Raw genomic sequence first — 53,299 nt, forward strand, 5'->3', positions numbered from 1 at the left:
CGCGTTACGTGGATGAGGCGCCGGGACACCGATGTGTCGGCGCGTTCGGTTCGGCGGAGGAAGCGCTGCCCGCCATTCCCAAGCTTGCGCCCGATGTGGTGCTCATGGATATCCATCTGCCCAACATGTCTGGTGTGGCGTGTACACGGCGTTTGAAGGATGTGTGTCCCTCCGTGCAGATTCTGATTCTAACGGTGTACGAAGATAGCGAGCGCGTGTTTGGTGCGCTGAAGGCAGGGGCAAGCGGTTACCTTCTGAAGCGCGCAGACCCGGCGGACATTCTGCGCGCCATCCAGGAAGTGAAGCAGGGAGGAGCCCCGATGAGCAGCCAGATTGCGCGCCGTGTCGTTCAATCGTTTCGCGACGAAACTCCGCAGGATCCGCCGCGTGTTGAGAAGTTGTCGCAGCGCGAGGAGGAAATCCTGCAGGAGCTGGCGAAGGGTTATTCGACCAAGGAGATCGCTGATCGCACGTCGGTCAGCGTCAACACTGTGCGCACTCATCTTCAACACATCTACGAAAAGCTCCACGTGCGTTCACGCACGGAGGCAGTGCTCAAGTACCTTCAATAGGCTGTCATTTCGACAGTCGCTGAGGGTTTTCGCTGGAGGATCCTTCGTTGGCGCGTGTTCTCGGGCAAAATCATCCATTTGCATTATGGAAGCATTTGCCTGGCGGTTTCACTCTTGGAACAGATCGCAAATGCTGCCGAGAAAGAATCTCAGCCCCCGCCTCCAGTGACCCACTCACGGGTTGGCCCGCTCTGATGCCTGGCTGCAGTTGCAGGACGATCGGAAAACCAAACGAGCACGATGAAAACTTCAATGCTGCGCAACCTGCTGACCGGCGCGAGCGTCGGTCTCAGCCTCCTGGCATTCACCCCTGTGGCGAAGTCAGCGACATTTCAATGGACCAACACCACGTCGGGGGCGTTCACCGACGCGTCCAACTGGACAAACACGGCGTCACCATTTGGAAACGGGGTGCCCGCGACTGGCGACAATGCCGTCAACAATATTGCGGGATCAACAACGCTGATCAGCGATGGCGATTTCGTTGCGGTTAACAACCTTCAGCCAAACGAGGGCGCGCTGTCCATGACGGGTGGCGAGATTACCGTGAATGCCCTGCAATTGATCGGCCCCGGCAGCATCACGATCAGCGGAGGCACCGTCACAGCTGCGGTGGACACACGCATTCAGGGCGGGGGAACATGGACGATCAACGGCGGAACGTTGAATCTGCCGAAGATGGTCGTGGGCGCGCAATCGGGCGCAGGCAACCAGTTGATCGTTTCCGGCAGCGCCTATGTAAATCAGAATCAGTCGGGTGGCGGGTCAGCGCTGTGGGTGGGCGGTAATAACGGCGGCTCGGGTTCCATGGTGCTGCGCGACAACGCCATCTGGATCAACTCCAATGCAAGTCTCAACGGCGGTGATGCCAATCCAATCGTCGTGATTGGAAACACTGGTTCCGGGCAGGGCACCTTCACGATTCAGGACAACGCCACCTTCAGTTACCAGAACGTTTTGCGGCTTGGACGCAATGCCGGCAACACGGGGACGCTTAATCTCAACGGTGGAACCATGACTGTGCGCGGGATCGAACGGCAAAGCGGCGCCGCCAGCGTGAATGCAAACGGCGGAACCCTGCAGGCCGTTGCCGCGACAACGAACTTCTTCATCAATCTCACAAACGCGGTGAACCTCGCTGAAGGCGGGCTTCGATTTGACACGGCAGGATTCCCGGTTCGATTCAACAACGCGTTTGGCGGGGTCGGCGGGCTGACCAAGCTCGGGCCTGAGACGCTCACGCTCGCGGCCGCCAACTCTTATTCCGGTCCGACCGTTGTCGATTCAGGCACGCTGGCCCTTGTGGGCGCGGGCGCGATCAGCAGCAGTTCGGCCATCGCGGTGAATGCATTCTCGACGCTCGACCTCGCGGGCCTCGCTGCTCCGTTCGTTGTCCCAGGCACATTGACGCTGAATGACGGAACCTTGAACGCCGATTTCACGAGCACGAACATCACAGTGGGAACGTTTGGAACAGCAGGCTCCGTCAATACGATTAACATCACCGGTCTTCCTCCGGTAACGTCCATCCCGGCGCGAATCACGCTCATCAAATACTCGAGCGCGGCGCCGGGCCTGGTTGATGGCGATAACCATTTCACTGCGCTCACGGCCAATTACCCAACAACCGGGAGCCCGGTCGCGCATCTCACAAACAACGTTGCGAACAAGTCGATTGACCTGGTCATCACGAGCATGATTCTTGCGCCCGTCATCACGCGCGACCCGCAGCCCGACAGTGCCTATCCCGGATTTGCAGCGCACTTTTCAGTGGAACTCGAAAGCACGAATTCTCCTGCATATCAGTGGCGTCGCAACGGCACGCCATTGAGTGACGGTGGAACCATTTCGGGTGCGAACGAGGCCGTCCTGGTCCTGAACAATGTTACTGCCGCCGACCTGGGCAACTATGACGTGGTCGTCACCAATGCCAGCGGCATGGATATCAGCGCGATTGCGGCATTGACACTTCGCTCACCGACAGGGTTCGAGGCCGCGGCTGTGAGTGAGGATCCCACCGCGCTCTATCTTTTCAACGAGACGAGCGATCCGACATCCGGCACCGCGGTGGCCCACGATTACGCGGGCGATCACGATGGACTGTATGGCGTCACGGCCCAGAACGGCCTTCATGGCATCGCTGGCCCAGTGCCTGCGCTGGGATTCCCGGGATTTGAGGATTCCAACACCTCGCTGCGTGTCTCCGGTTTTACGCCGGATTCGCACGTCGTGATTCCTCCGCTCAACCTGCACACGAACACCGTTACCTTCGCCGCCTGGATCAAGCCCGGCCTGCCGCCTGCGAACGCGGGTCTGATCTTCAGCCGCAGTTCGGGAACAACGGCCGGCTTTAACTTCACAGGCAGCGCCGATGCAAATGGCCAGCGAACGCTGGGTTACACCTGGAATAATGAAGGCGGGACCTTTAACTGGAATTCGCAAATCGCGCCGCCTTCAGAAATCTGGTCTTTCGTCGCGCTTGTGATCACGCCGACAAATGCAACGGTTTACGTGTTTAACGCCAACGGACTGCTGGCTTCATCACAGAACTATAATCACGTCGTTCAGGGTTTTGCAGGGAACACCTACATCGGGGAGGATCCTTTCTCTGGCGGGAACCGGCAGTTTGATGGGTCGATCGACAGCATGGCGATTTATCGCAAGGCACTGACACAGGACGAGCTTACAGCGCTGTACGCCGCGGGTTCGGGGATTTCCACGTTTGCCCCGACGATTTTTGCGCAGCCCGCGACACAGAGCGTCTACGAGCAACAAACCGTTCGCCTCTCGGTTGGGGCAAGCGGTTCCCTGCCGCTGGCTTATCAATGGCAGCGGTTCGATGGCGTCAACTTTGTCGATGTCTCAAATGGCGGCCGATTCAGCGGAGCAACTGGTCCATCACTCACGATCAGCAACATCACGCCCGCCGACGCAGGCGATTACGTGCTGGTGGTTACGAATCTGCATGGACCGGCCATCAGCCAGCCGGCGACGATTTCAGTCAATCCTGTCAGTGCAGCCGAGGAGATCACGAACTCCGTGGTGCAGCCCGGGGGCCAGGATTGGAACACGGGAAGCGCCTGGAGCGATGGCCTGGCTGCGAATGTGTCGGCAGTTTCGAAGCCTGGCAGCACGTATCACGTGGTGGTGGGCGGCGGGTTGCGCACTCCGAACACGACAGCGAGCGTTACTTTCCCCGGTGAGGTGCTCACCATTTACGGCAGCGGTGTCTTCGATTCAACCCACGCCGGGATTGCATCGCTGATTTTGAAAGGTCGTGGCGCGGGTGAAACCGTGTTCCCGCGGTTGGTCATGAACGGAGGCCAGATCCTGTCGTTCACGGATAACAACGATCCAACGAGCCTTGGAGGCGAGATCGAGATCGCGGCCAACACGCCGATTTCGGGATCAACGACGAGCGGTGGCCGATCGATCACGATCAACGCGAAGCTCACAGGCAGCGCAACGATTGAATACCGCGGTTTCCAGAACGCGACTTTCCAGCCAAACGCGAATACTGCACTCAATGTGGCCGGAGCAGTGAACACATTTAGCGGAACCTGGAACGTCCTGGGAGGAACGCTGGTCGGCAGCGCCGCAGGTTCGCTCGGCACGAATTCGATCATTGTTGAAACCAATGCTGCATTGCAAGCGAGTTACGATATTAACAGTCCGGCTGCTACGCTCACCTTGAACGGGCGTTTCAACCTGACGCGAAATCATACGTTCGGGTCGGTCACTGCCGGGGGCATTGTGCTTGCAGCAGGAACCTACACCGCTGCGCAGCTGACAGCGGCTTACCCAAACCACTTTCCGGCCACGTGGACAGGCGTGACGGGCGCAACCGCGGAAACATCAGCCACGGGAAGTCTGACCGTCATTGGCGGAGGCACCGCGGCAACACCTGCGAACCTGACTATGTCCTTCGGCGGTGGCGCGCTGTCACTGTCCTGGCCCCAGACGCATCAGGGCTGGGTTCTGCAGGTGCAGACTAATTCGCTGGCCACGGGATTGGCTTCAAACTGGACGGATGTCCCCGCCAGCGCATCGATGACATCAACGAACATTCCCGCGACGCCAGGTAATCCCGCAGTGTTCTACCGCCTGCGCCGTCCCTGAGGCGTCACTTAATCCGTCTGTCGTGCGGCTGCGTTCCAACGCAGCCGCACTTGAGAGTTATGACGACACCGAAATCTCCACGTCACGCATTCACCTTGATCGAGTTGCTGGTCGTGATTGCCATCATCGCCATCCTTGCGGCCATGCTGTTGCCGGCCCTCAGCAGGGCCAAGCAAAAGGCTGCGTCCGTTCAATGCATTTCGAACCTGAAGCAGACGGGAATCGCCATTGCGATGTATGTGGAGGATAACGGCGATAAACTTCCAGGACCTGCCCTCACTGGTGTCAGCTCCGCCTATGGCAACAAGCCCGATCATCCCGATCCCAAAGCACAGTACGGAAACTTCGCTTTTTATCTCGCGAAATACATGGGCGGCAAGGATCCGGGCTCAATGGGCAGCGTGCAGGTGAATTATCTTCCGGCGATGTTTTGTCCGGGCTATGGAAAGTTCTCCAAGGAATCGCCCAATGAAGCAATAACCCGCGTTAATTACGCCCTGACGGTAGGCCACTCAAACGGGAACGTTCGCGTCCCTTCGCATCCGGTTCCGTTCGGCTATCCGAACAGCCCTACCGGAACGCCCCATGCGCCGATGAAGCTCGCGGCTGTGAGCGGCTATGGGCCGTTGACGGACATCTATGCCGTGTCCGATGTTGACCGCAAGCTGCTTGGCGGTGGCTGGCAGAACCTTGCCGAAAGCTCGAATCACGGCATTACTCGCAATCGACTTTACTTTGATTGGCACGTGAAAGCCTTCAAGGGTACAAATGTAAATGCAGTCGCCAACTGACCACCGCAGTGTGACGGAAGCAGATTCTCTGGAGCGCCGGCCGATTTTGGAAACTGACGGCAGAGAATCAATGGAGGCTGGATCCCCGGGAATCTCGCGGCGTTCGTTTCTAGGCACCACGTCAATCGCGATCACCGCCGCGCTTGCCACGCCAGGGTTCGCGATGAGTTCTGAAACGCGGCGCAAGGTCGACGTATGTGTCTATGGCGGAACTTCGGGCGGAGTGATTGCCGCCGTTGCTCTCGCCCGTCTTGGCCGTTCTGTTCTGTTGATCGAAACGACCCGTCATCTTGGCGGCATGACAGCGGGCGGCCTGGGCTGGATCGATTACGGTCGCGCGCCAACGATCGGCGGCTTGACGAAAAAATATTTCGACAGCGTGCGAGCATACTACGCCGCGTTGAATGTTCGAAGCAACGGCTGGAGCGTCGAGCCACACGTCGCCGAGCGCTTGTTTGAGAAGCTGGTTGCTGACAACCATGTTGAAGTCATTCGCGAGACGCGCCTGAATTCGGTCGGGAAATCGCGACGCCGCATTCGCACCATTACTCTGGACAAAGCGCCCGTGGATTCCCGGGGCGCACCTTCGCCCCGCCCCTTGGAGCGCCGCTACCTCACAATCGAGGCGTCCATGTTCATTGATTGTTCCTACGAAGGCGACCTGCTCGCAGCAGCGGGCGTGACGTATCGCACCGATCGTGAGGGGCGTGACGAGTTCGGCGAACAGCTCGGGGGCGTGTGCCTTTCCGCGGTGTTCAGCGATCGCAACGAAGGCGGCGGAGCGGCGCGCCGTTCTGTGAAGCATCCCGTGCGTCTGGATCCCTACAGGCGGCCCGGCGATCCCGCAAGCGGCCTGCTGCCGCTGGTATCCAAGGCCTCGCTCGGCCGCGAAGGCCGGAGGCATGCCGGAGTTCAGGCCTATAATTTCCGGCTTTGCCTCACCAGGAACGATCCCATCCCGATTGCGGCGCCTTCGAATTACGATCCAAATCGATTCGAACTCGTGCGTCGTTACATCACTGAGGTGGAACGGATGGGCGATCCGCTTGAGCCGGGCGACCTGTACTTCAATTTCGGCCACAGGATTCCCCGCAATCATCCACGCCTGCTGAAGATCACGCAGCTCATGCGTGGCAAGACCGACGTGAACAACGGCCTTTGCAACATCTCGATGGATTTTGCCAGCGGAGGCTCCGAGCGGTATGCCGAGGGCAGCTGGGCTGAACGTGCGAAGATCTGGCATGCGCATGAAGAGTATCAGCGAGGATATCTCTATTTTCTGCGAACGGATGAAGGACTGCCTGAATGGTTGCGTCGAGAAATTGCCGCCTGGGGCCTGCCGAAGGATGAGTTTCAGGACACAGGCGGCTGGCCGACGCAGCTCTACATTCGCCAGGCGCGTCGCATGGCCAGCAGATTCGTGATCTCGCAGCCGCATTGCGAAAACCCGGCCAAACGCGACGACTCCGTCGGGATGGGCAGTTACTCCCTCGATTCCCATGTGGTGCAACGCCTGGTCCATCAAGGCATCGTTGCGCATGAAGGGTATTTTTATCGGCGGATTGGGGAGCCGTATCCCGTTCCGTATGCAGCCATTGTTCCGCGTGAAGACGAATGTGAAAACCTGCTCGTCACATTCTGTGTGTCGACCACGCACGTCGCGTTTTCGTCTGTGCGGATGGAGCCGCCATTCATGATCCTCAGCGAGTCCGCTGCGCTTGCAGCCGACCAGGCGTTGCAGGATGGGACAAGCATCCAGCGGGTCAACCTTTCCAAACTTCGCCGGCGTTTGCTGGACGCAGAACAGATTGTTTGAGTTTCATGATGCGAAGAGCCGCCGGAATCACTGGCGGGCGGCCGTGGTCCCGGGCACGGTGTTGAACAGCGACGACAATTTCGTTTCGCTGCTGCCGGGTGAATCGCGCACAATTCGGGTGGCGTTCAGCGACACGGCAGCCGAATTGACACCGGTTCCGCTGCTTTTGAGTTGGAACGCGGAACGCAAATGGCATCGACCGAAAACAGATTGAGAAATCAATGAAATCAAAGCTGGAACTTTCAGGACTGCGCGCCGCGTTGTTGCTATTAATCGGGGCGACGCATTTGCTTTTTGCATCTCCTGCGCACGCCTTCACTGCGACTGACGCCAAAACGCTTTTCAAAGCGTATAATGATGCTTTCTATTTCGAAGCGGGGACAAACGGGTATTACAAGGAATCCACCGAGGGCGGGAAAACTTACTTCTGGGAGCGCGCAGAACAGTTGGAAATGATCCTCGATGTTTATGAACGCTCGCGCGACCCGAAATGCCTCACCCTGTTCAGCAACATTTTCAATGGATTTTTGAGTGATCACACCAGCAACTGGCGAAAGAATGATTTCAATGACGACATCATGTGGATGGTCATTGCCTGCTCGCGTGCCTATCAGCATACGGGCAACCCGGTGTTCCGCGACGTGGCGAAGCAGAATTTTGACATGTGTTTTGAACGGGGCTGGTCGGCGGACCTGGGCGGTGGACTCTTTTGGAAGGTCGATAATCTCTCGAAGAATGCCTGTGTGAACGGACCAGGGGCGATCGCGGCACACCTCCTTTATCAGATTCACGGGGACACAAACTACCTCGCAAAATCGGAAGCAATGTTTCAATGGCTGCGCGCGACGCTGTTCAATACAAACACGGGTGCTGTCCACGACAACATCAATCTTCGCGGAAACAGGGATCTGCGCACCTACACTTACAACCAGGGAACGTTTGTCGGCGCAGCCAATCTTCTCGGCCGCACGAATGACGCGCTGCTTGCTGCTGATTACACGATGAATGTGATCAGCCGCGGCGGGTTGATGCCGCGTTATGGTGAGAGCGGCGACGGGGGAGGATTCAACGGCATCTGTGCGCGCTGGATTTCGAGGTTCATGGTCCAGCGGGGCCTTGAGAACCGCTATGGTGGCTGGCTCCAATATAATGCCGAAACTGCATGGGATGTTCGTCGTGCTGCCGACAATCTTTCGTGGCCGCGGTGGCGCCAGCGCACACCGCAAACAACCCTTCATTCCTGGGCGTGCAGCAGCTCGGTCGTGACCATGCACGCCGTGCCGCCAACTGAAGGGCCTGGCGGGATCAAATATCCCGGCGTTGTCCCGCGAGACCGTGCTTCCAGGACGGATGCGGCCACGAGCGGATTGCCATCGGAATTCAGCTGGACTGGAAATGCAAAAGCCGCCGATGGTTCGCTCATCGCTGTCATCAAGGTGAACACCGAAGACACCCCGGATCTCACCGGCTGGGGCCGCCGGGCGGGCGAGTTGTGCGCCGAGTGGTATCCGCGGATTTCAGCGTTGCTTGCGAGCGATGGATTCACCCCGCCGGACGATGTTCGGCTGACATTCCGCAACGACTACGACGGGGTGGCCTCCACCCGGGGAAGCCGCATCGATATCTCAGCCCATTACGTTCGCGGTGCCACTAATGATTTCGGCATGGTTATCCGGGAGTTGGTTCATGTGGTGCAGGGTTACCCGCGGAACCGGAATGCGAGCTGGGTGGCGCAGGGTTTGGCGGAGTACGTGCGAATGGTGCATTTTGAGCCGCAGGCATCTCGACCGCGGTTCGATCTGGATACGACGGGCTACCGCGATAACCCGAAAGCGGCGGCGTGTTTTCTCGAGTGGATCGAGAAGCACCACGATTCAAAAATAATATCTGAGTTGAATCGTGCTCTGCGTGCCGGGACGTTTCGGCCAGCCCTTTTGGAGCAACGAACAGGAAAGCCTCTCGAAGCGCTCTGGAATGAATTCAAAACAATACTCCACAGCACAAAAGCATGAAACGTAAATGCTTCGCAGCCTGGGTGCTGGTTTTAATGACCGTGGCAGGCGGGTGCGTCACGAATTCAAGTCGGGACGCTGCGCGCAACTATCTTCACGCCTTTCCCCCAGGTGCATCACCGCAGGAAGTCGGCACGCGCGTCGCCAGGAGATTTATTGCAAGCCCGCATCCGAACTTCGGGAATCCGAATCCGCCTGGAGAAATCACGTACCCGGAAAGCGTCGCGTGGTGGGGCGCCCTGACCTTTGCCGACCTATCTGGAGATACTGCCCTCCGGCAACAGCTCGTCAGCCGTTTTGAGCCGCTTTTCAACCAGGAACGAAAACTGGTGCCGCGTCCGGGGCATGTGGATGCAACCGTCTTCGGGGCTGTCCCGCTTGAGATTTATCTGCAAACCGGGGATGGCCGCTGCCGCGAGCTGGGCCAACGATTCGCCGATGCGCAATGGCAAGCGCCTGAATCTGCGCGCAATCGGATGAACGCTGAGCTGCGGAGCTGGGTCGATCAGGGTTACAGCTGGCAGACGCGGCTGTGGATTGATGACATGTTCATGATCACGATGATCCAGGCGCAGGCATTCCGTGCGACGAAAGATCCTGTATACATCGATCGTGCCGCCCGGGAAATGGTGTTGTATCTGGAAAAACTGCAGCAAACGAACGGCTTGTTTTATCATGCACCCGACGTGCCTTTCTTCTGGGGCCGCGGCAACGGTTGGATGGCGGCAGGCATGACTGAATTGCTGCGCGCATTGCCTGAGTCACACCCCCACCGCCGGGCAATCCTGGCCGGATATCGGCGCATGATGGAATCGCTGCTTCGGTATCAATCCGGCACCGGCATGTGGCGCCAACTAGTCGATCATCCAGAGTCATGGCCCGAAAGCTCCTGCACGGGGATGTTCACGTTCGCAATGATCACAGGTGTGAAGTGTGGCTGGCTGGAGGCGGAGATTTATGGGCCTGCCGCACGGAAGGGGTGGCTGGCGCTCATCGGCTATATTGATGCGAACGGCGACGTTCGAGATGTCTGTGAAGGCACAAACAAAAAGAACAGTCTCAAATACTATTTGAATCGGAAACGCCTGGTTGGCGACATGCACGGCCAGGCGCCGGTCCTTTGGTGCGCCTCGGCACTCCTGCGGTAACGATCCGAACTCGTAACGCCCATTCTCCCTTCCCCCGCGTCCGAACCCTTCACGGCTCCACCATTTGATGGATTGTAATTTTAGGCGGAAGCGGTTCTTATCCATGCATTCTGCCTATGAAGCCGCAATACACCGCTCCCGTTCGCCGCATCGATCGTTCCTCCACTGGCTTCACGTTGATCGAACTTCTCGTGGTCATCGCGATCATCGCCATTCTTGCAGCGATGCTCCTTCCCGCGCTCGCAAAAGCCAAGAGCAAGGGGCAGCAGATCGCCTGCCTCAACAACCAGAAGCAGCTGCAACTCTGCTGGTTTATGTACGCCGGAGACAACAGGGATCTGTTGATCGCGAATCCTAAAGGCGGCAACGGATGGATCCGAGGCGACATGCAGGACGCTGCGGAGGCCGTCAACACCCGCCTGCTCGCGGACGGTCTGTTGTTCCCTTACAACAAATCGGTTGGAATCTACCGCTGTCCGGCTGACATCGGCCGGTCAACCGCCGGCATCAGCTTTCGCGTGCGCAGTTATTCCATGAATTGTTACATGAATGGAAACGATGTCACGCGCGAGAAGCTGAACACCCCTGCGACGGCCTACCGCGTTAATCTCAAATTGAATGACATCGTCAAACCTCCTGCGTCGTCCGCGTTCGTCTTTGTCGAAGAACATGAGAGCATCATTGATGATGGCCATTTCGGTTTCGTGGCGGAAGGCAACACATGGTACAACCTTCCTGGCATGTGGCATCGTGGCGCCAACTTCTCGTTCGCAGACGGGCATGCGAGCTTCCGCAAATGGGTGAATCCTGAAACACTTCGCCTTCGTACGAATCCGTCGACTGACACATCGGCGAGCAAAGCTGATCTGCGCTACGTGCAATCGATAACCGCGACGCGTTGAGTTCACGGAGTGCGCTGCTCGCTGTCAGCAATTAACTCCGTGAGCCCAATCGTTCCCTGGCGTCGGTCCGTTGGGACTATCCGCTCTAGCGGCGAAGCTTTGCAGTCTTGTAAGTGAGCAAGGCCGACGGGTCGCCACGGCCGAATCAAGGTTGGATTGAATCATGTCTTCCATGGCCGACTCGAACGGGTTTCAGTGGCGTGATTGAATCCAGTGATACATCCCTTTCAGCAGGGCGCTCAATCGGGCAGAGAACGGGTTCTCTTGCGCCGCGACGGGCACTTCCGTGTACGCGAGCCTCTCATTGCGGTACACGTCCAGGTGGTTGGCTCTTGAGCTGCATTCCTGGGGATTGTCACTTCGGAGATCGGTTTCGATCGGGTTCATTTGGGTTCTCCTTTTTGTGTTGGGTAACGGCGGCGTTTCATTCGGCAACGCCGCCAATGGGTGGGTGAATCGTTCGAACAACGCGTCCCGGCTTGTGCGGAAAGCGTTGTCAACCTGAGTCGGATGAGTGGGATTTCAGTTTTGGTTTAAGGCCGAACCCGGCAGGCCGGAAGGTGAACTTGAGTTTCACCGGCTGGATTCGGAGTGTGCGGTCTGGTTTGAAGCTCCTTCGAAGGAGTAACTGACTTTGATAACGACGAACGGTTCTCATGGCTTTTCCTTTGTTGAGGGTTAACGAAAGTCTCGGGCTGATAACTTGGAGCTGGATTCCCAGCCCTCTGGAAGTGCTTCTTAACGTGGGGTGTTCACCCTGCCACATTCAAAAGCGGAAATGGAAAGGGCCGAAAGCGCTGTTGCACCTCCAGCCCGTGGCTATCAATAAAGAACAATCACCTCTTGCCAGCTTGCGCTGCCAACCCGCGGTTTCACGGCGGCTGTTTTGGTGTTTGAAGGCACACCTCCTTGAAGCCTTTAATATGTAAAAGTGATTGGAACGTTGCCGGCATGTCGTGGTGCCTGAAAATTCGCATCAACGAAGCGGCCATGTTTGGCCGTCGGAAGGCAGCCGCGCGTAATCGCTCCGCGTGGGCACAGCCCACCGGCGGAACGTTGCCTCGTTCCTGCGCATCCGTTGCGGTCGCGTGTTGTTCGCGACGCAGGCGGGAGACCCGGCTTCGTTTGGAACCGTCAGACATCATCAAGACGTCGCTGAAATCTGTTCACTGTTGGTCTGCCTTTCGTTTTTGGCACTACACGGCCGGTTAGCGGCAATAAAAAAACCCTGCTTCCTTTCGGTAAGCAGGGTTTTGAAAATTCTCTTCGATTTCTCTAGCTGCTTACCTCCTGTTGATCCAATCGAACGTTCGACATGCGCGATGCGTAGGACTTGGATGCGGCAAGGTTATGAACACAACCTTGACGGGCCAGGGTACGACGTACCGAGGCCGCGATCCCGAAATTGCGGGATGCGGTCATTGCTGTTGTGTTAATATGATTTCTCATCGAACGTGCGAGACGAATACTACATAGAGGCGGTTACAGTCCAGTAATAGTTTTGCCAGGTGCCGTATCTTGAATTGAAATTTCCGAATTGAATGATGTATGCGACAATCCCGAATCGGTTCAACAGGAGCCCGGGATTGCTTTTCGTTGCGCTGGCGTTTAGCGTTCCGGCGTGAGGCTTGGCCTCAAATGCGTCCGTAGCTCAATTGGATAGAGCTTCTGACTTCGGATCAGAAGGTTACAGGTTCAAGTCCTGTCGGGCGCACCATTAAAACAGGGTTTCCACCGCTTTTCCGCCATCCCAGGATCGTCTCTGTGCTGCGAGTTGTGCTGCAGCCCACATTCTCTCTGAGGAATGTGGCCACGCACTGGTTTTTCCCCCGCCCAGGGGTGCCGAGAGGTCAAGGCGAGTTAAGGGGGAACGCAAATCCATCGAGCCTGGTCACTCCCCGCGAACGTGGTGCCTTCTGATCCAAAAATGAACCATCTCCCGCTTGTTGCTCGATCTGAATGGATTGACGGAACTGCGCGTCGCCGCTCTCTGGCTGGTTCTCCCTGGGATGCCGTGTTTGACAGTTCGAATCCAGATGCGGGCTGGAATCGCTGCGTTTCACGTGATTCCCTGTTCCAGCATGGCTTCGGCGACTTTTCGGAAGCCCGCAATGTTTGCGCCATCCACGTAATTGACGTATCCGTTTTGTTCTCCGAATCGAACGCACTGGCTGTGGATTGCCTTCATGATCTCGCGAAGGCGGCGGTCGACTTCCTCGCGGGTCCATTGAAGGCGCATGCTGTTTTGCGTCATCTCAAGGCCGCTCACCGACACTCCACCCGCATTGGCGGCCTTTCCAGGACCAAAGAGAATTTTCTGTTCTACGAATAAATGAACGGCTTCGAGAGTGCAGGGCATGTTTGCGCCTTCCGCAATGCAATTGCACCCATTCTTCAAAAGTTCGCGCGCGTCATCGACGTTCAATTCGTTCTGTGTGGCGCATGGCAGCGCCACATTGCACTTGATGCCCCAAGGCTTCCGCGCGGACAGAAACTCGATCCCGGCGCGCGAAGGGAATTCCTTCAAGCGGCCGCGCTGCGTCAGCTTGAAGTCCTTCAATTCGGAGAGCAGTTCGTCCGTGAAGCCGTTCGGGCAAAACAGCGTTCCCTCGGAATCCGACAGCGTCAGCACCTTTGCTCCAACTGCCATGGCGCGCTCGGCGGCGTGCAACGCCACGTTACCTGACCCGGAGACGACCACGCTGCGGCCGTTGAGCGAAAACCCGCGGGTCCGCAGCATGTCTTCGACGAAGTAAATCAAGCCATACCCTGTGGCTTCCTCGCGAATGCGGCTGCCGCCCCAATAAAGCCCCTTGCCGGTAAATGTGCCGCTGAATTCGTTTGCGAGCCTGCGGTACTGGCCAAACAAATAGCCGACTTCCCGGCCGCCAACACCGATGTCGCCTGCTGGAATGTCGAGGTTGTCACCCAGGTGCCGATGGAGTTCGGTCATGAATGCCTGGCAGAATCGCATCACTTCCTCGTCTGTCTTTCCTTTCGGATCAAAATCCGCGCCGCCCTTTGCCCCGCCAAGCGGCAGGGTGGTAAGCGCATTTTTGAATGTTTGTTCAAAGGCGAGAAACTTCAACGTGCCCAATGTCACAGATGGATGAAATCGCAAGCCGCCTTTGTAGGGTCCAATGGCGCTGTTCATCTGGACGCGGAATCCGCGATTCACCTGTACTGCGCCTGCCTTGTCAGTCCAGGTCACGCGAAAGAGAATCGCGCGCTCCGGTTCAATAATGCGCTCGAGAATCCCTGCCCGGCCAAACTTCGGATTTTTCTGCACGAATGGCCAGACTGAGCGGAAGACTTCGGTCGTAGCCTGATGAAACTCGGGCTCCGCAGGATATCGCCGCCTGAGTTCTCCAAGAAACTTTTCGAGATCATTGTGTTTCGTCATATTAAATCCGTTGCTCCTTCCATGGTCCGGAGGTGCCGCGCTTCAAACATCGCGCTCCAACATCGCACAGAGCTGTGGCTCGCACGAGTTGTCTTGATGCCGGCAGGGCTGAGCGTTTGTTTTCACAGAATGCGGTTGCCGCCCAATCAGCTCGGGTCGTGCCAGCTCCACACTTCCCCCGAGCGATCGAAACACGTCGCTATGATGCTTCAGTTCAGCCGCGTCTGAAAAGGCGGTTGAATTCGTGCCGACGCCGGCATCTTTTGTTCCGATAAACAGCCACCTTGTGGCTGCGGACCGCGTGTTCCGTGGCGCTTGCATGAAATTTTTCATGGCACAAGGCTGGCTAGTTGTTCTGCATGACCTTTACCCATTTTATGCTCGCTCTCGTTCTGTTGGCATTGTGCATCGACATCATCATTCGATTGGTGATCGCTGCGCGTCAGCGCGACAAGATGATCAGGGATGTGCTGGACACGATGACTGAACCGGAATCAGTGACTTCCATTCAGACCCCGGCGGGGGCCTCGATCAATGGCCTGGGCATCCATCTGCTGCGATACTTTCAGCAGTCAACCGCGTCGCGCGACGTGTTGTCGGTTCTCGCGGAAGCCCCGGAAGTGATGACTGAACGCGCGCATGTAAATGCGGTGGATCACCTGCGCCGGGAGCGGAAGAAGGGCGAGCTGCCTTCAGCAGCAATCCTGAACGGGGCGAGGATCCTGCGCGGAGCACGGCTGGCGGAACACCTCGGAAGCGGAGTGCAGGTGACTGATGCGGGGCGGCAGCTTAATGAGGCGATTCAGCAGCCGTTCCGGCCAGCTTTGAACCGGGATTTTGTGGTGTCGCCAGCGTGAGTGATCTCAGCTAGCGTCCCGCGCGACGATGATACTGGACTCCCGAGTGCGGTTAATCCAGCTGCTGATCGCGGCTGTGCTCGTGATCGGCGGATTGGTCTGGGCGGAGCGGGCTGCATGGCGCCAGATCAGCAACCTGCGGACGCAACTGCAGGAGGCGCAGGTGAAAACGAGCCCGCAGCCGGACCCTGTTGATGCTTCCGAGTTTTTTGCTGAGGCAGAGACTTCGCTCAGGCGGCTTCAGCAGTTTCTATTCATCACCCTGCTGGGACTCGCGGCGTGCGGGATCCTGATCATGGTGCTGGTGTATCGCAGGACCATTGCGCCCCTGCGAAGCAACCTGACTCAAAGCCTGGCCGTGATTGAGCGCCACGAAAAGCTGGCTTCACTCGGCGTGCTGGCGGCCGGCATCGCCCACGAAATTCGCAACCCGTTGACGGCCATCAAGGTCCGCCTGTTCACACTGAAGAGCAGCCATCAAGCAGGAACGTCAGAGCATGAGGACCTTGAAGTCATTCGTAATGAAATTGACCGGCTTGAAAGAATCGTCAGCGAGTTCCTGCAGTTCGCGAGGCCTGCTGAACCCAATCTCGAAGTGGTGTCCATTGAAAAACTTCTGCGCGAAACATTGCAGCTGCTGGAATCGGAATTGCGCCGCAGATCCGTTGAAATTCGCCTGGTGCCAATCGAAGGTGGCTGGGTGAAGGCGGACGCCGACAAAATCAAGCAGGTGTTGATCAACCTGGTTCAGAACGGCGCAGAAAGCATTGAACACGGTGGCATCGTGACGCTGGCGGCGCGGACTGATTCGCGGGTCCTGGGCGGCGCGTTCAAGCCAGTGGCGATCATCGAAGTGTCGGACAATGGATCCGGGATTGCGCCCGAAACGCAGAAGCGCCTGTTTGATCCGTTCTTCACAACCAAGGAAGAAGGGACAGGGCTGGGGCTGGCCATCGCGGCCCGCATTGTTGAGAAGCATGGCGGAGTGATCGAGTACGAAACGGCCCCGAACCGCGGGACCACTTTTTCAATTATTTTACCGCTGGCACACCGTCATGAAAACGAATTCTAAGGTGTTGATCATTGAAGATGACCGGAACATCGCGACGGGCCTGCAAAAGGCTTTCCGCGCGAATGGGTATGATGTCTCGTTGCAGCACCGGGGCGACGATGGCCTTGCGGCAGCGATAGCCGATCGCGTCGACGTGGTGATCACCGACTTGAAGATGCCCGGTCTCGACGGACTTGAGCTCGTGCGCCAGTTGCACGCTGCCAAGCCGAAGTTGCCGATCCTGCTGATCACTGCTCACGGAACCACGGAGACGGCCATTGAAGCAACCAAGTGGGGAGCGTTTGATTATGTGCCGAAGCCGTTTGACGTCGAGGAGCTTTTGGACCTCACGGCGAAGGCGCTCGAGAGCAGCCGATTGATGTCGGAGCCGATTGAGATGGGAGACACCGAATCGCCGCGCATGTCGATCGTCGGCAAGAGCCGGGCGATGCAGATGATTTACAAGGAGATTGGCAGGATAGCGGCTGCGTCTGCGACCGTTCTGATTCGGGGCGAGACAGGAACCGGCAAGGAGTTGATTGCACGCGCGATTTACCAGCACAGTGATCGCTCCTCGGCTCCGTTTATTGCGATCAATTGTGCCGCGATCCCGGAGAACCTGCTGGAGAGCGAGTTGTTCGGCCACGAACGCGGCGCGTTCACGGGAGCGGATGCCCGCCGCATTGGGCGTTTCGAGCAAGCGAATGGTGGCACGTTGTTTCTTGATGAAATCGGGGACATGAACGCCAACCTCCAGGTGAAATTGCTTCGGGTCCTGCAGGACCAGAAGATTCAGCGGCTTGGGGGGAAGGAGACCGTTGCTATTGACGTGCGAATCATTGCGGCGACCCATCGCGATCTGGAGGAAGCCATTGCTGAGCGGGCGTTCCGTGAAGACCTGTTCTACCGGCTGAGCGTGGTGACCATCAATCTTCCGCCGCTCCATCAGCGCGCTGAAGACATTCCCGACATGGTTCGTTACTTCCTCCGCCGGTACGGGCCTGAGGCGGGAGTTGGCTCACCATCGATTACTCCCGAAGCAATCGCATACCTGCAGAAGCAGCCGTGGCCCGGGAACGTTCGTGAGCTCGAGAATACTGTGCGCAAGGCGCTGTTGATCGCACGCGAATACACGATCGGGCTTGAACATGTGAAAGACATCCTGGAGAAGAATCCGATGCCGAACAGCCCGCTGCATCAGACGCACCTCGCGTATGTGACGCAGCTGATGGATCGAGTGGAGCGAGGTGAAGTTCAGGAGGCGTTTTCCGTCATGTTGCGCGACCTTGAGCCGCAACTGTACGCCCAGGCGATCGCTCGGGCGAACGGCAATCTGACGAAGGCGGCGCAGTGGCTTGGGGTCACACGGCTGAAAATGCGTGAGAAGCTCAAGGAGTTTGGCCTCCACCCGCAGCACGGGGGCGGTAGCGGGCCTGACGAGCCGGCGTTGTGAGATTCCTCACAGCAGGAACATCGCCCCTGCGGCTGCGGCGAGGTCGGTTTGATCGGTAAGGTCTCTGAGGGATTCGGGTTTTTACCTACTATTCACGGGTGCAGTCCATGCAACGATGAAAAAGATTCATCAATCCTCCTGCAGGAGCAGCACGATCGAACGCCGTTATGAAATACCGAAAGCTTTGGATCTCACTGGCCGCCGTAATCATTGGGTCTTTGGCCGTGCTTGGTTATTACGGCTGGGAATTATACCAGGTGGCGCCTCCGATCCCAAAGCGCGTTGTCACAGCCAGCGGGAATGTTGTTTTCACCGAGAAGCAGATCCGCGACGGGCAGAACGTCTGGCAATCGATGGGAGGCCAGGAGGTTGGCAGTGTGTGGGGCCACGGTGCCTATGTCGCGCCCGATTGGTCGGCTGATTGGTTGCATCGCGAGCTTGTCTGGATTCTCAATCACTGGGGTCAAGCCGAGTTCAGCAGGAACTACGAGGAACTCGATGCGCCGACACGAGCATCATTTCGTGAACGGCTGAAGCAGGAGGTGCGGCGCAATACCTACGATCCCAAGACGGGCGACATTGTGGTTTCAGACCTGCGGGCGCGTGCGATAGCCGACGTTGCGAAACACTACACTGCTTTGTTCGGCGATGACCCGGAGCTTGAGAAGCTGCGGGACGCGTATGCAATTCCGGCGAACTCTGTTCCAGACCCTGAACGCCGTGCCGCAATGAATGCGTTCTTCTTTTGGTCGTCGTGGGCCTGCGCCACGGAGCGCCCAGGACAGGCAATCACTTACACCCACAATTGGCCCGGCGAGGACCTGATCGATAATCGTCCGACGGGCGACATCGTCGTGTGGTCGGTTGTGAGTTTCGTGTTGCTCCTGGCCGGCGTGGGTGCGCTGGCGTGGTACTTCGCGGTCCAGCGGCATCGCGAGGAAGAGGAAAGTGACGGAGAATCAATCCCGGAGGAGGATCCGCTCCGTTCGCTTGATCCTACGCCGTCGATGCGCGCGACCCTCAAGTATTTCTGGGTCGTGGCGGCGTTGATTGTCGTGCAAGTCCTGCTGGGGGCGGTCACTGCCCATTATGGTGTTGAGGGATCGGGATTTTACGGCATTCCGCTTGCAGAATGGCTGCCTTACTCCGTGACGAGGACGTGGCACACGCAGCTGGGGATATTTTGGATTGCTACGGCCTGGCTTGCGACGGGTTTGTTCGTGGCACCTGCTGTTTCGGGATACGAACCAAAGTTTCAGCGTGCCGGGGTCAATTTCCTGTTTGTCTGCCTCTTGATCATCGTGGCGGGCTCAATGGCCGGTCAGGTCCTGGGGGTGCACCAGAAGCTGTCGTTCAGTGCGAATTTCTGGTTTGGACACCAAGGCCTTGAATACGTTGATCTTGGACGTTTCTGGCAGCTGTTCCTTTTTGTGGGGCTGTTCGTTTGGTTGTTCCTGATGGGACGCTCGCTCTGGCCGGTGTTGCGGAAGCCCGGCGAACATTGGCAGTTGCTGGTACTGTTCTTCATTGCGTCGGCAGCCATCGCTGCGTTCTACGGCGCGGGGTTGATGTGGGGCCAGCAATCCAATCTGGCTATCATCGAATACTGGCGTTGGTGGGTCGTGCACTTGTGGGTGGAGGGATTCTTCGAAGTATTCGCAACGGTGGTCATCGCTTTTCTTTTCGTTCGCATGGGACTGCTGCAGACCCGCAGCGCCACGCGCGCTGTGCTCTTCTCAACGGTCATTTTTCTTTCAGGCGGAATGATTGGAACGTTTCATCACCTTTACTTCAGCGGGACTCCGACCGCGGTGCTCGCGTTGGGTGCCACGTTCAGCGCGATGGAAGTGGTGCCGCTCGTGCTGATTGGGTTCGAAGCTTATGAAAATCTGACGTTGAGCCGCGCGCGACCCTGGGTTGCGGCCTATAAGTGGCCGATCTACTTTTTTGTTGCCGTCGCTTTCTGGAACCTGGTTGGCGCGGGATTGTTCGGGTTTTTCATTAATCCGCCAATTGCCCTCTACTACATGCAGGGACTCAACACCACTCCAGTGCATGCCCATACGGCGCTCTTTGGTGTCTACGGGATGCTCGGCATCGGGCTCATGTTGTTCTGCCAGCGCGGATTGACGAATGATCGCCTTTGGAAAACCGGCCTGCTCTCATTTTCGTTCTGGTCGATCAATATTGGCCTCGCCTTGATGGTGCTCCTCAGCCTGCTCCCTGTCGGCCTGCTGCAAGCGTGGGCCAGCGTGGAACATGGAATGTGGTACGCCCGTTCCGCGGAATTCACGCAGACCGGATTGATGGACATCCTGCGCTGGATGCGTGTCGTCGGGGACACGATCTTTGCGATAGGCACCGTGACCCTCGGTTGGTTTGTGCTGGGCCTAAAAACGGGCTGGTCACTGCAGCCGGGCCACACGTCGGTCAGGATTCCCGCCGACCTGCGCGCGCGCAAGTGATGCACCGCAACTCATTTTGCGCTGGCGTGGATTCATTAGTGGGGGAGGCCGATGCCGCGGGCGTGTGCGAGGTATTCGCCAATCTCGCGCGGCCCTGCAACGAAGAAGCGGCCGTTCGCCTGCTGCACCTTCAGATGCGGTGGCAGGTTTCTAGGCTCGGAGCCAACAACAAGCACGGGGCAGCTCTGGTTTTCTTCTCCGAGCAAGGAGACGAGTTCCGGGCGCGGACGTTCAAAATCAACCCAGCGGACTTGAATGTCCTTTTTCATGGCCGGATAAAATTCCAGGAGGCCTGCCATCTCCGCGCATCCAGGGCAGAAGTATGTTTTGCCGCGATCATGAAAACCGGGTTTCAGCAGATACAGCGTGTCTTGTTCTTTCATAAAATTCGTCAGCGAACGATTACACGTCGCGAGCCATGCGCGTGGCACAGGTTGCCTGTTCGATCCAGCCGGGCCACATTTACGACGCAAGCTGTCGCTGGAAATGGAGGATATATATGGACGCGAAACTGGAGGCAGTCAAAGGCGCAGGCCGTCCATTGCCGGGCGCGCAGTCCGATTACGATCCGTTGATGGAATTGGTCGGCGACGCAACATTCGTGCTGCTCGGAGAGGCGACGCATGGGACACACGAGTTCTATCGTGCACGGGCCGACATCACAAAGCGCCTGGTTCAGGAAAAGGGCTCCAATGTCATCGCATGGGAGGCGGACTGGCCCGATGCCACGAGAATGAGCCGATTTGTTGGCGAAGGCCGCGATGTGGATGTGCACGCCGCACTGGCGGACTTTGAACGGTTTCCAGTCTGGATGTGGAGAAACCAGGAAATCGCGGATCTATGCGGATGGCTGCGTGATTACAACAGCAGCGGAAAAAAAGGCGGGACGCAGGTGCGAATTTTCGGGCTGGATCTTTACAGCCTTCATCGTTCGATCGAAGCGGTCCTGCATTACCTCGAGGGATTCGACGCGAAGCCGCAAGGGATGCCCGCCGTCGGTATGAAGCTATGAGCGTCTCTTTCATGAATCCGGGCTTGGAGATTTCCTTTTGGTCATGCGTGAAGAACCCCGTCTGTCCGCCGCATTGAATGAAACGATGCTGGAACGTGCGATCGGCGTGATTTACCGGCCGGAAACAGAACGTGCCAGCCATTATTTTCATGCGCGGCTCAGCGCGCAGTTTGATGCGATCCTGCATTTCGACAAGACGACTGCGCTGGAGCCTTTGGAGTCGCGTTCGCAGGCTGAACCGAGCGAATTGCCTGAGACGGATCCCTCAACGTTCTGAGAAGGCGGTTCATCAAATCACGGCGTGCGCCAAAAGTAAGTGTTACCGAAGAATCGCAGCAAGGCGGCACAGCGCGCTTGACTTCCCTCCTCGCGGGGAGCACAACAGCGGCGGGTTGTGTTTTGTTTTCCCGACAGTTCATACGCGGCGTTTCGCCTTCACTGCGGCAGCGTGCCCGCATTCCACGAAGGCAACGAACCTCCACCCGAACGGCTTCTGCAGGCCGTGTGGCAACATCAACGCGTGCTGCGCGACCAGCTCGTCACGACCACGGGACGGAAAGTGCGCATTCTTCATCCGGGTTTTCTCAATCGCGAAGGCGGCCCGGATTTTCGCGGTGCCGTGGTGCAGTTCGATGACGAGGCCGCGCGAAGCGGCGACATTGAAATCGATGTCTACCCGCATGGATGGCACGGCCATGGGCATGATCGGAATCCCGCCTTTAAGAATGTTGTTCTACACGTGATCTGGGATGGAAGTCCCGCACCGGGCGCATCGCTTCCCACGGTTGCCATTGCCACACGCTTGGATGCGCCCTTGAATGAGCTTGGATTCTGGATCACCACCGAAGATATCAATCTGTTGCCGATCGCCTGGCGGGGACGCTGTTGCGCTGCTTTCGAGGGCCTGGATGAAGTTCAAGTGACGGCGTTGCTGCGTGAAGCTGCAGAGATCCGCTTTCGATCAAAAGCAACCCAGTTCCAGGCGAGGGCGCGACAGGTCGGTTGGGAGCAATCGTTGTGGGAAGGGATTTTTCGCGCGCTAGGGTACAAACATAATGCTTGGCCGATGCAATGCCTTGCGGAGCATCGGCCACAGTGGCAACGAACGACCGAATCTGCAGGCGCGTTGCAGGCGAGATTGCTTGGGATCGCCGGGTTGTTGCCCGCCGATTTCACAGGCGTCCGGCAACGCGGTGGCGAGTTCGTATGCAATGCGTGGCATCAATGGTGGCGTGAGCGGGCAGAGTTTGCGGAGTTCGCCTTGCCGCGCTCCGTGTGGTGCCTATCGGGCCAGCGCCCCGCCAATCATCCTCAACGCCGCATCGCTCTGGCGTCGCACTGGCTGGCAGCAGGCAATTTGCCCGGGCAACTGGAAGCCTGGTGCGCCGCGGAAATCCAAGATCGCTATCTTTGTTCCGAATTATTTGCGCGGTTGAATGTTCCGGATGACGCGTTCTGGAACTGGCATTGGACATTGCGGTCGGCCCGGTTGGAACGGCCGCAAGCGCTTCTCGGGAACGCTCGCCTGACAGATTTGGCAGTGAACGTGATTCTTCCCTGGCTCTGGATCCGCGCTGCAGAAGGACGCAACGAGATGCTCCAACAACGTCTGGAACATCGATACCATGCATGGCCGGCTTCCGAAGACAATGTCGTGCTTCGCCTCGGCCGCCAGCGCCTGCTCGGGCGAACAGCGCCAAAATCTCTAAAATCCGCGTCGGAACAGCAGGGACTGATTCAGATCACGCGTGATTTTTGTGATCGATCGAACGCAGCGTGCGAGAACTGTTCCTTTCCTGAATTTGTAAACGCGCACCTGTCGGCAGGCAAATCTGCAGAACAGCAGACGGCCTGACTAAGCGATTTTGTTCGTGGCCCGCAACGCCGCGGTACAGCTACTTGGCGTTAATATGCGCGAACGGGTTGTTTGCGAAGCCAGGTTGCTGACTGCCCTCTCCGCCCTGGGAAGATTTTCCGCGTTCAATCTGCACGGTTTCCCGCCGCTCAACAGGCTCGGCCGGTTCATCGTCCGATTCGGATTCGGAATCGTCCGCCGCGGTGGCAGGTGAAACAGCGTTCTGGTTTGGATTCTTGGCGCGTTTATTTCGAGGCAGCGGACTGATCATCACGTTGATCCCCTTGCCAATCAATTTGGGCGGGAAGTCGGGATGCCCATACGGCGCAATCTCCCCCAGGTACTTCTTGATCACGTCGAATCCGACTTCAGTGTGGGCCATCTCGCGCCCCCGGAACTTGAGGGTCACCTTGACCTTCATGTCCTCGCAAAGGAAGTCGATGGAATGGGAAATCTTGACTCCAAGGTCGTGAGGATCAATTCGCGGGCTGAGCTGGACCTCCTTCACCATGCTGGCGTGCTGGTGCTTCTTGGATTCCTTGTCCTTCTTTGCCTGTTCGTATCGGTATTTTCCGTAATCAACAACCCGGCAGACTGGCGGATTGGCGGTCGGAGCGATTTCGACGAGGTCCACTCCATGAGTGCGCGCCATGTTGAGCGCATCCGCAAGCGAGAGGATTCCCGCCTGCTTCCCGTCGATGCCAATCACCCTGACTTCGCGGGCACGGATTTTCCCGTTGACCCTGACGAATGATCCCGAAGAAGAAAAATTACGAGAAGGAAAAGGGCGGCTCAAGACACCCTCACCGGTTGAAGCTTATTCATGCAGATTTTTAACAGCCATGCTAACAAACTTATGGGCGTAATTAATCATGCGCGTGCTTATGCGCAAGCAAATAATCGCCCAAATCCGGCTGTCAAAAAAATGGGGTATAGCCTGTAAAAACCGGCCCTCAGGCGGCTGCTGCGACCACGCCGTTCCGCTTGGCCATGATCGCTTCCACGATCCGCTTGGCGACCTCCGGTTTTTCGGCGAGTGCCTTCTGAGCGGCATCCTTCCCCTGGCCGATCAGATCCCCGCTGAATTGCAGCCACGCGCCCTTTTTTTCAACCACGCCATGTGAAATTCCCATGTCAAGGATGCTGCCCTCCTTGTTGATCCCGTGGTTGTAAATGATGTCGAATTCCGCCTCGGCAAACGGGGGCGCGACCTTGTTCTTCACGACCTTGACTTTGACGTGGTTTCCGATCGCGTTGCCGGCCGCATCCTTGAGCGTGTCCTTGCGGCGGATATCAATGCGAACGCTCGCGTAAAATTTAAGCGCCTTGCCCCCAGGAGTGGTCTCGGGATTGCCGAACATGACTCCGACTTTTTCGCGCAATTGATTTGTGAACACGCAGGTCGTCTTGGATTTGTTGAGAATGGCCGTGAGCTTGCGCAATGCCTGGCTCATCAACCGTGCCTGCATCCCCATGGTTGCCATTCCCATTTCTCCCTCGAGTTCGGCCTTCGGAACGAGGGCCGCCACTGAATCGACCACGATGACGTCGAGCGCATTCGAACGTGCCAGGGTTTCGCAAATCGTCAGCGCTTCTTCGCCGGAGTCTGGCTGCGAAACAAGCAGGTCGTCGAGATTCACGCCAAGCTTCTTCGCATATCCGGGATCCAGCGCGTGCTCGGCGTCGATAAACGCCGCAAGGCCGCCCGCCTTCTGTGCGTTGGCAATGACATGCAGCATCAGCGTCGTTTTGCCCGAGGATTCCGGCCCAAAAATCTCGATCACGCGGCCGCGCGGAACGCCGCCGACACCGAGGGCCAGGTCCACTGCAAGGGCGCCCGTTGGGATGACTTCGATCTGCCGCTGTGCCTGCGCGTCGCCCAACCGCATGATGCTGCCTTCACCGTAGGTTTTCGTGATCGTGGAAATGGCGGCGTCGAGGTCGCGCTGACGCGCAACGGCCAACTTGTTTGCATCTGCATTTTTGGCGTCGGCGGCTGGTTTTTCTGCGGTTTTTGGAGGCATAGCGTTGATCTTTCGTTCCCGGGTTGTACCCGGGCACAACACTAGAAACTTCCCTTGGGTTCGTCAACGATCCGGTGGCAATGGATCAGAAGTTACGCACATTCCTCGCACGAGGAACGCTTTCTCGGCTCGCATCCAATCACTGCTCCACGTCGATCGAATTCAAACGTGCAACATTCATCGAGCATTTTTTTCAGCTGCGCCCGCCCGCGCTGCACGCGGGATTTAGCGCCCGATAACGAGATCCCAAGGCGGTCAGCGAGCTCCTGCTGTTTGAGGCCTTCAAGTTCAGTGAGAACAACTGCCTCGCGGAACGGTTCAGGGAGGCTGTAAATCATCCGGCGAAACGCAAGCTTCAGCTCCTCCACTTCGCCGTCAGTCTCCGCACGCTCGGATGGCATGGTCTCAGGCACCTCGACTGTTTCCCTGCGCGTTCGGTAGTGGTCGACGACGGCATTTCGCGCGATGAGATAAATCCAGGTCTCGAGCTTTGCAGGGTCCTTCAGCTGATCGAGCCGCTTTTGAATTCGAAGAAAAACGTCCTGCAGGATGTCCTCCGCCGCAGCCGGGTCGGCCACCCGCGTGCGGATGAACCGGCCCAGCTTCCCGGCGAACTCGTGCCAGATGTGTTCCATCGTTGCGTTCATGAACGTTCAGTTCTTCACGGCTTCAATCGTTGCGGAAGCGACGTAATCTTCAATCTTTTGCCCGGGAAACCAGCGGCCAATAATTTGACCGCTCTCGCTTTTTGGCGCGATGCGTATCTGGGTGAAACCAGCCTCCTGCAGCCATGCGCGCAACTCGTCGATGGTCGAAGCCCCCGCAGCGCAACCGGTGTAATGATCCCAGTCGTGACGCAGAGCCTCAGGAATCGGCGCGAGTGCCACGACATCTGAAATGGCCAGGCGCCCTCCGGATTTCAAAACTCGAAACGCTTCCCGGAAAACCCGGCGTTTATCAGGCGAAAGATTAATGACACAGTTGGAAATAATGACCTCGACGGACTCGTCGGCCACCGGAAGGTTCTCGATTTCGCCGAGGCGAAACTCCACGTGTTCGTATCCTCCCTTTTGTTTGTTCGCGCGCGCTTTGCTTACCATTTCCGGCGTCATGTCAACGCCGATCACGCGGCCGGTTTTCCCAACGGCGCGCGCGGCCAGAAACGCATCAAAGCCGGCGCCACTGCCGAGGTCGAGCACCGCTTCACCCGTGCGAAGGCTCGCAATGCCCTGGGGATTTCCGCAGCCAAGGCCGAGGTTTGAGCCTTCGGGAACCCCCTGCGTTTCTGCCGGCGAGTAACCGAGTTGCTGTGATACGGCATCGGCGTCATGCGCATCGACGGTCCCGGCCGGGCTGCAGCACGTCGGCGCGCAGCCACAGGAACCGCCTTGCTCCGCGATTCGGCCGTACCGCTCGCGAACGATCGTCTTTACCTGATCCTGTTCCATTTCGTTGGTCTTCATGTTGATTGCTCTGTTGAGTTGTTGTTTTCACATGTTAAGACGCACAACGCGGCAAAAAGACGCAGCGCCGGCTCAATCTCAACCCAGGATCCAGAAAAATGCCATGGCAATCAGCGTTGGCCCCAGGGCGCCGAGGAAAAGCCCAAGCGGGCTGATTCCTTCGTTTCCGAATGCCTTCGCGTCCTGCAGGATTCCAACACCAGCTGGATTGGGTGCGTTCGCAATCACCGTCAGGCCGCCGCCCGCAACCGCTCCCGCGACGAGCGCATACTTCAGAGATTCGGACATGCCTTCAACGAGCGATCCCAGATAAGTGAGTGCTGCGTTGTCGGTGATCGCAGTGAGCGCCGCGGCTCCAAAGAAAAGTGCGTTGCCGCCCAGGTTGCTGATGAGCGGCTTCAGCCAGTAAGCCTGGAGCGAACCCAGGGTCACCAAACCCGCCAAAAAGAATCCCACGAGCAGGCCTTCCCGCAGCTTTAATGCGTCCTGGTATTCGCGCGTTGCGGTAACAAGGCCAAGAAACAGAACGAATACGCCGAAGAACACGTTGGGGTGATGCGCGAATGCGACGACGAGCGCCAGGAAGACGAGGTGAAGCGCTGTGAGCCAGCCGGGAATAGCTGCAATTTCACCTCGCCGCACTTCGATATTGGCCAGTTCCTTCCAGAACAGCGCGGCGACGATTGCCGTTGAGACAATGCACGCCGCGGCAGCCTTCCAGCCAAAATGCTGCATCATGAACATGAGATCCCAATTCCATTTTGCAGCGACCATGAGAACGGGCGGTGCCGCGAAATGCGTCAGGGTTCCGCCGATCGACACGTTCACAAAGAGAAGACCCAGCGTGGCGTAGGCGAGCTTGCGGCTGATTCCCGCGTCGAAGTAACGGCGCTTTAAAACCAGCGCCAGCAGGGTCATGGCGGCGGGCTCCGTGATGAACGAACCCAGGAGAGGGCCGAGAACAAGCGCGGCCAGGTAGAAGCTTTGGGATTCTCTGACGGGAATCAGTTGCGCGGCCTTGCTGATCAGGTATTCCGCAAGGCGCACCACGGGCCGCGTTGCTGCGACGACCATGATCACGAAGACGAACTGCGGTTCAGTGAAGTTCAGGCTTTCGATGTAAGCGACAGCATCCTTGTAGGACCCCGTCACAGCGGCAATTCCCGCGAATAACGCAGCGGCCCAAAGTCCGAAGACCACCTCGGTTTCGGCGAGGAAATGCAGGAGGTTTTCAGAGATCGAACCCTCCCGGCATTGGTGTGCCCAATGCGCGAATCGTTTCACACAAAAGGTGTGGATCACTGCCAATCCGAACAGGACCGACGCGAGAATTTCGGTGGGGCTTGGGTCAAGATTCATAGTTACTTCGCCCCTGGCACGCGGGAGGTCATCGCGGTCAAAGCGATCGGTTTTGTTCGAATGGCGGCCCGACCATTCCGTTTGCCTCCAGGAGCACTCACTCCTGAACCCTTCTGATGTGAGCGGCGAACCTAACCCCCCGTGGAGTCATCAGCAAGTCAGCGTGCGCGAACGTGGCGCAAAAGGACGTGGCGCGGTTTCCAGATCTCCTGCATCCCGAGACGTCCTCACCTGGTGAGCTTTATACAGGGTCTCCGTGGAAGATCCGCCGAAGGAGGTTAGGAAACGTGCGACATGGCAGATTGGGGAATGCGCTGCGATGGCGCAGGTCTGGCCGCGCGTGCCATTCCTTGCGTTGACAGCGAACGCGACCCGCGAGTAAGTTCATTTCGTTGTTTGGCGAAATATGGAAAAGATGCGCAGGTTCATGAACATCACGCGCGCACTGGCGGATGAGCACCGCGTGCGCACACTGCTCGCATTGAGGCGCGGAGAGCTTTGTGTCTGCCAGATTACGGAACTGTTTGGTCTGGCGCCTTCCACGATTTCGAAACACCTGTCCATTCTTTTTCAGGCAGGGCTCGTGCAGTCGCGCAAGGAGGGGCGATGGATTTTTTATCAGCTTTCCGGAAAGGCCGCGGGAATCGAAGTGCGTGAGGCTCTCGATTGGGTGAGCAAGTCGCTCGGCAGGAGTCCGGACGTGCTCGCCGACGAGAAAAAATTGAAGAGCATTCTCAAGGAGGATCCAGCGGCCTTGTGCCAGCGACAAACCTGCAAATGAAACCGACAATCCTGATTCTCTGCACAGGCAATTCCTGTCGCAGCCACCTGGCCGAAGGCATTCTCCGTGCTCTCGCCGGGGATTTCCTCGACGTTCAAAGCGCTGGCTCGAAGCCCGCGGGATTTGTGCATCCGCTGGCGATCCAGGTGATGCGAGAAATCGGCATCGACATTTCCACGCACAGATCCAAGCACCTCAGCACGTTCCTGCAGCAAGCTGTCGAAACTGTTATCACTGTGTGCGGCAATGCAGATGAGGTTTGTCCCGTGTTTCCAGGACAGGCGAATCGCCATCATTGGGGCTTCAACGATCCCGCGCATGCGACAGGAAGCGACGATGAGAAGCTCGCTGTATTTCGGCGTGTCCGGGATGAAATCCGCGCTGTATTTGAAGCGTATGCTGCCGGCCGCCGCGATGAGCGGAAATGCGCGGTATCGCGTCGACCTGCCTGAACCGCCGTCCCGCTGCAGCTATGAACTCAACCCTCGCCTCTCCGCAGCGCACCGACGCTGTGGCGCGTAACATGTCGTTTCTGGACCGTTATCTCACGCTCTGGATTTTCGCAGCGATGGCGTTGGGGGTGATGCTTGGAAAGTTTGTCATCGCTGATGCCGCGGCGTTCTTCGAGCCAATGACTGTGGGAACCACTAACCTTCCCATTGCGATCGGGTTAATTCTCATGATGTATCCGCCGCTGGCGAAGGTGAAGTATTCGAAGCTTCTGGATGTCTTTGCGAATGGCCGGATCCTGACTCTGTCGCTCGTGCAGAATTGGATCATTGGTCCCGTCCTGATGTTCGTCCTGGCAATTGTTCTTTTGCGCGACAAGCCGGAATACATGGTCGGATTGATCCTGGTCGGCATTGCGCGTTGCATTGCAATGGTTCTCGTTTGGAATCAACTGGCGAAGGGCAGCAACGAGTATGCAGCGGGGCTCGTTGCGCTGAACAGCATTGCGCAAATCCTGTTTTACAGCTTCTACGCATGGGTGTTCATCACGGTGCTGCCGCCCTACTTTGGATTGAAGGGCGCGGTGGTTCCGATACGAATGAGCGACGTTTTCTGGAGCGTCATGCTGTATCTGGGTGTTCCCTTCGCCGCGGGCGTCTTGAGCCGAGTAGTGCTGGCGCCGCTCAAGGGAGAGGACTGGTACGAGCGGGTTTTCCTGCCGCGCATCTCACCCATCACGCTTGGCGCTCTGCTGTTCACAATCGTCGTGATGTTCACCTACAAGGGCGGTGCCATCGTTCAGCTGCCATTGGATGTTCTCCGCATCGCAATTCCCCTGGTGCTCTATTTTGCAATCATGTTTTGCGTGAGCTTTATTATGGCGAAACGGCTCGGGGCGGATTACCCGCGGTCAGCCTCGGTGGCGTTTACATCGGCCGGAAATAACTTTGAGCTGGCAATTGCGGTTGCCATCGCGGTATTCGGCCTTGAGTCTGGTGTCGCTTTTGCCGCCGTGGTGGGTCCACTGATTGAAGTGCCGGCGTTGATCGGATTGGTGCACGTCGCCTTCTGGTTCCGGCAACGGTTTGGATCGAACGAAATTATATGAAAGAACAGCTCGCCCAGTTGCTCGCGCGCAAGGACTACGTCCCCGCGAATGTGCCGGAACTCCTGGCCATGCTGCGTCTGCAGCCCAATCGCCAGCAGGAATTGCAGCGTGCTCTCCGGGAACTTGAGCAAACCGGTCAGGTCGCACGAATCAAGGGCAATCGCTATATCCAGCCGCGCGAGGCCGATCTCATCCCCGGACGGATTCGGATGAACCGCCAGGGCAAAGGATTTCTTCAGCCGGACGACACAGGGATCAAGGAGATCGCCATTCCCGAAAGCGCCACAGGCACCGCGCTGCATGAAGATCGGGTCCTCGTGCGGCGCGATGTGCGGCCGAAGGGCCTTTCTCGCGCCGACACCGAACCCGGAACAGGCAAGGTCGTGCGGATCCTGGAACGGCGGCGCACGCAGCTGGTCGGAACGCTTCAGGAGGGACGCCGGTTCTTGTACGTGATTCCTGACGATCCACGCATCGCTCATGACATCGTGGTTTCCCCACCGCGCGATGTCGGCAGGCCTGCCCGCGCGGGCGACAAGGTGGTCGTTGAACTGCGCGACTGGGAATCGCGCAACGCCAATCCTGAAGGCGACATCGTCGAAGTCCTTGGAGCGCCAGATGCCGAGGGCGTGGACATGCTTTCCGTTCTACGCCAATACGATCTGCCGCTGCATTTCCCGAAACCCGTTTTGAATGAAGCGCGCCTGATCGGAAACACAGTCGACGCCCGCGACTTCCGCGGACGGGTTGATTGCCGTCAGCAACTGGTGATCACGATTGACCCCGACGATGCGAAGGACTTCGACGACGCGATTTATCTGGAATCTGCCGAGAACGGGAACTGGCACTTGTGGGTGCATATCGCTGACGTCTCGCATTACGTCCAGCCCGGCACCGCCCTGGATGTCGAAGCGCGCAAGCGCGGCAATTCCACTTACCTTGTGGATCGCGTGATACCGATGCTGCCCGAAGCATTGAGCAATGAACTCTGCTCGCTCAAACCGAACGTGGATCGACTAACCAAGTGCGTTGAATTTTTGGTGTCGAATGATGGCCGCGTGATAAGCACAAAGTTCTATGCGGCAGTCATTCATTCGAAACGGCGCTTTTCGTATCAGGAAGCCCTGAAGGTTCTCGAAGGCCGGCCTGGTTCGGATCCCATCGAACAAATGCTGCATCAGGCGAATGAGCTGGCGCAGCGGATCCGCCGCCGCCGCTTCGCCGCTGGTGCACTCGACCTGGATTTTCCGGAATCGAAGATTCGCCTCGATGAACGTGGTCGGATCGTGCGCATCGAACGGATGTTGAACGACGTTTCGCATCAGCTGATTGAGGAATTCATGTTGCTGGCGAACGAGGCTGTCGCGGCGCGGCTGATGCAACTGAACAGGCCTTCGGTTTATCGCGTGCATGAAGCGCCTGATGTGAAGCGGTTGCAGGAATATCGCGAGGAAGTGTTGAGCCACAACGTTCCCTGCGGCAATCTGCAGCATCGACCCGAAGTGCAGAAGCTGCTGCAACGGCTCGGGACGCTGCCCATCGGACAGGCGTTGAAGATTGGATTTCTCAAATCGCTCATGCGGGCGCGTTACGCTGTCGAGCCGCTTGGCCATTATGGTTTGGCCAAGAGCAAATACACGCATTTCACGTCGCCGATTCGCCGCTACTCTGACCTGTTGGTCCATCGAGCCTTGTTCGATTCCAAGGCAGCCACAACCTCAGCACTCAAGGAGGCAGCTGATCATATCTCTCTCACAGAACGGAATTCGGCGGATGCGGAGCGCGACAGCAAGGACGTCAAGTTGTTCGCGTTTTTGAAGGCGCAGTTGAAGTCTGGGCGGCCCGAGCCATATCAGGCATTGGTGACTGACGTTCGCAACTTCGGGTTCTTTGTCGATGTGCCCGGACTGGCAATGAGCGGGTTGGTGCCATTGTCGACTGTCGAGGACGACTTCTTCACATTTGATCCTGCGCGCAACCTTCTGGTTGGCCGCCGAACGCGCCACATTATCCGACTGGGTGATCCCGTCGTCGTGCAGATCGCCAAGGTGGACACGTTCAAGAAGCAGGTCGATTTCCGCCTGGCCAGGACGGAGCCAGTTGCCCGTCGCGGTTCGCAGGCTGGAGGTCCAACGAAGGTGCCTGGCCAGCAGCGCGGGACGCGACGTGGCGGCGGGCAACGACACGACCGAAAGCCGAAAAGACCCACTCCCGGCACTTCCCCGCGGTAGCCGTGTCATGGCGAAGTGTGCCGAAGTGTGAGGCGCTGCCATAGCTGCCTTGAAAATCAGCGCGCATCCGGTTCTAATGTTGGCGGACGAATAGGTGACGTTGCGAAGGTTCACCTCAACGCTACTGTATGCCACTCACAGGATTTGTGCGGTTTTGCCGAACGCTGCTCGCTGAATGTTTTCTGGTTCTGACGCTGACAGCATCTGCTCTCGCTGCAACCGCGACGCCCAGCAATGATCTGTTCGCAGCACGTCTCGATCTCGCCGATCAGCCAGCGTCGATGACGGTGCAGCTGGGATCGCCAGGACTCGAACGAAATGAGCCACGGCTGAAGCGCGGAGGCGGGCGGACCCTGTGGTGGAGCTACACGGCGCCTGCGGATGGTGCCCTCCTGTTGGATGCCGCCAGTTCGTCTGTCGATGAGTCAGTCGCGATCGGAGCTTTCTCAGGCGAGTCGTTGCGGAGCCTTCGAAAGATTGTTGAGGGAAGAACCGCGCTAAGGATACTGGTCACGGCTGGACGTACTTACCAGATCTGCACCGACGTTCTGAATCGCGCCGCGCAAACATTGTACCTCGATCATCGATTTGTCGCTGCCGTGGAAAACGATCGGTTCTCTCGTCGGATTTCCCTGAAAGGATCTTCGCCAACGGCTGCTGCCAATTCAGCCGCGGCGACGCTGGAACGTGGTGAAGCGCGTCGCTCGGGCCGTGCTGGCGCGTCGGTATGGTACACATGGACAGCGCCTGCCAACGGATGGGTTTACGCAGTCGCGCAAGGGGATGGGTGGGTTCCCTTGATCGCAATCTCCGAGGGATCGAGCATTTCGAGACTTAAAGAGATTGCGGCTTCGGCTCGTTCAGATAACCCGGCAAGACCGGCGGTTGTCGGATTCCGCGCGATCGCTGGACGTGCGTATGAAATTTCCATCGATGGCGGGAGGGCGCCCGGTTACAGCGACTGGGGTCCGTTTGAACTGCAGCTGGTATTCACGACCCTTCACTTGACCAGCCCTGTCGAGGGAATGACATATCGTGGCGAATCCCTTCCGCCGCTCGTTGTGAGCGGTCTTCATCCTGATATCGAGGGGGAACTCCGGGGGGTTGAAATCCAGTTGCATCGCATCGGCGGCGAGGGTCCAGCCATCTTTTCGGCAACGAACCCGCCATTCGCTGCGAGTCCATACTCTATGTTGCCAGGCAATTATGTCGCCATTGCGATTGGCACCAACAACGAGGGTCGCGAATTCGTCTCGCCTGCTGTCACGTTCAAGATTTTGCCAGCCCACGACCGGTTCGAATCGGCATTCCAGATGCCGCATTATCCATCAAGTTGGAGTGGCGACCTGGCGTTGGCGGGCTTTGAGAAAAACGAGCCGAGGCCGTACAAAGATGTTGCGGGCTCGGTATGGTCTCGATGGACGGCTCCACTCAGCGCCCCTGTTGACATCACGCTCCGATCGGCGGCCCAAGCCCGGGTCGCGGCCTTCAAGGGCGGCAGTTTGAAATCGCTGAAGCAGATTCAATTACGGAGCACGTCGCCGGAATCATTTCAATTCAATGCGATCGCCGGAGAAACGTATCACTTCGCCGTTTATCATCGCGGTTCCCGCGCGTCCGTCCTGCCGGCGCCCTTCGAGCTGTCATTCGGAATGCCGCTGGTTGAGATCGCAAGTCCGGCGGATCAGGCAGTGATTACGGATCGGCAGGCGCTTCCGCTCGGAATTAGGTTGCTGTACCTGGAACCAGGGAGCGTTGATACAGTTCGTTACTTCATTAACGGAATTCCCGTCGGAACGAACACTGCGCCGCCCTTCGACAATAGCATCTCCAATTTGTGGCCGGGAACACATACGGTGCACGCTCGCGTACAACTGTCGGATACGGGTGAAATCGAGACGCCGCGGGTGTCGGTCAAAGTGCTGCTTGCCAATGATCATTTTGCAAATGCCGCGCCCCTCGAGGGCGAATTCATCACCTTTGCTCAATTGCACGGTGCCACCGCTGAACCGGATGAGTCACTCGTCGGATTCGGATACAAATCCGCCTGGTGGACATGGATGGCCCCGGAATCCGGACGATTTCGCATTCACGCCGAGGGGCACACAAACATGGTCTGGCTGCACGTGTTCACAGGCACAAGTCTGGAACATCTCGAAACAGTGAACTCCGGGCCAATGCAGGTTACGTCTTTTCTCGAGTTTGTGGCTGTCGCAGGAACGACGTATCACATCGCGCTTCAGGCGGAGAAGCCCTCGGACGGAACACTTCGTATGCGGATGATCCGTCCACCCGTGAACGACCATTTCGCGAGCAGGACGGAGATTTTCGGGACGAACGCGTTGCTTGCAGCGCATTTGCTGGAAGCCACACAGGAGCCGGGTGAACCTGTGCCACCGTTTGGCTGTGGATATACGGGGCGTTCCGTCTGGTGGACGTGGACGGCCTTGGAATCGGGCGAAGTTCGGATTGATGCACGGTCAGTCGACTGCATTCGCATCGGAGCCTTCACCGGAAATTCGATCACGAATCTGGCAATGGTGGCCTTTGAAAGTGACTGGCTTAGTTTCGAGGCGGTGGCGGGCGTGACGTATCAGCTCGTCATGAACAACTCCCGCGAGCTCGAGAACATTGAAGCGCAGTTTACGTTCATCCCAAAGCCGATCAACGACGCTTTCGTTGACAGGATCCGCCTCGAAGGCACAAGCATCGCGGTCACAAGTGCAATACTGGGCGCTGGCTTTGAGACAGGCGAACCGGTGCACCTTGATTGGTGGTTTGGGCCGCGCAGCGCGTGGTACGAATGGACGGCCCCCGCGAGCGGGACTGTGCGGATAACATCGTTTTCAACCTTTCCGACTGCGGTCCTGGATGCATATGAAGGCGATACATTCGAGACTTTGCGGTCTTTGAATATTGGTTGGAATCCCCAACAATTCACCGCGGTGGCGGGCAGGACGTATTACCTGGCGCTCGGGAGTTACGGGATTTTGCACGAGCCCGTCTCATTCCAGATGGATTTGTTGCCGTCGGCTTTGCACGCTGGTGCCGGGGGTGCTGTGAATAGTTCATCTCGGCCGGGTTTGAACACGCTTACCCCTGCATTGCCGATTGAACTCATCAGAGTTGGCGAAACACGGATTGAGCTGCGATGGCCGGCGAGGGCGAAGTTGGAGTCCGCGTCCAGCCCAGACCCGGCAGGATCGTGGACGGCCGTCGATGGAGACGCTGCGGTCGAGATCGGAGGACAACGGAGACTGCAAATGCCGGCGACGAACACGGCGCAATTCTTCCGTCTCCGCTAAGCGCGAACCGTGTAAATGGAAGGTGCCGAATGCCGAATGACATTTGGCAAATAGGTCGCTTCTGGCTCCTGTTTTGCCAAAGGAAACTGTAACAAGCGGCTTGTTTCCGGTAAATGGTCGAAGGGATGATGTGTTTATGAGGCGCCTGACGTCCTCCAGCGAAGCACCTCAAAGTTTCCCGCCGACGCGGTGGTCGGTCGTGCTGGCGGCGACACGGAAAGACTCACCGGAATCCGCGGTGGCGTTGGAGACCATTTGCCGTGCGTACTGGTATCCACTCTACGCATATGTCCGTCGCTCCGGGCAATCGCCGCACGACGCGCAAGATCTCACGCAGGAGTTTTTCTGTCGTTTGCTTGAGAAGCGATGGCTTGAATCTGTCGACTCCCAAAAGGGACGACTTCGTTCGTTCCTTATGGTTGCTCCGAAAAAATTTATGAGTAAGGAGTGGCGGCGTGATTCCGCGCAGGCTCAAGATGAATCATCGATGCGGCAGACCGATGACACCCATGCAACATCTGTGTCACAGACTCGCTATGCCTGTACGCAATGAGGGGAACCGTTGCCGGTTCCCCTCGCCTGTTTTCGGGACCTCCTTGATTCTTACGGCTGCGCGGGACCAACGAGCACCCGGAAGAATTTCATTGGTTCCTCATCGTTCGACACGGCGCTGTAGGTGAACGGCAGCGTCGGTGAATTCGTTGAAAGAACGGTCACCCAGTCCATCGCCGCCAGATTGGTTGAACTCTGCACGATGTAATCGGGCCCCGTCTGGCCTTCAATGGTCAGGCTGAACTGGCCACTTGCGAAGCCCGGCGCGGCGAGCGTCGGGAGGACGAGGGGATTCACGACTACGTTAAACGAGTTCGTTGCGCTCAGGCCCGGCGAACCATCGTCTGAAACTTTCACGACGATCACGTTCGTGGTGTTCGCGGTTCCAACTTGTGGCCGCCAGGTGAACAGTCCAAGCGGTGTGATCGAACCAGGGCCGGACAGCAGCTCGAATGTCAGGGCCTGAACGGGCACATCGGAGTCCGCTGCAATATGAGCAAGCGAAACGTTCGCACCCACGTTGACTGTGACGGTGCTGTTTGCAGCAGGAGCAGTGAATACAGGAGGCATGTTGCCAGGCGCTGAAGTTCCTGGGGCGAGATAACCTTCCGTGGACAGGGCTGTCCAGCCGTCAGCCCACGTATCGGAATCGCCTGAGAAGGCGCCGCGATAGGAGACCTCGAAAGGCGCGCCGGCCAGTGCGTTGGTCAGCGCGGGGCTTCCGCTTTGAGGACGCGGATTCAATGCGGCGATGTCGTTTGTGTAGCTGATGACTCCCAGGGCCGCGTCGCCCACGTAGTTTGAGAATCCCGCGCCGCTGAACAGGAAGTTTCCATTTGCATTTGCCGAAGCGGTGGTCACGTTCCAGACGTTGTTCATCGCGCTGGCTCGAACTGTCGCATTGGTCCAGTGAAACAGTCCGTCCGTATCGAGCAGGATGCCGCGATTAAAGCCGCTCACGACGGAGTTGCGCACGTTCGGTGCCGCCTCATCACGGGCGTTCAAAGCGCTGCCTCCCCCGAAACCGATCTCACCCAGACCGCGCCCAATAAGGGTCGCATTGTAAACCGCCCATTGGCTGTAAGGTTGGCGGTCGCCAATGATCGTCTGGCTTGTGTCGCCGTCCGATTCAATGCCGCGGCTGTCGACGCTGCCTTGCCACGGAGGTTTGATGGCGAACCAGAACTGATTCGTGCCGCGATAACCCTGGTCGGTATCGAAGTCGTCATCCTCGCAGAATGCGGCGACGAGATATCTCGTGCTCACATTTCCGCCCCACCACTCGAATGCGTCATCGGAGCTTGCGAAGCTTTCGACATACTCGATCACCGTTCCGCTCCCCACGCCTCCCATCGTCAACGAATTCAATTCGCGGTCAGGAGCGAACACGCTTCCGGTATGGCGAATGGACACATAACGCAATGCGCCCGAGCTGTCGGCGTCGTCATTGCCGCCGAAGCGATGTTCAAAGTTGGGTCCAGGGCTGGTCACGCCTTCATAAACGTCATACACGGGATTGGCAACGTTGCCTGTGTTGTCGAAGGCGGAGTTGATGGTGGCGCGGCCCATGATGACCACACCGCCCCATTTGCCGGTAACGCGGGGAGAGATGTCGTTGGGATTGGTAACGTCGTCGCCTTCCATCGTGAATATGATTGGCGCGCTCGGCGTTCCAGTTGCATATAACTTGCCGCCGCGAGTGACCCAGAGAGCGGACACCAGGTTGGGAATGCCGGGTTTGGCGATGAGGTTCGCGGCATTGGTTCCGCCCCTGATCACGGTTCCCGGTTCAATGATCAAAGTGGCGTTCGTCTGAACATAAACAATCGTGTTCAGCAGATATTCATTCGTGGCATACCACGTCTGCGTGGTTCCAGCGGCAACGTCCGCGGTCACGGTCATCGTGGCGGCGCGGGCGGATGTGGCGGTGAGGGCCGCGCTGGCGGCCAATCCGGCCAGCAGTTTCTTTAAGTTGTGATTCATTGGTTTCACTTTCAATACGGGGTTTGGGACTATCAGTTTTTCGTTCTCAAATAACATGCGCACTGATCCTGCACGGGGCATGTGAATGCTGGACGTCAGTTCGGTTACGATTTGGAAACGGCTCCTTCAGGAGGCTGGAACCGCTCGCGATACGCCCAAGCGGCTGGGTCAAGTTGCGCGATGAGCGCGGCGCACCGGATGGCATCGCTCGGGCGATGCGGATGCTAAGCGAGTGTGCGGAGGCCTTCCCGCGAAGCACGGGTTAGAATTCGCAACCCAGCGAAAGACTAAAGGTCATGCCCCTCGTGTAGCTTTTGATGGTTCGCTTGCCGCCTCCCGGCCACGTCTGGCTGACTTCAACGGATGGATCAAGCAGGTTCTTAGCGGAGAGTTTGGCCTTCCAGTGCTTTCCAATTTTTTGTGACAGAAACAGATCGAGTTGCGGAGCGGGTTCTTCGAACTCATCGGGACTCGTCAGCCCGAACACCACCAGCCGCGGGCCAACCACTCCGCCCGATACCGTCAAAGCCATGCCCGTTGCTTTGTGATCCCATGTGAGATCTGCGTTCACGACGTAATCGGGCTGATCATACAACGGCCGGACACTGCTGTTCTCCAGATAGATGGTTCGGCGCAGCGTGCGTTGATCATTGCTGATGGGCACTTCGGAAATGATGGATGCGGCGTTGAAGCCGAATGTCAGTTCGTCGAGTTCCTCGTGGATTCTGTCGAGACGCGAACGGAATTCGAATTCCGCGCCGTAGACATCGGCTTTTTCAGAGTTGAAATACGTGACGTCGCTGCTGTTGACGGCGATCAGTTCGATCGGAGCTTTGACCTCCTTCATGAACAGTGACGCGGACACGATCTCTCCCGGCCGCGGAAACCATTCAATGCGCAAGTCGTAATTCGCGCTTTCCGAGAACGAAAGGTCCGGGCTCCCGCCAATCTGCCTGCCGTTGGCAACGTCGTAGATGAACACTGGAGCGATTTCGCGGTAGGCCGGCCGCACCACGGTTTGCGACCAAGCTGCGCGGAGTTGAAGATTCTCCCGCAATGAAAAGACGGAGCTCAGCGCGGGCAACACGTCTGTTCGTTGAATGCCGCCGGATTTCAACGGTTGATTCAGCGTCTGGTTGAAGCCCTCCAGTGTCAGGTCTGTTCTTTCCAATCGTGCGCCGCCGATCAGCCGCAGCCACTCGAAGGCCGCCCAGTCGGCCATGGCATATCCCGCGGTGATGGTTTGCTGCCCTTCGTAGGTGAGGTTCACCGGGAAATTTCGATACTCCACAAATCCCGCGTTGGCAGGATCGAGATAGTCCTGCGGTTCGCCTGAACCGTAGAAGGGATGCCCGCCGCCCGAGGGATACATGACCAAGCCGCGCTGAAAGTAATCGCGCTGGGACTCGGTAATCGCCGCTCCGGTTTTGATCGCGTTGTCTTTGCTGTTATAGGACGCAAGGGGAATCGTCAGGTCGCCCCGCGCGTTGACGTTGTTTTCTTCCACGTCGCGCCAATAGCGCGTGGGATAAGCGGGAGACGAAGAACTCGCCGGGTAGAAAAATTCCTGCTCCGGATTTGCAAGGAACTGGAAGATCCGATAGTCCGGCTCCTCCTGCGTTGCAGTGGACATCGCTCCCGCCCATTCAAATTTCAGATCGTTCAGCAGGGGGAAATCATGGATCCCCACCAGTTGGTGATAGGTCAGGTTGCGTTCCGTCCAATGAAGAATGTTTTGATCGAGATAGCTGACGCCAGGCTCGGTGTAATTTTCCTCCTGTCCCTGCAGGCGCCTGGCTTCGTCTTCTGCCGATTGCACAAACAGGAAATTGTATTTGAGCTCGTGGTCCTCGCCGAGACCCAGGGTCAGCGCTGCAGAAGCGGCCCATGAATATTCTGAAATGGCGCGGGTGTCGGTTTTCTCAAACACGACACTGCCTCCGCTCCCGCCGTATTCCCGCACCACTCCGTTGTCGTAAAACTTGTAATCGTTGCGATACGTGAGCGAGGCGAGATAACCGAAACGCAGGAAGTCCTTGCGAAAACTGTCGCCGATCGCCATCCCGAAGTTGGAATTCAGCGGGGATTTCTCGGGGAGAGGCGACAGTTGGCGCGATTTGAAACTGCGTTCCACTTCCGCTTCATTTTGAATTGGCCCGCTGGTGCTCCCCAGCGGTGGCGTGTTGCGGGCGATCGCCGGAAGCGCGCGCGTGCCGTCATCCATCCCCAGCCAATCTGTGCCCCCTCGATCGGATGCGAGGAAGTCTTCGTTCAAACTGGATTGCGTGTTGTATGACGTTCCGCTGCTGAAACTGAAGAAGAACTTTTCGGGGTAGCTGCGGGTGACGATGTTGATCGCGCCACCAGCAAATCCGCCAGGCATGTCTGGAGCAAACGTCTTGCCGACATCCATCCGCTCAATGACCTGTGTGGGCAAAAGATCAAGCTGCGCCGCTTTGCGGTCTGGATCGGCGCTCGGCAGGTCGGTTCCGTTCAAAGTTGTGGTCGTGTAACGGTCTGCGAGTCCGCGCACCACGGCGAATTTTCCATCGGCAACGCTTGCGCCTGAAACCTTGCTCAAGGCCTCGGCGGCGTCGCTGGCGCCGACGCGCGAGAAATGTTCCGACCCGATCGCCTCCAGCATGCCGCTGGATTGCTGGCGTTCGATGAGGATTTGCTCCGTCTGCTGAGTGAATTCCTCCGCTGTAACCTCGAACTCCTCCATTTCGTAGAATTCAGGACGCAGGTTGCCGTTCACGGTGGTCGTCTGGCCAGAAATTACGCGAACTTCCGTGACGACAGCGCTCGCGAAGCCCGCCCTGGAGAAACGCAGCGTCTGGTCGCCGGGAGGAATGTTCTTCAATTCGAAACGGCCGTCCGTTCCGGTTTGTGTCGCGAGCGTCGTGCCACGAATCGCAACCGCCGTGCCGCTCAACGGCGCCCCATCCCACGAACTGATGACGACCCCGGCAACGGCCCCCATTTCCTGCGGCACGGCGTGCCAGCTCAACAGCAGCAGGGCCAAAACACTGATAAGCATCCAGCGCCCACGCAATGCCGCAGCACGCAATACCCGAGCGATGTTGTTCAAAGCGGCCGCCGCCGGCCGGGACTTTTCTGCTGTGACCATTTTGTTGAAAACCATTCGAGCCGAACTGTTGGCGATTCAGGAACGTCCGCTGCGGGCAAGTTGCTCAACCTTTTCGAGGTAACGCTGGACGTTGTCCCGCGGTTTCACCTTCTGCGCCTTGTGCAGCAGCTCGGCGGCCTGAACATACTTTTGAGATTGCACCAGAAGCTGTGCGCTCTTCACGAAAGCGTCCGCCTCAAACCCCTGGAGCTTGGCGGCAGTGTCGTAACGAAATTCGGCCTTCTCGCGTTGATCGTTTTTCGCGTAGTAATCCCCCGCCAGCAGCAGGGCTTCGCCATCGAGCGGATTCCGTTCAATGATCTGCTCAAGAACCTGGATTGCGTCCTGCCCTGCGCCCGTCCCCATCGCGAGCTTCGCTTCCAGCTTCAACAGTTTCAATTCATCCGGCCCCGCCAGCGTTCCCGCCGATCGTATGCGCGCAAACAACTGCTTCGCTTCATTCCATGCGCCACGGCCAACGAGTATCTGGGCAGGCCGCAACGCCTTTGCGAGGTTTTGTCCGTTGTCCTTGTCGATCGCCTCCAGATATGCGGCGAGTGCCAGGTCGGGAGCCTCCTGCGACAAGTAAAGGTCGCCCAGCAGATAAAGAGTTTGTGAACCGGCTTTGCCGAGACGGCGAACTGTTTCGAGTGCTACAGATGCCTTCGCTGGCTGTTCCTTTTGAATGTAAACATTCGCCTGCAGCGTCCATAGCGAGTCGCGTTCCGGATGCAGTCGAATCAACTCGTCCAGCAACGCAAGCGCATGGTCGTAGTTTGCCACCGCTATCGCGCATTTAACGGCACCGAGCTTGAAATCAACGTTGTCCGGTTCGAAGACGAGTGCCTGTTGGTACGCAGCGGCCGCGGATGCGTGTCGTTGCTGATTCAGGTAAGCAAACCCGAGCAGGCCGAAAACTTTCGCATCTCCGCCGCCGAGTGCGATGGTTCGTGTGAGCGGCTGTATGGCGGCCGTGTAGTTGCCCGCGCGAACCCAGGCAAACGCGACGTTTTTCTGCGCACGGCGATAGTCGGGAAACTTCGCAAGAGCGGTTTCAAAATGTTTGATCGCGTTGGTGAGGTCCTCGTTTTGGAAATACATATTCCCAAGGGTGAAATCGAAAACAGCACTCGCGTTGGGTTTCGCCAATCCCTTGAGCACGGACATCGCCTTCGTTGGATCCTCGCGCAGGATTGGGACAACTTTTTCGCGATAGGCTGCCTGTTCTTCGGGCGACATCCGCGGTTCGGCATCCGGGGCAAACCCGTAGCTCCCGATCAAACGCCGCGCGAACTCGGGATCGTTCCAAACCGATGCCAGTTCGTGTTGAGGATGAACGGGGGCGAATGTATCCGGCGCCGTGCTCGCAGCGCCAAAGACGCCAGGCGCTGTGAACAGCAGCAATGCACTCAGTTCGGCCCGCAACACCCGGGCGCTCCGCAGCTTCAAAATGGATTGTGATGTGTGTTTCATGAAAATTATTTCGGGAGTCACCCAGTCGTAACGCGGAATCGAATGGGATATTTGATAAATGTGCGGACGGGCTGGCCGTCCTTCATCCCAGGCCGGAATCGCCACTTCTTGACGGCTTCCAGCGCGGGTTTTTCAAATTCCGGACGCGTGGCATTTTCGATGCGCGGATCTTCGACGCGGCCGTCTTCGTTCAACACAAACAAGATCGTGACGACGCCTTCGATTTTGGCTTTGCGCAATTCCGGAGGATAGGCCGGCGCGGTTTGAGAAACGGGTTCAGGGCGTTTCTCCAGTTCCGAAACGTCGAACGTTTCCTCCTGAATGGTTTGCGCCGCCGCCAGCGCACGAATCTCTCCAAATCCCGCCAGCGCGCCGCCGGAACCCACCGCCACTTCGAGATCGGCGCTGAGGGGAATCTGCTGCGGCGCATCGGTGAGTTGAGGTTCGGGCGGTGCCTCCGGAGGCGTCTCTGTTTCAGGAGGAGGCGCGTCGACTTTTTCTTCGACGGGCGGAGGGAGATCGATGGCGCTCGTGGTCCGCAATTCCAGGCTCCGTTCGGGTTTCGCAATCTGATGCGCGAATGGAATGAATCCGAACAGCACCGCGGTGAAGCCAACGCCGAAAAGGATCGCCACTGGCAACCGCGCAAACCTGCTTTCGTTCTGGTAAACCTTCCGCATAGTTCAGCTCTTGTCGGTGGCCAGGCTCACATCCTTGGCGCCGCCGAGTTTCGCCTCGTCAATGACACTGATGACCGTTCCGGACTGGGAGTTTTCATCGGATTGAATCACGACAGGCAGCGGTTCTTTTGCACAGAGGCGCCTTACCGTGGGACGAACGCCGCCAAGGCCGATCTCTTTTCCGCCGTAAGCCACTTTGCCGTCGGGAGTCACCGCGAACAGAATGCTGTTCTTGTCGGTGTGCTTGGCGCTGGCTGCCTTGGGCTTTTGAATCGGCACGCCCGGTTCCTCGATGAAGGCCGTGGTCGAAATGAAAAAAATGAGCAGGAACATGATGATGTCGATGAGCGGGATGAGGTTCAGCTCGATCGATTCTTCAGGTTGGGAAAGGTGGCGTCGGAATCTCATGTTCGACTCAACTGCGTTGTGAGGCGACGCTGACGTCCCTGGCGCCGCCCATGCGCGCTTCGTCAATGATGCGAATCATCATGCCGGAGCGGGATGTCTCGCTCGCCTGAATCACGACAGGCAATGCCGCTTCCGCACAAAGCCGCTTAACGGTCGGTCGCACGCCGCCAAGGCCGATCTCCTTGCCGTCATGGAGCACCTGCCCGCCCGCCGCCACCGAGATGATGATGGTTTTATTGTCGTCCGCAGCGGCGTTGCCCTGCGACTGCGGCTTGTCCACATGCAGCGCTTTCTCCTGCATCATGCTCGTGGTGGAGATGAAGAAGATGAGGAGGAACATGATGATGTCGATGAGCGGGATGAGGTTCAGCTCGATCGATTCATCGGGCTCGGACAGCGTCCGGCGGAATTTCATGGTGACGCGGAATGGGACTTATGCCGTTGCCGCTTGGGCATTCTGCGGGGCGCGGGTTTCTGGCTGGAGGCCGCTGCGCGTGAAGACCCGCGTCATGCCGTGGAACTCAGGCCGGAAATGGCGCAGCGTAATGCTCTCAAGGTGTGCAAGGAACGCGACGTATTCGTTTCGCCAGCGCTTGGCAACGCTCGCGAGAATCAGGCCGGGAATGGCAATCATCATTCCGGTCTGTGTTGCGACAAGCGCCTCGCTGATTCCCTTGGCAATGATTTCCGACGCGGAACTGCCGCCGATACCAATCGCTTTAAAGGTGAGCAACATTCCGAGAACTGTTCCCAATAATCCAAACAGGGGAGCCGACACCACGAGCACGTTCAGGAATGCGATGCGGCGGTCCAGATCGGAAACCTGCGTGGCTTCGACTTCCCGAAACCGTCCTTCGATCTCCTTGACGGAATGGATTTCGTCCTGGGTGTAGCGAACCAGTTCACGCACGCTGCGCGGCGCGGCGTGGGGCTGTGCCACCCAGTTGCGCAATACAACATCATCCGCTCCGGCGAGTCCGCGATGATGCGCAGTCATCAACAAATGCGCGGCACTGATGTATAGGATGACCGACAGCGAAACCATGCACCACATCACCCAGCCGCCGGTTTGCCAGGTGTGAAGCATTGTCTGGAATAGTTCGTTCATAAGAGTCGCGGGATCGGGGGTTGTTTACGCGAAGGTCTGTTTGTCTTCCTGCGGAACGCCGTTGACGAACCCAACAGCAGTTTGTTCCATGCTGCCCAGGATTGTTTTCGCTTTGCGGCTGAGGAAGGCATGGAGCAGCAGGGCGGGAATCGCGACCGCCATGCCTGTGGCAGTGGCCACCAGCGCTTCGGAAATGCCCGCGGCAAGCATCTTTGGATCGCCGCTGCCAAAGCTCGAGATCAGCTTGAAGGTCGCGATCATCCCAGTAACGGTCCCGAGCAATCCAAGCAGCGGTCCCGTCGTCGCCGTCAACGCCAGGAACGGCAAACCGCGTTCAAGCCTTGTTCGCGCCGCCAGCATGCGTTCGTAGAGAATCTCCTCGATGTATTCCTTCTTCTCATCGACGTACCGCACCGCGGTGGCGAGCAGGTCGCCCGCAATCCCAGGAATGCTGCGGGCGTGATGAAGGGCCATGTCAGGCTTCTCGTTTCGAATGTGCGCAAGGACGGTTTGGAGATCGCGTTCCGATGCCAGTCGTACGCGAGAAAACTGAATCCACTTGAGGATCGCCAGCAGCAACGATCCCGCGCCGAGTGCGAGGAGTGGAATCATGACGAGCCCGCCCTCCGCGAGCTTGTCATAAAAACTCGTATGCATTGCCGACAGCTTGAAGGCGTTGCCGAGGGTGGGATCGAACACCAGTTCGCCCGAGCCATCCGCCACGAGTTTGCGGCTGGCTGCAACCAGATCGGGCTCCAGTTGTGCCACGGTTGGGTCTGACTTGTTGACCTCCTGCTGCAATAATCCAGCCGTGGACGTGCACGCAAACATGGCCACGGGTCCGAACACCACGACCTTTCCGGACTGCACCAATCCCTGTTTGTCCAAAGCCTTGCCTTCAAAACTGTCGCCACCCTGGGCCGCCTGCGCCCGCTGAAGAGCAGCGGTGAGCAATTGAGAGCGGCGCGCGAATTTTTCCGGCGCGCCCAGATCGCTTTGCGCTGCTGCCGCGTCGGTCGAGTCCAGCAGTTCCTTGTAACGCGGTTCCTCGACGAAATGGATGCGGGACCGAAACGCTTTTGAATATTCAGTGACGAGTGATTCGATGAACTTCACTTCGTCGGCCTGGCGCCGCGCGTCGGCCTTCAACGCGTTCAGCTCCACGAGCTGGTTGTCCTGGAATCGCTGGGCCTTGGCCAGTTCTGCCTTCCGGTTGATGAGACGCTGCTCAAGGTCGGTCAATTGGCGGGCGAGGGGGAGGCGCTCGGATTCGATCTGCTCCCGCACCGATCCCAGTTCGGCAACTGCTTTCTGAAGATCGACGGATGCTCCGGACGCGACCGCATCGAGATCCTGCGCCTGGATCGAACAAGCGGCGCAAAGTGCGGTTGCAAGGACGAATGATTTTAGGAGACTCATGTGCGGGCTGCGTTATTGGACTGAAGCGGGCAGGGAAACGAATCGTGCGGTGCGTTCGCTTCGATAGATTTTCACAACTTCCTGAACAGCCGCGGCGATCTCGGGTTTGGAATTCCACTCCCATCCGCTCGAACCCGGTTTTCCGATCCCAGCAAAGTCACCCGTTTCGTTCACGAAATATGCAGCGCCAAGTCCGACGTAGATGGTTTGAACGGAAACTTCGTCACCCGCGGCGTTCCTGCGCTTCTCGTTGAAGAGATTCACGGCGTTATTGAACTTGTCGAGTTCCCCCAGAATCCCGACAAGCACCTGCATTCGCTCGGCTGCCAGCATCTTTGTCGTTGCTGGATCGGCTGGCATCCGCGAGGCGAGGGGTTTGAGTATGTCCTGCAAAGGCGCGGGCAACTGCGGGAGAAACGTCTTCACTCGGGCTTCGAACTCACCCAAAAACAGACGCGTCGAATCGAGGGAATCGTGTGAAAGTTTTTGGACGGCGCTGGCTTCAGACATCTCCCGCGCCACCTGCGTGTTGTTGGTGGTGATCCGGGACATTTGATCATCGATCCCTGCCAGCTCGCGTTCGTAGAGAGCGATGATCTGTTGAAGCGTTTCTCGATCCGAAAGCCAATCGGCTTTGGTTTTGGAAACCAACTGGCGCGTTTCAACCCATTTTTCCAGGGTGGACCGCGTTTGTGAGAGGGACGATCCGGCTGCGCTGGCTCGCGTGAAAACGAGAAGGGCGCAGGACAAAGCGTACAGGCAACGCAACATCATGGAGAAAGGTTGGCGGAGCCATGTTACGAAACGATGGCGGCGGCGTTACATCGTGGTTTCAGCTTCCAAACTGGGATTGCTGAGCGGAAAGAAGATTCTTCGTTTCCAGACTGTTGCGTCTGCGACACCTGGGACGACATTCATTTCAACTGGGCCAACGAGCTCCTTGAATTCAAAGGAGCCTGAGTCGCGTGTGCTACAACAAATCGCGAATGAGAAGGACGGTTCGGGAAGTTGAAACCAAGGAGCAGTGAAGGTGGCTCGTCGCCAGCGAGTTGTGAAAAAAGAAATCCCACAGATTTGGCGGAAGGGGTCCTTTCTGACCCCATTTTGCCACTTGGTGATCAGGGCCATAAGGGTGGATTCGCCACCTGAGATGCTCCGTCAGCCGGCAATCTCAACCGCACTTCGCGACAGCCGCTCACGCAGCAAAATGACACAAAAAGACTTAGCTGGGGAACTCGGGGTGAGCATAGAGACGTTGAAGAACTGGGAATGTGGACGCAGCAATCCGCGGCGGACTCTCTGGCCTAGGCTACTGGCCCGATTCGTGGGCTGAACATCCGCTGTCAAAAAAGGGCTCCCGTCGTTGACCGGAGCCCTGCGCTGGATCAACCCTTGATCCAGCCCCTTTATCTTGAATCCACGCCAGGGCATGCGTCTGCATGGTTCGGGTGTGGTTGATCTTTCTCGTCCCGAAAGCGGGACTTGGCGAGCAGGTCAGGTTTGAAAGGGAACGATCTTGCGACTGTCTGGTAGGCGTTAGCCCTATAGACAAGTTTGTACCTGCTGCGATTATTGCGCCAACCCTTACCAAGGTTCTGTCTGCTATGAAATCTGGGAGTGCGACCCGTAATTCTTCGGTCCTCGGACTATGTGCCTTCGGAATTGTGCTCATCCTCTTTGGGCTCTTTTTGTCGCGACCTTTGATTGCGCAGCAGAATCCTCCTAAAGGGCACTATGAGGCTGAACTGGCCACTTCAAAACATTTTGCTGAACCTATTCTAGGCATTGGGACGGAAGCGGGCGCTCAGGCGGAAGTCGAGGGCCTGCTCACGATAATTCGAGGGCATCGGAAAGTAGATGGTGGCGATTTGGAAACTGCGATTCGGCTCGAAGAGTTTTTGGAGGAGCATCCCGAATCGGCCTGGAGCCCATCGATTCGCTGTAATCTTGCCCATTTGTATCGATGGAAGGGTCTCTACACTCCTGCCCTTACGCATTGGCGAAAGACATGGGAACAGACAAAGGACGGACTCTCTCCCAACGAGCGGAGAATCGCAGAATACACGTTAATTCATTGGACCGAACTCCTGTGCAGCCTTGGTCGCATCGAAGAACTTGAGCCGATATTTGCAGAATTCGGACAACGACGATTGATCCGCCTGGATTGGCAACATCACTTGAACCGGAACAAACAAGCATTCCTCAACATGCAGAGGAGCCCGCAATTGGCATATCGGTGCGGGACTCTGGCGCTCGTGACCGTCGGAACACACCTTAACGTAGCTAACTCAAATTTTACTGGCGTCATCGATATCCCTTCGCCGCAAAGTGGATTTTCGATGGGCATGCTGCTTCGAATTGCACGAGAGCGCCGAATTCCAATCGCTGCCGTCGAACGAACATCCGGAGATAATATCGTGGTACCATCGGTAGTCCATTGGAAGCAGAATCATTACGCCGCCATAACCCGGCGTGAGGGAAGTATGTTTTTGGTCGAAGATGCGACTTTCGGGAGGCCGCGGTGGCTCAGTGGTGGTGTTATCAACTCCGAAGCCAGCGGTTTCTTTCTGATTCCCGAGGCGCAGTACACGGGCGCATTTCGAACCCTCAGCTTAGCAGAAGCAGAACAGATTTACGGACGTGGCATGAACACCATGGATCCGCCTCCTTCCCCTCCTCCGTGTCCCGAGGATGGTCAGCCTGCCTGCAGTTGCCCTGAGCCTCCTCCGCCTCCGCCCCCACCGCCCCCGCCACCCTCTTCGGGTCCAAGTGGACCACCTTCGGCAGCATCCTCTAGTTCCGATGGCTGTGGCTCGTCATGTGAAACTTCGGGGATGCCTGTTTGGCAAGTGCGTGAACCTTACATTTCACTTTGGCTCCACGACAAGCCGATGAGCTACCGGACTTCAACCGGAAAGGAAATGGCGCTGAAGCTCCACTACCATCAGAGAGAGACCCGGTCTTCCGACTTGAACGTGTTTAACTTCGGGCCGTATTGGAACTGCAATTGGCTGAGCTATATCGATGTTAATGATCCGACGACAACATTTGCTGCAACCGTGTACGGGTCTGGCGGCGGGGAGCGTTCGTACGCTTACGGCCAATCTGTGGATTTTCGCAGTCGGACCGAAATTCAAAGGCTCATGCAAGGAGCGAACGTTACCGGCTTTCGAGTTGAATATCCTAACGGGAGCTACTATGCGTACGAACTTTTGATTGAAGTGAGTGCATCCCCTGAGCAAGTCCGCGCGTTTTTAAGCCAACAGGTTGATCCACAAGGGAACGTCACCACGTTTCTGTATGCTACGAATGGCGGATTAGTCAGGTTGACGCATGTGATCGACCACGACGGCCGGACGAATACCCTCCAGTATGCTTCGGGCGATCCCACCAAGGTCACTCACATTGCAAATGACTTCGGACACGCGGTCTCATTGGCCTACGAAACTAACGGATTCCTTATAAATGTGACAGATGTAGCGGGGATCGAGAGCGCATTCACATACCAAGAGGTTCAGGGTATTTATGTGCTCACGAAGTTGACAACTCCTTATGGCGATACAGGATTCGAGTATTTCCGTCCCTCTGCAGGCTTGTTTGACTATACAGAGGACGATGACATCAATCGAGCAATCGTTGTCACGCCACCGGTTGGAGGGAACCATCTGTTCATGTACCGAGATAATTCCGCCTCTATTTCGCGCAGTGGGGATTCACAGCCACTGCTTCCGTACTATTATGAGGATCGCCCTACCAGCCTTCCTGTTGGTGGCCCTGCCGACCAGGAGTTGCTATTGGATCTTTGCAACTATAACATGTATTATCGCAACTCGTTTTACTGGGGCCCCCTTCAGTATTCCGCTCTCAGCACGCAGAACCTAACGACGCTCACGACAAATGACTATCGTCTGGCTCGGGTGCGAAACTGGCTTCACGCCAAAGACATATACGGATGGGCTGCGAGTGAGACTCTCAATTTTCAGCGCGAGCCAACGCCAGACGGTATAGTGGATGGGCAATCAACGTGGTATGGATACCGAGGGAAATTATATTCTTGGCATACCGAGGGCAGCGAGCCTAACCCTTCCTACGTGGCTCGCCTTTTCCAAAATGGTGAAGTCGAATTTAAGTATCGGGAGTACAATGCGGTAGGACAGGTTACATTGGGTGCGGAGACTTACTCCGGACCTTCTAGCGTAGCTGTGAGGACCAACACCTTCGTCTATGACAACTCTGGAATCGATTTGCTGGTTCACTTGGGGCCGAGCGGCAGCGTGGAAGCTGGCTATTCATACAACAGCCTCCATCAGCCTATTCGAATCACGAACGCCCTAAACGAGGTCACCCATTTCAATTACGATGCCGATGGCCGCGTCACTGGTATATACACACCCGGTCAATTGACCACCACCAATATCTATTATGGCGGTAGTGGAGCAAACAAAGGCCGCCTGGCGCAGAGTATCGATCTTGAAATTCGGCGAACCAATTCGTACACTTGGTATGCGTCTGGGAATATGCAGGTTCACACCGACGAGCGAGGCCTTTCTCGCACTTTTTATTGGGATCCGTTAAACCGGCTGACCGGAATGTCATTCCCAGACGGCACATCAACAACCAACATCTACAGCCGAGGATCGGAGAAGATCTTGGATGTTACCGCAACGAAGGATCGCCTGAATTTTTGGAGCTATTTTGGGTACGATGGCTTGCGGCGAAGAACTGCTGCAACGAATGCCAACAACGTGGTTACCAGATTTGGCTATTGCGATTGCGGTTCGGTCTCGTCGGTCACCAACGCCTGGGGTACTCCCGCCTCGATGGCGACCACTTATCAGTACGATCTACAGGGAAGGTTGACCCATATTTTCTATCCTGATTTGACGGTGACGAACTGGTTTGATTCGATCGGGCGGGTGATTGCCCGCGGAGACCATAACGGTTTCCGCTGGTTCGGCTATAATCATCAAGGCCTTCTTACAAGTATCACCAACGCATTTGGCATCGAGATGCGGGCTGCTTTTGATATTGAAGATCTCCCTGTTTGGAGCATGGACGCAAACGGTGTTGCAATCACCAATTCGTTCGATCCGCTCCACAGAATACAAGCTCGTGCGTACCCGGACGGCGGGATTGAACAATTTGGCTATTCTCCGCGAGGTTTGACTAGCTACACGAACCAGTTGAATCTGGTGACTCGCTATGTCCTAGACGAGGTCGGCCGCAAGCTATTCGAGACAAACGCAAATAACGAATATCTGCGCTTCACGAACAACGCTGCCGGAGATCTGCTTTCGCTGACGGACGGAAAGAATCAGACCACCCGGTGGCGCTATGATGAATATGGACGAATGACCAACAAATTCGACCAGATCGGGTTCTCGATCTTGCGTTACCACTACGACGTGAACAACCGATTGACGAATCGGTGGAGCATTGCGAAGGGCGACACAAAGTACTCGTATGACGCAGTTGGAAATCTCACGCTTGTTGATTATCCCTCTGGAACTGCTGATGTCACGTTTGCCTATGACTGGCTTAATCGCGTGACAAACATGGTAGATGCAGCAGGAACGACGAAGTATGCCTACAGCGCTGGAGGGCAGCTCTGGACAGAAGACGGGCCGTGGGCCAATGATACTATCACGAACATCTACGTGAACCGACTGCGGCGTGACTTTTATTTGCAGCAGCCGACAGGATTGTGGACGAACCGGTTCTCTTACGACGAGGCGGGAAGGCTTGGAGGCGTGACGTCGCCTGCTGGAGCTTTCGGTTACCAACTCGGTGGAACGACTGCCGGCAGTCCGTTGGTTCGCAAACTGTTATACCCAAACACAACTTTCGTCACGAACAGCTACGATGTTGTGGCACGCCTCACCGCGACGTCTGTGAAGCACTCCAGCGGATTTAATTTTAATTGGCATGATTACGCAAACAATGTTGCCAATCAACGCACACAGCAGTCTCGGGTGGGCTCAACGGTCAACTATTCCTACGACTCGATCGGTCAATTGACCGTAGCCGACAGCACGGTTAATGCTCAGGATCGTGGCTACTCCTACGACGCAGCATGGAACCTGAGTCGGCGCACCAACAACGGCACGCCAACTCTATTCAGCGTTAATGTCAGAAATGAACTGACTGGCGGCCCGTCCGCGCCATATTCGTACGACGGCAATGGCAACATGACGCAAAGGGGCGACTGGACGCAAACGTTCGATGCAGAGTAAGCGGTAAGGCGTGGGCGTTGCACTATAGGGACAACTTTCGCCGAGAACAAAGCAAGATATGTGGTGTGATCTCTGTTGCGAAAAGTCCCGGCCATCCCTATGAATGCTGACCTCGGTTAAAGCAAAACCACCCTTG

The 53,299-nt window shown here is 57.3% G+C and carries 39 protein-coding genes and 1 tRNA gene (1 of these 40 only partly in view); 22 read left to right on the forward strand and 18 right to left on the reverse strand.

The window, feature by feature from the left end; genetic code table 11:
* The 7 genes from VEH04_14060 to VEH04_14090 all read left to right on the forward strand — a co-directional run.
* Nucleotides 1-572: the 3' portion of a response regulator transcription factor gene (locus VEH04_14060; GenBank protein HYG23904.1), read on the forward strand. It extends 52 nt beyond the left edge of the window; only the last 572 of its 624 coding nucleotides appear in the window; the start codon falls outside the window, past its left edge; it ends in the stop codon at nucleotides 570-572.
* 240 nt (nucleotides 573-812) lie between these two features.
* The gene (locus VEH04_14065; GenBank protein ID HYG23905.1) at nucleotides 813-4,691 is read left to right on the forward strand and encodes a LamG-like jellyroll fold domain-containing protein; all 3,879 of its coding nucleotides are present in this window, start codon (nucleotides 813-815) and stop codon (nucleotides 4,689-4,691) included.
* A gap of 59 nt (nucleotides 4,692-4,750) precedes the next feature.
* Nucleotides 4,751-5,482, forward strand: coding sequence for a prepilin-type N-terminal cleavage/methylation domain-containing protein (locus VEH04_14070; GenBank protein ID HYG23906.1), 732 nt, complete (start codon nucleotides 4,751-4,753; stop codon nucleotides 5,480-5,482).
* A 70-nt stretch (nucleotides 5,483-5,552) separates the two neighbouring features.
* Nucleotides 5,553-7,298, forward strand: a complete 1,746-nt coding sequence (locus VEH04_14075) for an FAD-dependent oxidoreductase (GenBank protein ID HYG23907.1) — start codon at nucleotides 5,553-5,555, stop codon at nucleotides 7,296-7,298.
* Between the two features lie 221 nt (nucleotides 7,299-7,519).
* Complete coding sequence (locus VEH04_14080; protein HYG23908.1) at nucleotides 7,520-9,310, forward strand: glycoside hydrolase family 76 protein; 1,791 nt, start codon at nucleotides 7,520-7,522, stop codon at nucleotides 9,308-9,310.
* Nucleotides 9,307-10,458, forward strand: a complete 1,152-nt coding sequence (locus VEH04_14085; protein ID HYG23909.1) for a glycoside hydrolase family 88 protein — start codon at nucleotides 9,307-9,309, stop codon at nucleotides 10,456-10,458. Before VEH04_14080 ends, VEH04_14085 begins: the two co-directional genes overlap by 4 nt.
* Before the next feature lie 116 nt (nucleotides 10,459-10,574).
* On the forward strand, nucleotides 10,575-11,360 hold the full coding sequence (locus VEH04_14090) for a prepilin-type N-terminal cleavage/methylation domain-containing protein (GenBank protein ID HYG23910.1): 786 nt from the start codon (nucleotides 10,575-10,577) through the stop codon (nucleotides 11,358-11,360).
* A 192-nt stretch (nucleotides 11,361-11,552) separates the two neighbouring features.
* Here VEH04_14090 and VEH04_14095 read toward each other — a convergent pair whose 3' ends face one another.
* The gene (locus VEH04_14095) at nucleotides 11,553-11,747 is read right to left on the reverse strand and encodes a hypothetical protein (GenBank protein HYG23911.1); all 195 of its coding nucleotides are present in this window, start codon (nucleotides 11,745-11,747) and stop codon (nucleotides 11,553-11,555) included.
* 1,253 nt (nucleotides 11,748-13,000) lie between these two features.
* On the opposite strand from VEH04_14095, the gene VEH04_14100 reads away from it, so the two are divergent.
* Nucleotides 13,001-13,077: transfer RNA gene (locus VEH04_14100), tRNA-Arg, on the forward strand.
* A gap of 342 nt (nucleotides 13,078-13,419) precedes the next feature.
* Here VEH04_14100 and gdhA read toward each other — a convergent pair.
* Nucleotides 13,420-14,763, reverse strand: coding sequence for an NADP-specific glutamate dehydrogenase (gene gdhA / locus VEH04_14105; GenBank protein HYG23912.1), 1,344 nt, complete (start codon nucleotides 14,761-14,763; stop codon nucleotides 13,420-13,422).
* A gap of 377 nt (nucleotides 14,764-15,140) precedes the next feature.
* On the opposite strand from gdhA, the gene VEH04_14110 reads away from it, so the two are divergent.
* The 4 genes from VEH04_14110 to VEH04_14125 all read left to right on the forward strand — a co-directional run bounded on the left by VEH04_14110 (nucleotide 15,141) and on the right by VEH04_14125 (nucleotide 20,589).
* Nucleotides 15,141-15,620 carry a hypothetical protein gene (locus VEH04_14110; protein HYG23913.1) on the forward strand — a complete coding sequence of 160 codons (480 nt, stop codon included), beginning with the start codon at nucleotides 15,141-15,143 and terminating at the stop codon, nucleotides 15,618-15,620.
* Between the two features lie 28 nt (nucleotides 15,621-15,648).
* Nucleotides 15,649-16,692: an ATP-binding protein gene (locus tag VEH04_14115; protein ID HYG23914.1), complete on the forward strand. Its 1,044-nt coding sequence runs from the start codon at nucleotides 15,649-15,651 to the stop codon at nucleotides 16,690-16,692.
* The gene (locus VEH04_14120; GenBank protein HYG23915.1) at nucleotides 16,676-18,124 is read left to right on the forward strand and encodes a sigma-54 dependent transcriptional regulator; all 1,449 of its coding nucleotides are present in this window, start codon (nucleotides 16,676-16,678) and stop codon (nucleotides 18,122-18,124) included. The genes VEH04_14115 and VEH04_14120 overlap by 17 nt, the downstream gene beginning before the upstream one ends.
* Before the next feature lie 167 nt (nucleotides 18,125-18,291).
* A complete protein-coding gene (locus tag VEH04_14125) occupies nucleotides 18,292-20,589 on the forward strand; it encodes a nitric-oxide reductase large subunit (protein ID HYG23916.1) in 2,298 nt (765 codons plus the stop codon).
* 35 nt (nucleotides 20,590-20,624) lie between these two features.
* Here the strand turns inward: VEH04_14125 and VEH04_14130 are convergent, their stop codons facing one another.
* Nucleotides 20,625-20,972: a DUF3088 family protein gene (locus VEH04_14130; GenBank protein ID HYG23917.1), complete on the reverse strand. Its 348-nt coding sequence runs from the start codon at nucleotides 20,970-20,972 to the stop codon at nucleotides 20,625-20,627.
* A 116-nt stretch (nucleotides 20,973-21,088) separates the two neighbouring features.
* Here VEH04_14130 and VEH04_14135 point away from each other — a divergent pair, with 116 nt between their 5' ends.
* From VEH04_14135 to VEH04_14145, 3 genes are all read left to right on the forward strand, one after another.
* A complete protein-coding gene (locus VEH04_14135) occupies nucleotides 21,089-21,601 on the forward strand; it encodes an erythromycin esterase family protein (GenBank protein HYG23918.1) in 513 nt (170 codons plus the stop codon).
* A gap of 43 nt (nucleotides 21,602-21,644) precedes the next feature.
* A complete protein-coding gene (locus VEH04_14140; protein HYG23919.1) occupies nucleotides 21,645-21,878 on the forward strand; it encodes an erythromycin esterase family protein in 234 nt (77 codons plus the stop codon).
* Nucleotides 21,879-22,049: 171 nt separating this feature from the next.
* On the forward strand, nucleotides 22,050-23,456 hold the full coding sequence (locus VEH04_14145) for a DUF2851 family protein (protein HYG23920.1): 1,407 nt from the start codon (nucleotides 22,050-22,052) through the stop codon (nucleotides 23,454-23,456).
* Between the two features lie 40 nt (nucleotides 23,457-23,496).
* Here the strand turns inward: VEH04_14145 and infC are convergent, their stop codons facing one another.
* The 5 genes from infC to VEH04_14170 all read right to left on the reverse strand — a co-directional run bounded on the left by infC (nucleotide 23,497) and on the right by VEH04_14170 (nucleotide 28,302).
* The gene (gene infC / locus VEH04_14150) at nucleotides 23,497-24,252 is read right to left on the reverse strand and encodes a translation initiation factor IF-3 (GenBank protein HYG23921.1); all 756 of its coding nucleotides are present in this window, start codon (nucleotides 24,250-24,252) and stop codon (nucleotides 23,497-23,499) included.
* A gap of 157 nt (nucleotides 24,253-24,409) precedes the next feature.
* A complete protein-coding gene (recA, locus tag VEH04_14155; GenBank protein ID HYG23922.1) occupies nucleotides 24,410-25,480 on the reverse strand; it encodes a recombinase RecA in 1,071 nt (356 codons plus the stop codon).
* 92 nt (nucleotides 25,481-25,572) lie between these two features.
* Nucleotides 25,573-26,127, reverse strand: a complete 555-nt coding sequence (sigZ, locus tag VEH04_14160; GenBank protein ID HYG23923.1) for an RNA polymerase sigma factor SigZ — start codon at nucleotides 26,125-26,127, stop codon at nucleotides 25,573-25,575.
* 6 nt (nucleotides 26,128-26,133) lie between these two features.
* Nucleotides 26,134-26,943: an arsenite methyltransferase gene (locus tag VEH04_14165; GenBank protein ID HYG23924.1), complete on the reverse strand. Its 810-nt coding sequence runs from the start codon at nucleotides 26,941-26,943 to the stop codon at nucleotides 26,134-26,136.
* Between the two features lie 78 nt (nucleotides 26,944-27,021).
* Complete coding sequence (locus VEH04_14170; GenBank protein ID HYG23925.1) at nucleotides 27,022-28,302, reverse strand: putative Na+/H+ antiporter; 1,281 nt, start codon at nucleotides 28,300-28,302, stop codon at nucleotides 27,022-27,024.
* Nucleotides 28,303-28,729: 427 nt separating this feature from the next.
* Between VEH04_14170 and VEH04_14175 the strand changes: the two genes are divergently transcribed.
* The 6 genes from VEH04_14175 (at nucleotide 28,730) to VEH04_14200 (ending at nucleotide 36,730) form a co-directional block, all read left to right on the forward strand.
* The gene (locus VEH04_14175) at nucleotides 28,730-29,083 is read left to right on the forward strand and encodes a metalloregulator ArsR/SmtB family transcription factor (GenBank protein ID HYG23926.1); all 354 of its coding nucleotides are present in this window, start codon (nucleotides 28,730-28,732) and stop codon (nucleotides 29,081-29,083) included.
* Nucleotides 29,080-29,535, forward strand: a complete 456-nt coding sequence (locus VEH04_14180; GenBank protein HYG23927.1) for an arsenate reductase ArsC — start codon at nucleotides 29,080-29,082, stop codon at nucleotides 29,533-29,535. The genes VEH04_14175 and VEH04_14180 overlap by 4 nt, the downstream gene beginning before the upstream one ends.
* A gap of 20 nt (nucleotides 29,536-29,555) precedes the next feature.
* A complete protein-coding gene (gene arsB / locus VEH04_14185; GenBank protein ID HYG23928.1) occupies nucleotides 29,556-30,641 on the forward strand; it encodes an ACR3 family arsenite efflux transporter in 1,086 nt (361 codons plus the stop codon).
* Entirely contained in the window at nucleotides 30,638-32,872 is a 2,235-nt protein-coding gene (rnr, locus tag VEH04_14190; protein HYG23929.1) for a ribonuclease R, read from the forward strand. Before arsB ends, rnr begins: the two co-directional genes overlap by 4 nt.
* A 128-nt stretch (nucleotides 32,873-33,000) precedes the next feature.
* The gene (locus tag VEH04_14195) at nucleotides 33,001-36,177 is read left to right on the forward strand and encodes an Ig-like domain-containing protein (protein ID HYG23930.1); all 3,177 of its coding nucleotides are present in this window, start codon (nucleotides 33,001-33,003) and stop codon (nucleotides 36,175-36,177) included.
* A gap of 136 nt (nucleotides 36,178-36,313) precedes the next feature.
* Nucleotides 36,314-36,730, forward strand: a complete 417-nt coding sequence (locus tag VEH04_14200) for a sigma factor (protein HYG23931.1) — start codon at nucleotides 36,314-36,316, stop codon at nucleotides 36,728-36,730.
* Between the two features lie 50 nt (nucleotides 36,731-36,780).
* On the opposite strand, the gene VEH04_14205 is transcribed toward VEH04_14200, so the two are convergent.
* The 10 genes from VEH04_14205 to VEH04_14250 all read right to left on the reverse strand — a co-directional run bounded on the left by VEH04_14205 (nucleotide 36,781) and on the right by VEH04_14250 (nucleotide 48,885).
* The gene (locus tag VEH04_14205; GenBank protein HYG23932.1) at nucleotides 36,781-38,712 is read right to left on the reverse strand and encodes a hypothetical protein; all 1,932 of its coding nucleotides are present in this window, start codon (nucleotides 38,710-38,712) and stop codon (nucleotides 36,781-36,783) included.
* Between the two features lie 262 nt (nucleotides 38,713-38,974).
* Complete coding sequence (locus VEH04_14210; protein HYG23933.1) at nucleotides 38,975-41,857, reverse strand: TonB-dependent receptor; 2,883 nt, start codon at nucleotides 41,855-41,857, stop codon at nucleotides 38,975-38,977.
* A gap of 21 nt (nucleotides 41,858-41,878) precedes the next feature.
* The gene (locus VEH04_14215) at nucleotides 41,879-43,315 is read right to left on the reverse strand and encodes a tetratricopeptide repeat protein (GenBank protein ID HYG23934.1); all 1,437 of its coding nucleotides are present in this window, start codon (nucleotides 43,313-43,315) and stop codon (nucleotides 41,879-41,881) included.
* 17 nt (nucleotides 43,316-43,332) lie between these two features.
* Nucleotides 43,333-43,995: a TonB family protein gene (locus VEH04_14220; protein ID HYG23935.1), complete on the reverse strand. Its 663-nt coding sequence runs from the start codon at nucleotides 43,993-43,995 to the stop codon at nucleotides 43,333-43,335.
* 3 nt (nucleotides 43,996-43,998) lie between these two features.
* Nucleotides 43,999-44,403, reverse strand: a complete 405-nt coding sequence (locus tag VEH04_14225; GenBank protein HYG23936.1) for a biopolymer transporter ExbD — start codon at nucleotides 44,401-44,403, stop codon at nucleotides 43,999-44,001.
* 7 nt (nucleotides 44,404-44,410) lie between these two features.
* On the reverse strand, nucleotides 44,411-44,818 hold the full coding sequence (locus VEH04_14230) for a biopolymer transporter ExbD (GenBank protein HYG23937.1): 408 nt from the start codon (nucleotides 44,816-44,818) through the stop codon (nucleotides 44,411-44,413).
* Nucleotides 44,819-44,836: 18 nt separating this feature from the next.
* Nucleotides 44,837-45,511 carry a MotA/TolQ/ExbB proton channel family protein gene (locus VEH04_14235; protein HYG23938.1) on the reverse strand — a complete coding sequence of 225 codons (675 nt, stop codon included), beginning with the start codon at nucleotides 45,509-45,511 and terminating at the stop codon, nucleotides 44,837-44,839.
* Between the two features lie 24 nt (nucleotides 45,512-45,535).
* Nucleotides 45,536-46,930, reverse strand: a complete 1,395-nt coding sequence (locus tag VEH04_14240; GenBank protein HYG23939.1) for a MotA/TolQ/ExbB proton channel family protein — start codon at nucleotides 46,928-46,930, stop codon at nucleotides 45,536-45,538.
* A gap of 12 nt (nucleotides 46,931-46,942) precedes the next feature.
* A complete protein-coding gene (locus VEH04_14245; GenBank protein ID HYG23940.1) occupies nucleotides 46,943-47,704 on the reverse strand; it encodes a DUF3450 family protein in 762 nt (253 codons plus the stop codon).
* A gap of 1,004 nt (nucleotides 47,705-48,708) precedes the next feature.
* Nucleotides 48,709-48,885, reverse strand: coding sequence for a hypothetical protein (locus tag VEH04_14250; protein HYG23941.1), 177 nt, complete (start codon nucleotides 48,883-48,885; stop codon nucleotides 48,709-48,711).
* Between the two features lie 879 nt (nucleotides 48,886-49,764).
* Between VEH04_14250 and VEH04_14255 the strand changes: the two genes are divergently transcribed.
* Nucleotides 49,765-53,163, forward strand: coding sequence for a hypothetical protein (locus VEH04_14255; protein HYG23942.1), 3,399 nt, complete (start codon nucleotides 49,765-49,767; stop codon nucleotides 53,161-53,163).
* The last annotated feature ends 136 nt before the right edge of the window (nucleotides 53,164-53,299 follow it).

It is taken from the genome of Verrucomicrobiia bacterium (assembly GCA_035629175.1).
Taxonomy (GTDB): domain Bacteria; phylum Verrucomicrobiota; class Verrucomicrobiia; order Limisphaerales; family DASXHY01; genus DASXHY01.

Excerpts from the sequence above, each read along its gene's own strand:
- VEH04_14065 (HYG23905.1), top strand. The coding sequence starts at position 813 with ATGAAAACTTCAATGCTGCGCAACCTGCTGACCGGCGCGAGCGTCGGT.
- VEH04_14070 (HYG23906.1), top strand. The coding sequence starts at position 4,751 with ATGACGACACCGAAATCTCCACGTCACGCATTCACCTTGATCGAGTTG.
- VEH04_14075 (HYG23907.1), top strand. The coding sequence starts at position 5,553 with ATGGAGGCTGGATCCCCGGGAATCTCGCGGCGTTCGTTTCTAGGCACC.
- VEH04_14080 (HYG23908.1), top strand. The coding sequence starts at position 7,520 with ATGAAATCAAAGCTGGAACTTTCAGGACTGCGCGCCGCGTTGTTGCTA.
- VEH04_14085 (HYG23909.1), top strand. The coding sequence starts at position 9,307 with ATGAAACGTAAATGCTTCGCAGCCTGGGTGCTGGTTTTAATGACCGTG.
- VEH04_14090 (HYG23910.1), top strand. The coding sequence starts at position 10,575 with ATGAAGCCGCAATACACCGCTCCCGTTCGCCGCATCGATCGTTCCTCC.
- VEH04_14095 (HYG23911.1), bottom strand. The coding sequence starts at position 11,747 with ATGAACCCGATCGAAACCGATCTCCGAAGTGACAATCCCCAGGAATGC.
- gdhA (HYG23912.1), bottom strand. The coding sequence starts at position 14,763 with ATGACGAAACACAATGATCTCGAAAAGTTTCTTGGAGAACTCAGGCGG.
- VEH04_14110 (HYG23913.1), top strand. The coding sequence starts at position 15,141 with ATGCTCGCTCTCGTTCTGTTGGCATTGTGCATCGACATCATCATTCGA.
- VEH04_14115 (HYG23914.1), top strand. The coding sequence starts at position 15,649 with ATGATACTGGACTCCCGAGTGCGGTTAATCCAGCTGCTGATCGCGGCT.
- VEH04_14120 (HYG23915.1), top strand. The coding sequence starts at position 16,676 with ATGAAAACGAATTCTAAGGTGTTGATCATTGAAGATGACCGGAACATC.
- VEH04_14125 (HYG23916.1), top strand. The coding sequence starts at position 18,292 with ATGAAATACCGAAAGCTTTGGATCTCACTGGCCGCCGTAATCATTGGG.
- VEH04_14130 (HYG23917.1), bottom strand. The coding sequence starts at position 20,972 with ATGAAAGAACAAGACACGCTGTATCTGCTGAAACCCGGTTTTCATGAT.
- VEH04_14135 (HYG23918.1), top strand. The coding sequence starts at position 21,089 with ATGGACGCGAAACTGGAGGCAGTCAAAGGCGCAGGCCGTCCATTGCCG.
- VEH04_14140 (HYG23919.1), top strand. The coding sequence starts at position 21,645 with ATGCGTGAAGAACCCCGTCTGTCCGCCGCATTGAATGAAACGATGCTG.
- recA (HYG23922.1), bottom strand. The coding sequence starts at position 25,480 with ATGCCTCCAAAAACCGCAGAAAAACCAGCCGCCGACGCCAAAAATGCA.
- sigZ (HYG23923.1), bottom strand. The coding sequence starts at position 26,127 with ATGAACGCAACGATGGAACACATCTGGCACGAGTTCGCCGGGAAGCTG.
- VEH04_14165 (HYG23924.1), bottom strand. The coding sequence starts at position 26,943 with ATGAAGACCAACGAAATGGAACAGGATCAGGTAAAGACGATCGTTCGC.
- VEH04_14170 (HYG23925.1), bottom strand. The coding sequence starts at position 28,302 with ATGAATCTTGACCCAAGCCCCACCGAAATTCTCGCGTCGGTCCTGTTC.
- VEH04_14175 (HYG23926.1), top strand. The coding sequence starts at position 28,730 with ATGAACATCACGCGCGCACTGGCGGATGAGCACCGCGTGCGCACACTG.
- VEH04_14180 (HYG23927.1), top strand. The coding sequence starts at position 29,080 with ATGAAACCGACAATCCTGATTCTCTGCACAGGCAATTCCTGTCGCAGC.
- arsB (HYG23928.1), top strand. The coding sequence starts at position 29,556 with ATGAACTCAACCCTCGCCTCTCCGCAGCGCACCGACGCTGTGGCGCGT.
- rnr (HYG23929.1), top strand. The coding sequence starts at position 30,638 with ATGAAAGAACAGCTCGCCCAGTTGCTCGCGCGCAAGGACTACGTCCCC.
- VEH04_14195 (HYG23930.1), top strand. The coding sequence starts at position 33,001 with ATGCCACTCACAGGATTTGTGCGGTTTTGCCGAACGCTGCTCGCTGAA.
- VEH04_14200 (HYG23931.1), top strand. The coding sequence starts at position 36,314 with ATGAGGCGCCTGACGTCCTCCAGCGAAGCACCTCAAAGTTTCCCGCCG.
- VEH04_14205 (HYG23932.1), bottom strand. The coding sequence starts at position 38,712 with ATGAATCACAACTTAAAGAAACTGCTGGCCGGATTGGCCGCCAGCGCG.
- VEH04_14210 (HYG23933.1), bottom strand. The coding sequence starts at position 41,857 with ATGGTTTTCAACAAAATGGTCACAGCAGAAAAGTCCCGGCCGGCGGCG.
- VEH04_14215 (HYG23934.1), bottom strand. The coding sequence starts at position 43,315 with ATGAAACACACATCACAATCCATTTTGAAGCTGCGGAGCGCCCGGGTG.
- VEH04_14220 (HYG23935.1), bottom strand. The coding sequence starts at position 43,995 with ATGCGGAAGGTTTACCAGAACGAAAGCAGGTTTGCGCGGTTGCCAGTG.
- VEH04_14225 (HYG23936.1), bottom strand. The coding sequence starts at position 44,403 with ATGAGATTCCGACGCCACCTTTCCCAACCTGAAGAATCGATCGAGCTG.
- VEH04_14230 (HYG23937.1), bottom strand. The coding sequence starts at position 44,818 with ATGAAATTCCGCCGGACGCTGTCCGAGCCCGATGAATCGATCGAGCTG.
- VEH04_14235 (HYG23938.1), bottom strand. The coding sequence starts at position 45,511 with ATGAACGAACTATTCCAGACAATGCTTCACACCTGGCAAACCGGCGGC.
- VEH04_14240 (HYG23939.1), bottom strand. The coding sequence starts at position 46,930 with ATGAGTCTCCTAAAATCATTCGTCCTTGCAACCGCACTTTGCGCCGCT.
- VEH04_14245 (HYG23940.1), bottom strand. The coding sequence starts at position 47,704 with ATGATGTTGCGTTGCCTGTACGCTTTGTCCTGCGCCCTTCTCGTTTTC.
- VEH04_14250 (HYG23941.1), bottom strand. The coding sequence starts at position 48,885 with ATGGGCAAGATTACAGCGAATCGATGGGCTCCAGGCCGATTCGGGATG.
- VEH04_14255 (HYG23942.1), top strand. The coding sequence starts at position 49,765 with ATGCCTGTTTGGCAAGTGCGTGAACCTTACATTTCACTTTGGCTCCAC.